The following is a 55,799-nucleotide window of genomic DNA, read 5'->3' as shown; positions in this document are numbered from 1 at the left end:
TTCGCTGATAGATTGGCTGCTCAGATGGAGGTTCGGATTGGTGAGGAAGAGCGAGCTCTCTTCGTACCAGGTCGATACAAGGTGCATCGCGACGGGATGTAGGATCCGGTTGATGGCTATGGCGAGAATGGTCTCTTTCTCACTCTTGCTGGCAAGTGTGGAGAGATATTCATCAATGTGCAGGTCCTGGATGATTTGCTGAAGTGGGAGGAGATTTCCATGAGTGAATGCTTCCTTTGGGATTGCAGAGATGCTTGGGCCTGGAATACCTTCAGTTCTTACTTTTACTGGAACTCCATTGATATTTTCCCTAAATAATGTGAGGTGTGGCGGGTTTGTTTCTTCACCGGATCGTAGTAGGGAACATCCTCATACCAGTATTCTATCCCATTGATCTTCTTGATTCGGCGAATGGGTTTCATATGCTTATAATGTAAGCACATTATATTATTTAGATCTTGCGGTTGAGGGTCGCATTATAGAATTGGACCGATATTTGATGGAATCATGTGCCTAAAACTCGGGAGGTCAGGAAGATCGGCAGCTTTCGGATTAAATAATAAACGAAATCTTTCGGAAGCAAATGATGGTCGAAGAAGAGGGCAGTCTGGAACACGGATAAACCCGGTCGGTCCACCCATACCAAGATAAGGGGATAACAACTTACGCTCTCTCGCTGGTTGGAAAAAAATGATGAGGGAATTAACTGTTGAAGAGCTCAGGAACCGTTACGATTCCAAGCTGGTGGAATGCAAGACTACTGCAGAGTTACAACCGCTCAGCGAGATCATCGGGCAGAAGAGAGCCATCAAGGCGCTCGACTTCGGTCTGAACATCCCAGAGAAATGGTTCAACGTTTTCGTATCCGGAATCCATGGAACCGGGCGGAAAACAGCGGTGTTAAAATTTCTCGATGAACTGGCGAAGACAAAACCGAAGGGAAATGACTGGGTATATGTCAACAATTTCGGGAATCCCTACGTACCAAACGCCATCTCTCTTCCTCCCGGGAAAGGAAAAGAGTTCCAGGAGGATATGGCAATTTTCATCTCCGAGGCAAAGCGGATTATCCCAAAAATCTTCGAGAGCGAGGATTACTCGGCAAAACGAGAAGCCGTCATCCATGGGATCGAAGAAGAGAGAGCCCAGTTGTTTGCATGGATAAATGAAAGTGCGAACACAAAGGGCTTCATCGTCAAACCCGGTCCTGAGGGACTTCTGACCATCCCTGTCAAGAATGGAAAACCGCTCCAGCAGGAGGAATTTCAGGCCCTTCCTGGAGAGGAGCAGGCAGAATTTCAGGAGAAGCGACAGGAACTCCTGGCAGACTTACGAACCATGTACCGGAAGGTCCGTGACCTTGACGAGAAAGAGCAAGAGGCTGTTGATTCCTTAAACCAGGAGGTCGCCCTCAATGCCACCGGCCATCGTGTCGCGGTGCTCAAGGACAAGTACCACGGCATTGATCCCCTCCTCACTTACATCGAATCAGTCCAGAAGGATATCGTGGACAATCTGCCCCAGTTCATACCTGAATCCCCGCAGCAACATCCAGCTGGGCAGGTCCAGCAACAGTTACAGCACCCTCTCGTAAGGGAACTCGTATTCAGGAAATACGAGGTGAACGTGATTGTCGATAACTCCGGACTAATGGGAGCACCGGTTGTGTTTGAGCAGAACCCGACCTACCAGAACCTCTTTGGAAAAATTGAAAAGGAGGTCGAGTTCGGGGTGGTTACCACGGATTTTACCATGATCCGGCCTGGGGCCATTCACATGGCCAATGGAGGGTACCTGGTGATAATGGCCGAAGACCTCCTGAGGAACCAGTTCTCATGGGATGGCCTGAAAACAGCACTCAAGACAGGGAAGGTTATCATTGAAGAGCCAGGGGAGCGGATGGGGTTCATCGCCGCCAAGGGGATCAAACCCGACCCCATCCCTCTCAGTGTAAAGGTCGTGCTCATAGGAACCCCTCTGATAAACCAGATGCTGTATACCCAGGATCCGGATTTTTCAGAACTGTTCAAGGTCAAGGCCGAGTTTGACACGGTCATGGACCGCACCGAAGAGAATGCCAGACAGTACGCTTCGTTCATTTGCACCCTGTGCCGGGAATCCAACCTGAAACATCTCGACAGTCCTGCGGTCGCGCAAATCATTGAATACGGATCCCGCCTGGCCAATGATCAGCAGAAGCTTTCCACCCGGTTCTCGCTTGTTTCGGACATCATCCGGGAGGCAGGTTACTATGCCACGATGGAGCATGCAGAAAACACAACGAAAGAACATGTTGAAAAAGCAATCGAAGAGAAACTGTACCGTTCCGCATTGATCCAGGAGAAAATACAGGAATTCATCACGAGGGGATTCTTCCTCATCGATACCGAGGGAGAGAGGGTAGGACAGATCAACGGTCTCTCGGTGATGAGCGGCGGGGACATCGAGTTCGGCCGCCCGTCGCGGGTGACGGCCAGCATCGGGGTCGGCCGGAGCGGCATTATGGATATCGAGCGCGAAGCAGCTCTGGGAGGGCCGACACATACCAAAGGAGTCCTTATCCTGGCAGGCTACATGAATAACAAATATGCGCAGGACAAGCCGCTCAGTCTTTCCGCACGCCTGGTTTTCGAGCAGAGCTACGAAGGGGTGGATGGAGATAGCGCCTCGAGCACGGAGCTTTATTCAATCCTTTCTGCGCTCTCTGGACTTCCAGTCAACCAGGCAATCGCTGTCACAGGGTCGGTGAACCAGAAAGGCGATATTCAAGCCATCGGCGGGGTAAATGAAAAGATAGAAGGTTATTTCGAGGTTTGCAAGGCAAGAGGCCTGACGGGAAAGCAGGGTGTCATGATTCCGGCAAGCAACGTCCAGAACCTCATGCGCAAAGAGGAGATCCTGGAAGCGGCGAAAAATAAGAAATTTGCCATATACACCGTGAACACCATCGATGAAGGAATCGAAGTGCTAACCGGGGTGAAAGCAGGAACACGCCAGCAAGACGGGACCTTTGAGAAAGATACCGTGAATTATATGGTCAACCAGCGGCTCGAGGAAATGGCAGAAACGATCAAGGAATATCCTGCCGCTTTGAAATAAATTTCACATCACTTTTTTCATTCTGGCACCCTTTCCTGTTACCTGGATTAAATCTCATGGTAACCAGGCAACCTTGAGACAGAAATCCACATTATCCTGATGTATTCCTGGAACAAAGTGACCTGTCAATTCCCGAGTTAAAACGTATGCTGGGTATGTGTTCGGTCACTGCAGCGAGTACCGGGGCAATTATCGGGGCTGGTGCATTTGTCCCCTGGTTGGTGCGGCGGCAGAGGTTGCCGGACCGGCTGTCAACGCTCTAACTGTCAACGAATTTGATGAGCACGAAACATGGAGATCCTGGGGGAAATCCAGTGAATCCCCGGTCTTCATTGAAAATCCGAGAGGAATGATCTAAGTTGCACTGCTCCCGGATCACCCTGTCCGATGTGGCGGCGGTGACATTGGTGAACGAATGATATTCCAGGGGGGATAACCAGGCCATCTCCGGACTGACCAGGAGATTCACCTCGCCGTACACCGGGTTCACCCGGATAATCGGGCAGGAACCGGTTATCGGTTTCACGGGCCTCGAGAAAATAAGATATATACGGGCTCAGTTGGCCGTGAAACCTTGGCTTCCGGAGTCGCCCTTCAATTATCCTGGTATTACCATTCCAAACGTTCCGGATACATGTGGCTCTCACACGGGTGTTCATGGGCAAAGTATTGAAACAGGCAAAATGCAACCAGCTATTCTGTAATCAAACCATGGTCTCCCTAGCCCTGCTCAGGCGGAATGCGGCTCTCCAGTTAATCATCCTCATGGGGGTAGTCAGCCTCCTTGGTGACATCGTCTATGAAGGCGGCAGGAGCGTGACCGGTCCGTTCCTTCTCTCCCTTGGCGCCTCGGCGTTTATGGTAGCCCTTGTCTCGGGGGTTGGGGAATTCCTGGGGTATACGTCACGGATCGTATCCGGATTTTTCTCCGACCGGGCCCGATCATATTGGGCATTTGTCACCACCGGCTACCTCATGATCGGGGCAATACCGCTCCTTGTTTTTGCCAACTCATGGGAAGTCGCAGCCCTGCTCCTTGTCCTCGAGCGATTGGGAAAAGGCATCCGTTCTCCTGCGAAAGATACGATCCTCTCGTATGCCGCACATAACATCGGCCGGGGCTGGGGATTCGGTATCCACGAAGCAATGGACCAGATCGGCGCGGTGGCAGGACCTCTTATCTTTGCCGCATCGATCGCGGTATATGGAGGATATAAAACCGGTTTTGCCCTCCTCGTGGTTCCCTTTCTACTGCTCGTTGCAACCCTTGCTATCGCATTCCGGAAGGTTCCTGACCCAGAATCGTTTGAAGGGTCTTCTTCTCGAATGGTAATCAAGGAACAGCACCGTATACCCCGTCTCCTGCTCCCCTACGGGACGTTCACGGCTTTCACAATGGCAGGGTTTGCGGTCTTCCCACTGATTGCATTCCATTACAAGGCGGCATCGATTGTCCCGGAGGCGCAAATCCCGGTTTTCTATGCGATCGCGATGGCTGCAGATGCCCTTTTTGCCCTTCTTATCGGCAGGTTCTATGACCGGCGAGGCATGGGGGGTCTTCTTGTGATCCCGCTCGCGAATATCTTCGTGGTGTTGCTTGCATTTTCCAGCAGTTATTCTCTCGCCCTTGCGGGAGCGGTACTATGGGGCATATCGATGGGGGGGCAGGAGACGATCCTGCGGGCTGCCCTTGCAGATCTCACCTCAGTAAAGAGACGGGGAACGGTATACGGGATCTTCAATACCCTGTATGGCGCGGCATGGTTCACCGGTAGCCTGGTGCTCGGATGGCTCTATGAAATGGATATCCGTATCCTCGTTGGGTATTCAGTCCTCATGCAGGTTACAGCCCTGGGGGCATTTGTCTGGCTCACAAATACCCTCAAGCATGAGACGGAGACCCATTGACAGCGGTCTACGAATACCCCCTGGCATCGGATTCATCTTCTCTGACTCGAAGAGAGCCACTTCGATCCCTATCGGTCAGGTATGTGGCAGGCAGCGGTACCGGTACCTGATGAGCTGGACCGGACCTTCCATTCCATCCCAATGAAAGATCTGTAAAACTTCGCAGGGTGCAGGAATTCGTCTTCCATTCCATGATCCGGGAGCGGTCTTACCATTTGAAACGGAACCTTCTGGCAACGGTGCAGTTGGGGTTTCCCATTCCCATCTTTATCAATACCGAACTCTCCGGCCGGAATAAGGAGTCATGAATCGAATATTATAAATCACCGGCACGGAAAATTTGCGATTCACTCGTTAAACTTCGTGAACAACCAGTGGGCTATAACCTGGAATAGAATGAAAAAGAAAATAAGTATGGCTATATTAAAAAAAGGGTTGAAATAGGTGGGATGCCCGTACGATCCCTGGATGAGGTCGTTTCCATACGTGAGCGGTGAGAGGTATGAGATCGCCTTTCCAACCGGTGGCATGGTGTCAAGTGGGATGAATGTCCCGGAAACAAAGATGAGGGGGAGACGGACCAGGTTCAGCATCGACATGATATCACCGGGGTTTTCAGTCGGATAAGCAGCGAAAAGGGTGCCCAACGTCGAAAAACATAACGCAGTCAGGAGCATTCCCGCGATGAGATGTAAAGGGAAGGGGATTCCTGTACCAAACGCAAAGATTCCAATGAGAAGGGGGGCGAGCGCTATCCCGATGCTGTACATGAACCCCGAGAGGCTCTCCCCAAACACGATTGCATGGAGAGAAACCGGTGCTGATATGAGCCGCTCAAAGGTCTTTGTCCGCCGTTCTATTGGAATTGACACCGGTTCAATGGTCGACGAGGAGAAGAGCAGGGTAATTGAGATCAGTCCCGGGATGAGAGTACCCAGGGGAACGTTTTTCCCTGATGCGAATGCCAGGAACATAAAAAGGGGAAAGAGCAGGCCGGAAACTATGATGCTGGGCCTGAGGTAATAGATAAACATGTCCTTTTTTGCAATCGCCCATGAGGCCCTTACCTCTGCCATCACCTGACTTCCGTCCGGGTCATCGATCACCGCTGTCCCCTCCCCTGCCCTGTGCTGCCAGGCCGGTCAGGTGTATGAATACATCCTCAAGAGTCGGCCCCCTGGTGGTCGCACTCACTATCCGGTTGCGATGGACCCGGGCATATTCCATAATTTCCTCGAGGAGAGTCGTCGGGTCATCGGTGTAGATCCTGACCTTGTCCCCTTCCTTTCGTATCTCGTTCACCGTGGGTAGGTTGGGGAGATCGGGAAGAACCGCGGTAATTCCTTTCTCGAAGGCGACCTCGACAGATTGAACACTCTGAATGGTCTTTTTCAATCGCTCCGGAGAATCAATGGCCGCAATACGGCCTTTGTTGATGATGGCAACACGGTCGCAGGTGACATTTGCCTCTTCGATGTTATGGGTGGTGAGAAAGACGGTCACTCCCCGGCTGGTAAGGTCGTGAAGTACGTCGCGTATAATCAGGTTGCTCTGCACATCGAGACCGGAAGTTGGTTCGTCGAGAAAGAGGAGCTTTGGATCATTGATGAGTCCCATCGCCAGGGTGAGCCGTCGTTTCATTCCCTTTGAAAATCCATGAACCCGACCTGCCCTCCTCTCCCATAACCCGAAGATCTCAAGAAGTTCCTTCCCCCTCTTCTCCCGTTCCTGCTTTCCTACGTTGTAGAGTTCTCCGGCAAACATTATGTTCTGCCACGCAGTCAGATCATCATAGACATTCGAGGTCTCGTAAACAATACCCATCTGCCGGCGTGCCCTGATGGTATCACTGACAATATCGAGTCCGAAGATACTGGCAGATCCTCCGGTGGGAGCCGTTATCCCGGTAAGGATGCGGATAGTGGTGGTCTTCCCGGCGCCGTTCGGACCAAGGTACCCAAAGACCTCTCCAGGACGCACGGTAAAACTCACGTTATCGACCGCTACGAGATCAGAAAACCTTTTTGTCAGATTCTTTACCGAAATGGCATCCATGACAGGGACCTGGGGATTCCGATCCGTAGTATTGGGATGAAAAGATGATAATCGTTTTTCACGCAATCATCGAGGTATGCTTCACCGTGATTAAACCCAGTCGAACCATCACAGCCCGGCAAAGGATTGACAGTCATTCTCATTGTATGTCTCCTGGGGATCATGCCTGTCCTGGTCCGGATGACAATCCCTGAAACAAGCACCTATACCTCGATTAGCACGGCATCGGCACTTGTCCAGGCTGCTTCGGCCGCTGCAGGACTCCAGATCTGTTCATACGGCGCGGTGAATCCTGCCGTCCCCGGGGGCACAGGATGCTGTCCTCTGCCAGCTCTCTCCGGTGTGCAACGATATGGACCCTGCAACAGCGGCCCAGATCCTTGTTATCGGGTTTACCAGCACTGATGCCCGCGATGCAGCAATTGCAAGGGCCCGGAACACCCAAAGGAACTGGCAGACAATTAATACCGAGGCCTGCATCAGCGGCTACAATATCATGTTGGCCCAGGGCGCACCGGCAAACCAGGCTGTCCGGGAGATAGGAGTTTCGCTCATCGAACATGGCGCGGTCCGTATTATCTGAATAAGATCTTCCGGCATCCTGCAAGGGATCCTTTTTCACCGGCACATCACGAATAAGGACCAGTTCTGCCACACCTCTCAGGACGCACACCCGCTGATCGTCAAAGGCCATACACCGCAATCATCTGCCAGAACCTCTCCATCTTGCCCATTCGTTTAAATAGCACGTTTCATACTGATTGATCATGAGAACCACGTATCCGAAAGTCCTTGCCTGTACATTCCGCCCGATGGATAACTTACCTCGAACAGTACATCCTTCCTCTACAGGGTTCCACCCAGCCGGGAAGAGGGTGCATCCCAAGGTGGCAACGGTAGTAACGACGCTTGCGGAGTGACAGGTACAATGCGGATAGTAGTGGCCCTTGGAGGAAATGCCCTCCTGAAACGGGGGGAGCCCATGACCGCTGAGCGGCAGCGGGAGAATGTTCAGTCTGCTGCTCTCGCCCTGGCCCCCCTGGCAGCAGACCATGAGCTTGTCCTCTCGCATGGCAACGGGCCGCAGGTCGGTCTCCTTGCCCTGCAGGCTGCCTGTTACTCGGAGGTAGAACCATACCCCCTTGATGTGCTCGATGCTCAGACCGAAGGAATGATCGGATACCTGATCGAACAGGAACTGGGAAACCTTCTCCCCTTTGAAGTCCCATTGGCCACGCTCCTGACAATGGTCGAGGTGGACCCCGCAGATCCTGCACTCAGGCATCCATCCAAGTTCGTCGGCCCGGGGTATTCAAGGATCGATGCCGACAGCATGGCCCGCGAGAAGGGATGGACCTTCAGGCAGGATGGAGATGCATGGCGCAGAGTGGTACCCTCTCCGCGTCCACAGCGAATCTTCGAGACACGGCCAATCCGGTGGCTGCTTGAAAAGGGGAGTGTTGTCATCTGTGCCGGTGGAGGGGGAATCCCGGTGATGTACCTCCCAGGCAGGGAACGGGTTCTCGGAGGAGTGGAAGCGGTCATCGACAAAGATCTTGCAAGTGCCCTTCTTGCAAAGGATGTCGGTGCCGATGTCCTCGTATTGGCTACCGATGTAAATGGAGTCTATCTCGACTGGAATACCCCCTCGGCCCGGTTGATTCGCGATACAACTCCGGCCGAACTGAAGAACCGTTCCTTTGCGCCTGGTTCGATGGGGCCAAAGGTGGAAGCTGCCTGCCAGTTTGTGGAGGAGGCCGGAAAGCGGGCAGCAATCGGAGCACTGGGGGATATCCTGGCACTCGTTGCCGGGGATGCAGGAACCCAGGTTCGTTCAGAACGGGCATGAGAAATGACTGATTATGGAGCATTTTCGGAAGTGGGCCGGCTTCGAAAGGTAATGGTCCACCGGCCCGATCTCAGCCTGCGGAGGCTTACTCCGGGCAACCATGACGACTTCCTGTTTGACGATGTCCTGTGGGTCGACCGTGCAATTGAAGAGCACGATGCCTTTGTCCGGCTCATGAAGGACGAAGGGGTGAAGGTCTATTACCTGCAGGAACTGCTTGCCGAAGCACTGTCATCGGACCTGGAGGTGCGCAAAGGTTTGTTATCACGGGTCGTGAACGAGATGACGGTTGGGATTTCAGCAGTTGATGCGGTCAGGATCTGCCTGATGGACATGGAACCTGCTCTCCTTGCAAGTCACCTCATCGGGGGGCTTACCGTCCGAGAGCTCGAGTGCATCTACATGGAGGGGCTTTCCCGGTTCTCGCTCACCGCGGCGGCTGCCGGTCCGGATACGTTCATCCTCCCGCCGCTGCCCAATACCATTTTTACCCGTGACTCTTCCAGCTGGATCTACAGCGGGGTCACCCTCAACCCGATGTTCTGGCCGGTGCGGAGACTCGAAGTGTTGAACGTCGCTGCCATTTACCGTGGCCATCCGATGTTCCGGGATGGGGTCTTCGAGTACTGGTACCCCCCGGCCGGGGACTACAGAAAATACGATATCGAAAATTTCGGCTTGTCATCGCTGGAAGGGGGAGATGTCATGCCCATCGGAAACGGTACCGTCCTGATCGGCATGAGCGAACGGACCCAGGCCCGCATGATCGAACAGGTGGCGCGAGGGCTCTTTGCGAAGAACGCGGCCGACCGGATAATCGTTGCGCAGATGAGCCAGCACCGGGCCCACATGCACCTTGATACCGTGTTTACCATGCTTGATGTAGATACCGTCACCGTGTTCCCGAAGGTAGTGGGCGAGCTGCAGGCCTACAGTATCAGGCCGGGGGATGAACGCGCTCTCTTCAACGTGAAGAAAGAAGAGAGTTTCATTGCTGCAGTCACCGATGCACTCGGAGTTGACAGGCTTGAGGTAATCCCTACCGGAGGCGATGAGTACCAGGCTGCACGGGAGCAGTGGGATGACGGTAACAATGTGGTCGCGCTGCGTCCGGGCGTTGTCATTGCGTATAACCGGAACACCTGCACCAACCGGAATTTCAGGAATGCTGGAATCGAGGTACTTGAAATCGAGGGATCGGAGCTCGGGCGCGGGCGTGGTGGCGGGCATTGCATGACCTGCCCGCTGCTCCGCGATCCGGCCTAGGGTAATGGAAATGATTCCGGAGAAATACATCAACAAGTGCCGGGTCATCCCCGGAAAAAAAGTGGACCTGAACCGATTCGGTACGGGGTGGTCCCAGGATGAAGAGCTCAAGTCAGCTGGCAAAGAAGTGGTGAAGGAACGGGCGCTGGAAATTCTTGAAAAGAACCGCAGGGAGCTCGATTCCGCCCAGGAACTCCTCTGGGCAAGTAATAGCTACTCGGTGCTCATCATCCTCCAGGGTATGGACACCTCTGGCAAGGACGGGATAATCAGGCACGTGATGTCGGGTGTGAATCCCCAGGGGTGCCGGGTGACCAGCTTCAAAGCCCCGAGTGATGAGGAGCTCGACCACGATTTCCTCTGGCGATACTGGAGGCACCTGCCGGCCCGTGGCGAAATCGGGGTATTCAACCGGTCCTATTATGAAGAGGTCCTGGTGGTGAAAGTCCACCCGGATCTCATCGAAAGGCAACGGATTCCCGGGAATAAACCGGACAGAAAGTTCTGGAGAGCGCGGTACGAGGATATCAACGCGTACGAGCGTCACCTGACCCAGAACGGCACACGGGTCCTGAAATTCTATCTGCACATCTCGAAAGGCGAGCAGAAGGAGCGGCTGATCGACCGCATGAAAAATGATGAGAAATTATGGAAGCTAACGGTCTCGGACATAAAAGAGCGCTTGTACTGGGATGAATATATCAAAGCATACGAGGATATGCTGCATGCCACGAGCACCGATTGGGCTCCGTGGTACGTGATTCCCGCTGATCACAAGTGGGTGGCCAGAACTCTCATCGCGGATATCATCTCGACCGCCATCCAGTCCCTTGATCTCCGGTATCCGAAGGTTACGGAAGAGCAGCGGGCAGCAATCAGGGATGCCCGGAAGTGGCTTGAACAGGAATAGTCCGGGAAAACCACGCTCCCGCGTGTAACCAGGCCTTCCAATCCGCTCCACTCCGGAGATCCAGACGGTCCTCACCACCTTTTCTGCTCCATGAGTGAACGCTGGGCTTCCCATGAGTCATGCCAGAACCCCGTGACATCTTCACAAATACTGGAGCATCCTCATCCATTAGGGACTGCATTCTTTCAAATGAGGATTGTCCAGTCGCTCCAGAAGGCAGGCAGCCTACACCAGCGGACCTGGCAGCGTATCACCGGTAAAGGGAAGTCTCGCCCCTGTCACCAGGAACTGGCCGCCGGCCTCCCCGACCTTTTCGAGGATGAGTCTCTTTGCCTCGGGTGTCATGGCAAATACCGGGATTGATGAACCGGCCTGGATGAGTGCCCGGGGACCGGCCACTTCGCGGACTGCCCGGGATGCACAGGCGGTAACGATATCGCAGGTTCCAGCGTACGAGGCCGCATCTTCGGTGGAAATTCCCGTGGTATGCACGGCGATGATGAATGCGTTGGGACAGATGTCCCGTACTTCCCGGGCATCGCTTGGAAGGACTACGGTAACGGCAATCTTTTCATAACCGGATGCGCAGGCAACCCGGACTCCGCCGGGTTGATCGAGGGCAGCGGTATCCCGGAAGGGGATGATACCACCGTTGAGTTCAATCGATGCGATCACGCCTGGTATGGGGCTGGTTCGCACCAGCCCGGACATCCTACCCCCAATCCCCTGGACCAGTTCCGGGGTGGAAGCGATGACCGTTCCTGCCCCTTCGCAGGCGATAACCGCGGCATCAAAGCGGTGGGAGGAAAGCCCATAGCTGATCAGCTCGGAGGCCCCGAACCCAACGTATTCACCCGATGAGAGCACCTGCCGCTCGGCCGAGCACATCCCGAAGGACCGGATCCGGTGTTCGATGTTCTCTTTCACCGCTTCGGGAGTAATAGGGTGGACCGGGCGGGCGAACCTCCGGGCAAGCGGGCATTCGCGGATAATGGGAGGGCCAACTTCCAACACCACGCCATCGCGGACCACGATCCTGCACCGCCCGATGGCCTCGATCACATGGATATCAGGGTCGCCAGTCATCTCCGATCCTGTTGTTCACCGTTTCCGGAAGAAGGCAGCGATCCAGGCCGCGGCACAAAGCGACGTCACGACGATGGCCGCCCATGCCGGGGATTTGGTCGGCGTGGGGGTTGGCACCGTGCTCGGAATGGTTGTCGGGGCGGTAGTCGGCAATGTGGTCACCACCGTAGTCGGGGTGATCGGGACGTAGGTATACAGGACGATGTTGTCGATGTATCCCTCCGCGGTGTTACCGACCAGGTAGTCTCCCTTGGTGGTAATTGCCAGCCGGTTCAGGTAGTGGAGTTCGGTTCCGATCGGAACAAAATATCCCCACAGGAGTTCTCCGGTATCCTTGTTCGTGACCTCGATGTCTGCCTGGGTCAGTTCTTCGTTATAGCGGATGGCTACCCGGTAGGTGATGTTCTCTTCATACTGCTTGGTCACGCAATTCGGCTGATTGCCACAGTAGGAATTGTGTTGGCTCGTCTTTTCGTGGAGATGGTTATTCTGGTCGATGACCCGGATTGCCATGATCCTGCCGTATTGCCCATAGGAAAAGACTCCGAACACGTTCGCGCCCTTCGAGAGATCCATATCCGCACTGGTCATCCCGAACCGCACAGCACCATTTTTACTGATGGAACATATAAGCAGATCATATTCGAGCGTGAATGAACCATGCTGGTATCCCACGGGGACGAAGCTGTAACCATTCGTCCCTCCCTCGGTCTGGAAGTGGTAAGCTTCCTTCTGGACATCCCAATAGTAGTGGGAGGGGTTATTCGTTATCCAGCCGGGATCGGTGGAAAAATCGGTCTCGTAAATGGTAACCCTTACATCCGCCGCCACTGATGGCTGCAGGAGGAGAAGGAGAGAGAAAATCCCCATGAAAAAGCAGAAAGCCACTCTCTTCTGCATGGCAAAACCCCGTAAAACGATACAGCTATGCAGGAGGTGGGATAAAGTCTTTCCCTTCTGGCTTCAGGCGGAAAAAACAAGAGGGTTTACCCTGCCCTGAAAGATTCAGCGCCCCCCCGGAAGGTGAGATCCTGGATTTTTTTGGACAGGTACATCTTCCCATCAGGACCAGGTCCGAGGTTGGAGATTGTAATCGATCCCGGTCCGGAAGTGGCTTTTTTCTCTCCATCGACAAACAGGACGCTTGCCGTATCGCGGGGTGGAACGATGATGGTCAGGGTAGACTTGAGTGCGGCGAACTCAGGCACCGAGATCCTGGATACGATACCGTTCCGGACCAGATCACCGTTCACGAACATCCTGACCCCGGAAAAGGAGAACGCCGTTATGCCGGCTTCGTTGACATCGACCGTCCCGATGCTGACATCGCCCGGAAAGAGCTGGACAAGGTCGCCTTCCCCGAACTGGTAATCACTGCCAGCAATCCTAATCCATGCCCCAGGACCGGTCACCACGAATTCCAGGTATGGATCGGGAAGGAGCGAACCATACTGGCTCCTCGAGAGAAAGACCTCATTTCTCTCGGTTGTGACAACCCTGATGAACGATGTCTGGATCCTGGTATTCGATCCATGGCTGTTGGTGGCGGTCAGGGACACGGAATACTCTCCGGGCTCCAGATAGAGGTGAGCAGGGTTTTTCTCCATGGATCCGGTCCCATCACCGAAGTTCCATAGCCAGCTGTCCGGTGAACCGGTCGAGAGATCGCTGAACTGGACCCGGAGAGGCGAGGGCCCCTCGCGGGGGGTGCTGGTAAACTGGGCAGAGGGAAGCAGTCCGGCAGTTATAAACGCGGGTTCGGTCCTGCTGTTGCTTCCATAGGGATTGGTGACCGTCAGGGTGACCGTGTATTCTCCCGGCGTGCTGTAGGTGTGCATTGTCTCCCGTTCTACCGAGGTACCGCCATCACCAAAGTTCCAGAGCCACGAGGAAGGCGACCCGGTCGAGAGGTCGGTGAACCGGACCGTGAGGGGAACCTCGCCTAAACGCCGGTCCGCCTGGAATGTTGCGACCGGAGGGCGGGGGACTGGTTCTCCGGGCAGGGCCGTATCTGGAGCAGCGGGAAGGGTGACAGTTGGGGTCGCCGTTGTCGGCACCGTTGTGATTGGTGTCGCGGGTGCAGGTGGTTCTTCCGGGGCGGGGGTCACCGGCACGGTCAATGGCGCGAGGTTTGTTGAATAGATTGTCGCAACCGTATCCCGGGACACGTATTGCACTTCGACGGTTTCCGGGTCTCCTCCACCGATGTGTTCCATGCGTATTGTCTCTCCCGTGGTCCAGGGCCAGTCCTGACCGTGCAGGAAGGTGACGGACCGGATGGGAACCTCAATGCCGTTGATCAGGATGCGGGTTGCCCGTTCCTGCAGGGGGTCCCCGCCATCGTGGTAGAGATACACGGTGGTCCCGGAACGCTCCGCATTAGCCCGAAACGACGGCATCGTGTCTGGCACCGGCGGGAAGACCAAAAAAACGACTACGATTACCACAACGATGATGATCACCACAAGTATCAGGGCAAGGAGAATATTTCGTGCTAGAGCTGTCTCGTTCTCCATCATATCACCTGCGGGAGCCCTGCAGCTTTTCCGGGAACGACCGGGAAAGGCATGAAATCCCTATTATGTTTGAGATCATCCTGAGTTTATATCAAGCTATTCCCCATTCGTCTGGTACCATGCGAGTGCTACTCACCTGTTCTGCCTGATTCATGCGAAAGATCCAGGATTCTCGTCAGGGGAGATTTCCGGGAAAGGAACCGGGAGATGAACGGGGCGAATTCCGGGGACCAGCAGGCAGTACCGGAATGAACGTCCCAGCGGGTGCTCATGGACTGCCGGACATGCTTTCCCAGTCCTACATCAAGCACATCGGGTGACCCGAGCAGGTCTTCGACATGGATATACTTCCGCGGTATCTCCACAATGTAGCGCCCGTTCTCAATGAACGGTCCAGCAAAGAGCCCCCCTTGATCGCAGGCCCGGTACTTCCCGGCAAATCGGCTGGCATTTACACGGTTCCAGAGCGGGGGACCGATATGCCTGCGCACCCGGGGAGTCTGGGTGTTCATCAGTTCAAAAAGGAGCATGCTCCGCTCCTCGAGCATCTCGCAATCTGCTGCATTGACCAAGAACCCGTTCCGCTCCAGTAGCGCACACAGGGAATCCAGGCTCCTCCGCAGCTGTGGGACGATAACCTCCGGGATGAAGGGGGGGGTCGCAAATGTTATCGCGACCAGGCCGGTTCCCTTGGCACGGATGACTGACCCCAGGTCGGCGCGTGAGAGCACGTCCGGTGGCGGGGCAAAGAAAAATGTTTCATCCGGTTTCTCGCGGTAACCCCGGGCAAGCTCCACAAACTCGTACATCCGGTCAAGCGACACTGATGCTGCGACATTCCTGGCAGGATCAACAGGGTCGACAACGACCAGGGGCTCCTGGAACTCCTTGGCCCGGTGCCTGCCCGGGTCGATCAGGGTACCGGGCTTCCATTCTGCCGCTGCAGTAAGAAGTGTGGGGAATCCGCCATAGGAAAGGATGAGCAGTTCGCAGAGGTATCCAGAGAATCCCTCGGTCATCTGGTCCGAACCGTATACCTCGCCCGCCTTGGCAAACTGCTTGAGCAGGAGGACGTCATCGGTAAAAGGCCCTATCCGCTCCTCGATGTACCGGGTGTGGAACGGTGTCCGATCCACCGCTGAGCGGATTGCCGCGGCTGATTCCACCCGGTAGCAGGGGACCAAATCCACATCGAGGCCATCCACTCGGGCATTGATATATGGGTGTTCGGCGTATTTCTCGTGGTATGGAGCGTTCAGTCGTTCTGCAATGGTCCGCGCAAGGGAAAGACCCTCGCGCTCAAGATCTTCTCGGGAAAGGTCAGGCTCAAAGAGGAGAAAGAGGTCGAGATCGCGGTCTCCCCGGATGAACGTCCCCCGGGCTACCGACCCCACGATGAGCGGTTCGGCCCTGCCAATCTCGGAGGCTATCGCGATGAGCCGCGCTGCCACTCCATGGACATGCTCCTGCTCCTGGGCAGTGGGCCTGATCCGTGAAAGGACCGACTCCTCGAGGGGGGTTCTCATATGCAGGGAACCTCCAGCAGTGTCTCGTATATGGGCCCCTGGGGAGTGAGGGTGCTCTTCTTGAGTTGCCATGACCGGACCGTGAAGGATCCGTAATCTTCCGGGGGAATATCCCGTAACCGTGCTGTCAGGGACGGGTCATACTGCTTTACGCGGGCGATGGTTGCATGGGCCCTGAATGGCCGGCCTTCCCGGGGGATACCAAGGGGTTCGAGGACTGTTTCGATCCGGTCATGGAGAGCAGCCGACCTGCCGCCATCGTCCATGGTACACCAGATAACCCGTGGCTGCCGGGGATTATTGCTCCCGATCCCGGTGATAATCAGGTCGAAGGGCTCGAACCTGACCGTCTTGAGCGCACGCATTATCCGTTCCACGCGTTCAGGAGGAGCCTCCCCGATGAACTTGAGGGTCATGTGGATGATTGCCGGATCGACAACAGAAAGGCGCGCCCTGCTCTGTTTCAGGATCTCCTGGGGTTTTTTCAGCCGTTCACGAATTTCCGGAGGGAGATCTACAGCCACAAACAGGCGGACCATGTCCTTTCCTCCCCAGTGTTTCCCGCACCGTCTACCGGGACCGAAATCATGTGCATGAAGTAGAGCAAAAAATTACCCTTTTTTATGTATAATCATGCACGATAGACAAATATTTTTTCACCAAAAACAAGTAATGGGTTGAGAAAGAACTACGGGGGGAAAAAATTGGCAGAAAGACCGAAGCTGATTGTTTATTCGCTTGAATACTGTCCCAACTGCGAGGAACTGAAGGAATATCTTACCAGGAATCAGATATCCTACCAGGAGAGAGATATGTCCAGCGCCGCCGCCCTTACCGAGCTGAGGATTAACGGTATTTTTGTACAAGAAGCCCCGGTGCTCCAGTCGGGTTCCGCATTTCTCGTGCCGCGGGATCTCTTTTCTGCCGGCACTCTCAACGAAGACCGGGTTTTACAGCTGATTGAGGGTTCCTGATGGCAGAGAAACAGACCCGGCAGACCACGCTATCCGGCCTTTACATCCCCCAGATGCCATCTGTCAGGACCAGTGACGGGCATATCATCGAATACGATCGAAAACGGATCATTAACCAGATCATCGAGGAGACCCGGTTGGTCGAGACCTTTTACGGATACGAGAGCGCCAGCGAAGAAACCGCCATCGAGGTCGCCCGGATGGTCGAGCAGCGGATCCGGTCGCTTGGACTTAAGGCACTCTCCGGCCCTCTCATCCGCGAGATCGTGAACATGACCCTGTTAGAGAAGGGCATGGTTCAGTACCGCAACGTCTGTACACGGGTGGGCACCCCGGTCTTTGACGCCCACCTGATCGATGTGGGGAGGGGGTTTGAGGCGCGGGACAATGCAAACCTGCAGGAGAATGCCGAGACATCGCACAAGAAGAAAGCCGACAAGATCAGCAAGGAACAGTACCTCCTCCAGCTCCCACCGCATCTTGCCGATCACCATCTCTCCGGTGATATCCATATCCATGACCTTGAATACTTCGGCACGCGGCCCTTCTGCCAGGACTGGGATCTCCGTTACTTCTTCTATTATGGCCTGATGCCCGATGGGAACGGCACCAAGGCATCGGTCGCCGGACCGGCAAAGCGGGCAGAGGTTGCGGTCCTGCACGCGGTAAAGGCGCTGGGAAGTGCCCAGACCAACTTTGCCGGTGGCCAGGGCTACTACAATTTCCTGACCTTTCTTGCACCGTTTTTCGAGGGTATGCGCTACGAAGAGATCAAGCAGCTCATGCAGATGTTTGTCTACGAGATGACCCAGATGATGGTGGCCCGCGGTGGACAGTTGGTCTTTTCTTCGGTCCAGCTCAGTCCCGGCGTGCCGAACCTCTGGAAGGACAAGCCCTGCGTCTTCAAGGGAAAGGTCTGGGATGGCAGGCAGGCTCCTGCACGATGCTATGGTGAGTTCGAAGGCGAGGTGCGGCTGCTCTTCAAGGCGCTGATGGAGGTGATGCTTGAGGGTGACAATTGGGGCAAACCCTTCAGCTTCCCCAAACCGGAGATCAGCATCGAGCCCGATTTCATGACCGAGGATGAAGAGTTCAACCGTGCACACCCCGACCTCCCGACCTACCATGACCTCTACCTCCTCACCTTCGAGCTGGCCTCAAAATTCGGCACCCCGTACTATGACAACCAGATGCCGGATTACCGCGGGGCGGGGAAGGGGATCTCCTGCTACCAGTGCTGTGCCTATCAGTTCTCCGCAATAGCTGATGAGGATGGCGAATTCGAGGACAAGCTTCTTTTCACCGATGCAAAACATTTCTCGATGGGGTCCTGGCAGGTGGTCTCCCTGAACTGTCCCCGCGCCGGCTACCGTGCTGAAGGCGATGATGAGCGCCTCTTCTCCGAGCTCCGGGCCCTGATGGATGTCTGCGTGGAAGTCTTCAAGATCAAGCGACGCTGGCTCGAGATCATCCGGACCAACGGCCGCATGCCGTTTGCAATGCAACGGCCCAAGGATCCCCATACCGGTGAACGGGGCACGGTTGCCGTTGATCTGGACGGGCTCGTATACACCATCGGGGTTGTCGGGGTGAACGAGATGGTGCAACACCATACCGGCAGCCAGCTGCACGAGTCACGGGAAGCATTCATCCTTGCAGTCAGGGCAATGACGGAGATGGAGCTCTATGCCGAGGAACTCTCGGCACGGAATGGGATGACCATCGCGCTTGCCCGCACCCCGGCCGAGACTACCGGGCAGCGGTTCGCGGTTGCTGACCTGCTTACCATGGAGTACCGCGAACAGGCCGGTAAGGTGGTGAAAGGCGACCTTCTGCAGGGACTCGAGATGCTCGGGACCACACGTGATCTTCCCGTCTACTATACCAACGGGACCCACGTGGCGCCAGGCGCGAACATCCCCCTTGGAAAACGGATGGAGATCGAGCATGTCTTCTTCCCGATCGTTGACGGCGGCAACATATTCCATATCTGGCTGGGGGAGCAGCGGCCCGATCCCCGTGGCCTGATGGAGATGGCCATGAAACTGTGCCGGACCACCCAGATCGGCTACTTTGCTTTCACCCGTGACCTCACCGTCTCGCTCCGCCAGTTCCGCGAGTATCGTCCGGATAAAAAAGAGCTTTCTGGGTGGGTTGCCGGAGACACCCTGATCAGGGCCTGATCGGATCAGGCGCCTTAACCGATCGAGGATTTCTTCTTCTTTTTCAGCACGATGTCGATGACCCCGTGCCTGACCTGGTAGAAACTGTGAATGATATCGATCGGCGAATCGAGGGGGATGGTTGCCTTTTTCTCACCGACCACAATAGTCACGGAATCGGTCGATATATCCGCGTAGGCAGCCGATTTCGACTGGGGCGGGAGTCTCCCGGTCACAAAGATATGGGTTTCGTCCTGGATAACCTCGAACTGGATATCTTCGGCCTGAGTGCCCATGGGGATAATCCGGGGGAGGTCTCCCGGGCTTCCGGCAATGATGGTATACCCGATGAAATGGGTACCTTCGTTCTCGGGCATGTTCCTGATCATATCCTCTACCATGCGGGCGAGGTTTTTCAGGAAGTCATCGTACGGGTTACTCTGTGCCATTGGGCCCCCTCAGCCGGAATGTCCGGCCGTCCATCTTCACGAACCGTTTCATGGTAAGGTTCTTCAACCCCACGGATAAGGCCTGCTCGGGCAGGCCGGTCAGTTCGGCGAGCTCCGGTGCAGTCAGATCGCAATGGGCAAGCGCGATCAGGAGGTTGATTTCATCGTCGGAATCGAGCAGGTCTCTCCCGTACTGGACGACATCCCGGATCTGTAAATCGATATTCTTTTCGATGGTCCGAAGGTTCTCGCTCGTCTCTTCGCGGGCATCTACCAGCCTTCTCAGGGTGGCAAGTGTCTGCCGGAACCTGATATCGCGGTCAGCAAGACCACCACGAGCGTCTTCTTTCCTGGTGAGGTTGACGACAACGCTTATGTCATTGGCCAGGAAGTAGTATTTCCGGCGCCGTTCATCGAGACGAAAGGAGAGTATATCCTCGCGTTCCATCAGCTGGAGGTGTTCGATCACCGCTTTGGGCGAGAGCATCAGGCGGTCCGAGATCTCGGTTACAAAACAGGGCTTCTGACGCAACAGCTCGATTATGCGCCTGCGGTTCCTGTTCCCGAGGATGTCAAGAATGCGGGCGACTTCTGCCTGATCCAGCATGTTAATTACTTTATGTTAGGGTTCTTACTATATATGGACATATGGTTTGAGGAACCATCGTGCACGGATGAATCCGGCGAGGGCCCTCTCCCGAAATACCCGCCAGCGATGCACCAGCGTGCCGAGAACCGGCGTTCATGCCTGGACAGGCAGCAGAGTGGGTGTAGGAAAACCGCCCACGGTTCCTGCAGGTGTTCATGGAACTGTATCGCAGAGGCGTTATACCTGAAAAAAAGGTTATTCCGAGAGCCGGTAATTGGGCGCTTCGTCAGTGATCAGGATGTTATGAGGATGACTCTCGATCCGCCCTGCAGCAGTGATCATGACGAACGCGGCTTTTTCATGCATCTCGGGAATGGTGCGTGAACCGGTGTATCCCATGGCGGATTTGAGTCCTCCACATAACTGGTAGATAACCTCGGATACGGTGCCCACGTAGGGAGTGACGCCCTCTACGCCCTCGGGGACAAACTTGGTTGCCCCGATCTCCTTCTTCTGGAAGTAGCGGTCAGTCGATAACCCGCCACTCATGACTCCCAGGGACCCCATACCGCGGTACTGTTTATAGCGCCTTCCTTTCATGGTGATGACCCGACCAGGGGACTCATCGGTCCCGGCAAACAGGCTCCCCATCATCACGCAGTCGGCGCCGGCAGCAATGGCTTTGGCCACATCGCCCGAGAACCGGACCCCGCCGTCAGCGATGACCGGAATTTCCGAGCCCTTTACCGTATCGGCAACACTGGCAATAGCGGTGATCTGGGGGACGCCTACCCCGGCCACGATCCGGGTGGTGCAGATGGAACCCGGACCGATCCCCACCTTGAGGCCATCGACAGTGTCCATAAGGTCGGTAGCGGCCTGTGCGGTGGCGATGTTGCCCGCGACGATATCGGCACGTGCACTCCCCTTAATGTTCCTGACGGCAGCAACAACGTTCATGTTATGGCCGTGGGCGCAGTCGACTACCAGGGCGTCTGCCCCGGCCTCGTCAAGCAACATGGCCCGCTCGAAGTCAAAGGGGCCAACCGCGGCTGCCACCCTCAGTCTCCGGCTCCGGTCGCGGCTGGCGCTAGGGTACTGGCGTTTCTCAAGCACGTCCTGCATGGTGATGATTCCGACCAGCCTCCCTTCGTGGTCCAGGACCGGGAGCCGTTCGACCTTGTTGGTGTACATGACCTCAAGGGCTTCATCAGGAGAGATATCCTCGGTTGCGGTAATGGGCTCCCTGGTCATGATCGTCCGGATACTCTCGCTACCGCGCCGACGGGCGATTCCCCGCACGTCCCGGCGGCTGACGATTCCCACCACCATGCCCTCTTCGAGGACCGGGACGCCACCAATCCGATGCTCGTTCATGAGCCGCTCGACATCGGCAACGCTGGTGTCCGGGTCAACGGATACCACCTGACGCTCGATCAGTTCCTCGGCCTGCTTGACCATCCGGATCGCTGCAGCCTCCTGGTCGGCCGTCATATTCCGGTGAAGGACCCCGATTCCCCCTTCCCTGGCAAGGGCAATGGCCATGGAGGACTCAGTCACCGTGTCCATTGCAGAGGATACCAGCGGGATGTTGAGGGGAATGTTCCTTGAAAAGCGGCTCCTGATATCGGTCTCGTTCGGTTCAATGTATGATTCTGCAGGCACGAGGAGCACGTCGTCAAAGGTGAGGGCAACCGGGACCTGAAGTTTCTCACGAAACATAGGTCACCCTACCATCCTTGCGAGCCGGTCGACAAGATCTTCCCGGATTGAGGAGTCACGGTTACCACCACAGACCATGCTCCGCACGCCAATGATATCGGGATCGATCCGTTTCAGGGCAGGCAGGTGTTCAAACCCAAGTGACCCTGCTACTGCAGTCATCAGCCCGGCATCGCGGTTCATCTCCGTGAATTTGGACAGCGACTCCTCGCTCATGAACTCAAACGTACTTCTCCCGTCTTTAACCCCGGTATCTACCATGGCGACATCCGCCCCTGCGGATGCCGCGAGTGGGGCCATGGCAAAGGGTGAGATCGTTCCCAGCCGCTCATAGTCGGAATAGGAGGCGATGACCACACTCTTCTCCGGGAACTCCTCCTTCACTGCCCTGACCACGGCATTGATGAACTCGCTGGCCCGTTCGGTTCCGTCGAACATCAGGCCCACCTTAACAAAATCGGCACCGGCATGTGCAGCCCCGTATGCGGTAAGTGAAGCTCCCCCGGGCTTAAAACCAAAATCCCCTATAGCGGCACTGACCGGCTTGGGGGAAAGTTCCGCAATCGCGCGGATTATCCAGGGAAAATTGGCTCCAAGAGAGCCCTCGGCAGGGCGCTTCACATCGATGATATCGGCGGCAAGTGATCGCTTCGCCTCTTCAATATCCCTCGGGCTGACCAGCAATCGCATAGGATTTAATGATTGTTCAGACTAATAGTGATTACGCTTACAATGGATTTGGTTCTGGCAATGGACCTGAAAGGGGGACTTGTTGTCCACGGAAAACGGGGGCAGCGCAGGACCTATCGCCCTCTGACATGGGGCATCTCTCCCAATGCACACCCTGTCTCCTACCTCGGCATCGTCCGGCCGGCCTTGCTCTATATTGCAGATCTGGACAGGATCGCGGGAACCGGATCCCATGACCAGGAGGTCCGGGGCAGTGCCAGGATGGTGCAACGATGCTACGTCGACCGGGGGTGCAGGGCTCCCGATGACCTCCTCCCGGGCGAAAACATCGTAAATGTCATCGGGACTGAAACCGCAGGGGCTGATCTCTCCCGGTATCGTTCCGGGATACTCTCTCTCGATGTCCGGAACGGCTGCGTCATACCCCATGGCCGGGACCCCTGCGATGTCCTCCGCGAAGTTGCAGACCTCCCGCTCGATGGATGCCTGATCCTCGATCTGGGGGCGGTCGGGACCGAGGAAGGACTCTCTGCAGCACCGCTCGCAAAATACCGTGCCGCCTATCCGGGGTACCTGATGTTCGGAGGAGGTATTGCTGGCGAGCCTGACCTCGATCTCCTCTTCACGGAAGGATTCGATGGTGCGGTGGTGGCGACAGCAGTGCACCGGGGGCTTATTCCCCTCGATGCCGTACGGAGGGGATCATGGTCCTGATTACCATCGAGGGTATTGACGGGAGCGGCAAGAGCTCGCTGGTCTCATCGCTTGCTCGGTTGCTTGAAGATGAATGTCCTGTTATCACCCGGGAACCGGGTTCGACCTGGGTGGGGGATGCGGTCCGCCGGGCAATTGCTGACGAAGTTGACCCTGTCACCGAGGCGCTCCTGTTTGTCGCAGACCATGCCGCCCATATCACCACGGTTATCCGGCCGGCCCTCTCGGCCGGAATGCTGGTCATATCAGACCGGTACTCGGACAGCCGTTATGCCTACCAGCAGGTTATGCTCGAGGGAATCATCGATGAACCGCTGGCATGGCTCCGGGCCGTCCACAACGGGTGGACCATTCCCCCGGATCTAACGTTCCTGATTGTGCTCCCAGTCGGGGTTGCCCTCTCCCGCATGGGGGACGGACGGACCCGGGAACACTTCGAGGAAGCAGGATTCCTCGCCCGTGTTCAGGAGAATTACCTCTCCCTGGCGGCAGAAGAACCCTCGCGTTTTGTACTGGTCGATGGCCTGAAAAATGAAGAGGAGATCGCAGAGTTCGTTACAGGGAGCATCAGGGATTTTTCCGGATCGTCACGATCACATCATCGACGGTAATAATGTCTACCTCCTCTCCTCCGATCAGGTAGTTGTAGGTGAGCGTGAATGCACCTTCCGGGACGGCGATTTCTTTTCCTCCGGCATTAATTGCGACCGGCGGGGCAATCAACCGCTTATGGGGGAGGGCCCGGACAGCATCCATGAAGGTTTTTGCATCCCTGCGGAGAGCCGGGCCGATCACGGCCATGTTGAACTGCACCGGCCCCGGTTTCTTCTCCAGTATCGACCGGTCGTGCTCCCATGTTACCGGGCCGTTCAGTGCCCGGGCCATATCCCCTGAGTCATCGGAGATACGGGAGGTGAAGATGGTGATCTGGCCCATGGGGGCGTTCAGTGCCAGTCCGTGCTCATGCTTGTAGTTGCGTACTGCCGCCACCAGGCTGCTCAGCAGGTCGCCGTTTGCACGAGCTTCCTGGTCTACGGGTCCGGGTACTGGCCATGTTTTTTTGTGCACGCTCCCCTCCCCGAGATAGAACGAGACCTCTTCGGAGAAATGGGGGGCGAATGGTGCCATGAGCCGGCATAGGGTATCCAGGGTTTCCCAGAGCACACGGCAGGCGCTGTCCCGTCCGGGGTCGTCCGAGTAGAGCCGCCCTTTCACAAGCTCGATGTAGTTGTCGGCAAGAACGTTCCATGAAAATTCCCGGATGGCCTTCAGCGCCCGGTCGAACTGGTAGAGCTCCATGGCCTCTGTGACCTCGGTCGTCATCTCCGTGAGCCGGGATAGGAGCCACCGGTCGGCGAGTGGTCCCGGTGTGGTCGTGCGGTCGAATGAGTGTTTCCCGATCTGGAGCAGGACAAAGCGGGCGATGTTCCAGAGCTTGGTCTGGAAACGCGATGCGGCAACCACATCGTTCCAGTTGAACATGATGTCCGAGCCGGTCGTGGCGCCGGCCGCAGCCCACTGGCGGAAGGCGTCCGACCCGTGCTGCTCGACAATCTCTTCAGGCGAGATGATGTTTCCCCGGCTTTTGCTCATCTTGAACCCATCTTCTCCGAGCACCATGCCGTTGATCAGGATCTCGTCCCAGGGTCTGGAACCGGTCAAGGCCATGGAGCGGAGGATGGTATAAAACGCCCAGGTCCGGATGATATCATGCCCCTGGGGCCGTAGCTGCGCCGGGAAGATCTCGGGGACGGATGTTCCGTTCCACCCTGTAACATTCAGGACCGAGATGGAGGAGTCCATCCAGGTATCGAGCACGTCTTCCTCCCCGATAAACTCGGACGACCCGCAGGTGCTGCAGGGTTTTGCGGGCCGGGAGACTGTCGGGTCGATGGGAAGGTCTTCCTCGTCAGGGAGAACCATCGCTCCGCATGTCGCGCAGAACCATACCGGGATCGGCGTGGCAAAGATACGCTGGCGGGAGATACACCAGTCCCATTCCATCTGGTTGATCCAGTTCTCTATCCGGAGAAACATATGTTCCGGGGTCCACCGGACCTGCTGTGCGGCCGACATGATCTCATCCGGAATGATCTTCACGAACCATTGCCGCTCACTCATGATCTCGAGCGGGGTCTTGCACCGCCAGCAGGTTCCGACCCGTTGCTCGAGCGGTTCCTGTTGCAGCAGGATTCCTCTCTCTTTCATATCGGCGAGGATGGCATCCCGGCACTCTCCAGATTTCATGCCCTGGTATTTCCCGGCCACACCGGTCATTTTCCCCTGCCGATCGATTGCCTTACGGAGGTCCAGATTGTGCTGTTTCCACCAGTGGACATCCTGCTTGTCGCCAAAGGTACAGATCATCACTGCTCCCGAACCGAACGCGGGATCGACTGCACAATCTGCAATGACAGGTACCTCGTGCCCGAAGATCGGGACGGTCAGACGACGGCCGCGGAGACTTATGTATCGTTCATCGTCAGGATGAACAGCGACGGCAACGCAGGCAGCGAGCAGTTCCGGGCGGGTGGTAGCGATCTCCACGCCGTCAAAATCGAAGTAGTTGAGCCGCGTCTCCCTCGGCTCGTAGGCTACCTCGGCAAACGCGATTGCCGTTTCGCACCGGGTGCAGAAGTTGACCGGGTGTTCGCTCTGGTAGATATAGCCATCGGCAAGCATCCTGAGAAACGAGAGCTGGGTCTTGCTGTAGTACTCCGGGAGCATCGTGATATACTCGTTGCTCCAGTCCACAGAAAATCCGAGCCTGCGGAGGGTTTGGCGCATCTTCTCGATATTCTTCAGCGTGAGATCCCGGCACATTTTCCGGAATTCTTCGCGGGGAACATCGTTCTTGGTAATGCCGTGGATCTCCTCCACCTTCACCTCGGTCGGCAGACCGTGGCAGTCCCACCCCTGGGGAAACATCACATTGTATCCCTGCATCCTCCGGTAGCGGGCAATGAAATCGATGTAGCACCAGTTGAAGGCATTGCCGATATGGAAGTTCCCGGTAGGGTAGGGGGGAGGAGTGTCGATCACGAACTGGGGACGATCCGATGACCGGTTAAAAAAGTTATCTTCATCCCGCCAGATTCCCTGCCAGCGGCGCTCCACTTCACTGAAATCGTAGGTCTTCGGGAGATCCTGTGGGAGAGACATTTTTCACATATTTGTGCTGGTAAGAAATATAGTGTTCGAACAACGGAGGACTGGTACCATCTGTGTCGCGCGTGACCGGGCTTGAATGCCGTCAGGAGGATGGCTTTTTCACAATAAACCTCTTCTGCCCTCCCGCCAAACCATTCAGGAAATGTCGAGCGAGCTCGGGGACAGGCTTGCGGCCATACTCGCCCTCTCGTTTGTACTGATTGCTCCAGCTGTCCAACCCCCCTGGGTTCTCTCCATCATGATCCTCCTCTTCTCATCGCTCCTTTTCCTCATAAAGAAGACCAGGTTCCTGGCCCTTGCCCTGGTCCCCATCGCTATCCTTTACGGGCTCTCCCTCCTCCCCCTTCTCGTTTTTTCCTGCACGTTCACCATCATGGTCACGGGAGAGCTGGCCTTCAGGTGGGGGGCCGGCAGGCTCCAGTCCTACGTTGCCTACAGCGTTTCAGCGTTTATCGGGTGCCTGTTGGTGATGGTCTACCTGGAAGAGTACGTACCGCTGGTTATCCTGTTCGGCGTGGTGGTGGCCCTCCTCCTGAAAGCTATTGTCAGGGAGCGGGAGGATGCCCTGCTGATCGAGGCGCTCGGGATTGCAATGACCATGGGCCTGATATACGACCTGAACTACCAGGCGGACATGATGCTGATTGCCGCCGCGGTCATTGTAGCCTTTGCCTTCGGGTACTTCTCCTACCGTACCAAAACTGCTGATGTAAGCGGTCTCTTCTCCGGTGCGCTGGTGGGGATGATCCTGATCGTTTTCGCTGATATCAGGTGGTTCCTGGTCATGCTTGCCTTCTTCATCATGGGCTCGGTCAGCACCCGCTACCGGTTTTACGAGAAAGAGCTGATGGGCGTCGAGCAGACAAAAGGAGGGGCACGGGGTTACCTCAACGTGTTTTCGAACGGGATTGTGGCGGCGGCCTCCGCCGTCCTCTGGGGGATCTCCGGCAACCCCCTGTTTGCCGCCCTGTTTGTTGGTAGCGTGGCAACCGCCGCAGCAGATACACTTGCCAGCGAGATCGGCGTCATCGCTGGTGAGCCCTACCTGATTACCGACTTCTCGCGGGTGCCTCCCGGGACGAACGGCGGCGTGACAGTTCTTGGCGAGACCGTTGCCTTCTTCGGCGCACTTATCCTGTCCCTCCTTGCCTGTATCATGGGGGTGATCCCGATGGCGTTTGTTGCCGCAGTGACTGCTGGCGGATTCCTGGGAACCAACATCGACAGCGTAATCGGGGCGGTATTCGAGAACCGGGGGGTAATTGGAAACGCCGGAACTAACTTTGTCGCAACAGCAGGAGGAGGGCTTTGTGCACTCCTCCTTTCCCTCCCGGTTGCCGGTTAATACTTGAACCAGCGTCCTTTCTCGTCATACTCTCCCTGGAGGGTTACGGCGGTCGGTGTCCCGGCATGGTCACGGAAGAAACAGGCCTTGAAGCTGTAAATAAGGGAGACAGCCATGGTCACAGCGATAAATGCGAGGAATGCGGTGACCAGGATACCATTGTATCCGAGGAGTTCATTGAACCGTGAAGGGGAAAACGATTGTATCTCGACGGCACTCATAGTTGCCAAGGGCTCGAGGCGCTCGTAGAGCGCCGCGGTCCATGCCAGCAGGGTGAGGAAGAACGCGGAAAAGAAGATAGCGAGCGCGATGAGGTAGAAGACCATGCAGGCCCGGGTCTGCTGAAGGACGAATTCTGCGCTCCTCCGGATCGCGTCAAAGACCTTCCGTTCTTCGATAATTGCCGCGGCATCGTAGAAGAACGTGAAAAGGAGCACGGTGAAACTTGTTGACATCACCACGAACACGAACGCGGTCTCGGCAACCCCGAGGAGGGCAAGCGGGATGAACAGCAGGATCAGAGTGAGGATCAGCCAAAAAAATATGATGAGCGACGGGAGAAGTACCCGGAAATATTTTCCTGTCCCCCCGGATATAAATGCTGATAGTGACCGCTCCCCGGTCTTTACCAGGTGCATCAACCCGGCAACAAAGAACGGAAAGACCAGCATCTCCAGTATCCAGAGCCGCTCGGCGATAAAGATGCCTGAGAAGAACTGGAGAAAGATGAAGGATGCACAGAAAAACCCGCTGGCGATCCCCGGGAGCCAGGCTGCAGGAGTGCGGAGCAGTTCCAGTGCTGAGCGAAAGGATTCTGTTACCATGGCTACCGGACCCGCGGCATGGCAACGATTTCCCTCACCTGGAGATCGAAGAAGGATGCGGTGTGCGATGGCCGGATGACACAGACCGTATCGGCACCACTGGCCGTGCCGCCAACGGCGATAACTTCTTCTTCTATTCCAATTGCGCCCTGGTCAGCGGCGATAAGCACGCATTCCACAGCCACTTTCAGCCCGATGGCAATAACTCTCCGGAAGGCCTCGGCAACGGCTTCGGTCCGGGACCCTCCACCTACCTTTGGAGAGCGGGAGAACGACCGCTCTAGCCCGGAGAGGGCATGGGTACCTGTCACGATCAGCACACCGGCGTCGCAGAGCTTCTGCGCTGTGCCGGCATCAAACTCCCAGATCCCGGGTTTCGAAAACCCGACCACGTGGGTGACCACGACCAATCGGATACCGGTTCCTTTTGTGGCTTCATGGAATGCGAGAGCCGTTTTACCCGATGTGCTCGCGACAACGATGTGCGAGAGGCCGAGCTCGCGAGCACGCTCGACTGCAAACCGGGCACAATCGGCGGTGTTCTCCGGGCCGGGTGCTTCGAAATAATAGGTATTCCGGGCGACAAATGACATAATAACAGTTTAATTAGGTTGCATCACTTAAAGGGAATTGCTATGATCACGCTAGCCCTTGCGGGGAAGCCGAATTGCGGGAAGTCCACCTTTTTCCGGGCAGCCACCATGGCTCCCGCGGAGATCGCCAACTACCCGTTCACCACCATCAACGCCAACTTCGGGGTGGCCTATTTCAGGGCGGTCTGTCCGTGCAGGAGCCTCTCGCTCACCTGCGAAAGCTGCCAGGATGGCGTCAGGTTCGTCCCTGTCAATCTCGTTGATGTGGCCGGGCTGGTTCCTGACGCCCACAAGGGGCGGGGGCTCGGTAACCAGTTCCTGGACAATCTCAGGCAGGCAGATGCCATCCTCCACATCCTCGATGCCAGCGGTTCGACCGATAGTGAAGGGAACCCTGTCGATATGGGAAGCCACGACCCCATGGAGGATATCATGTTTTTAGAATTCGAGATGGCGATGTGGGTTTACGGTATCATCGACAAGCACTGGACAAGGCTGCAGCGGCAGGCGCAGTCGAAGTCGCACTCCATCCACCGGGCACTCTCGGAAGTGCTGACCGGGCTGAAGATATCCCCCGAGGATGTACGCGATGCTGAAGGTGCGGCCGGAATCGACCTTGCCCATACCGATTCCGAAGGGCTCAAGGGATTCTGCCGGGAAATTGTCCGTATCAGTAAGCCCATGGTCGCGGTTGGAAACAAGGTTGACCAGGCCCCGGGAGCGATGATCGATCACCTGAAGAAGAGCCGGTTGATCTTTGCAACAGCTGCCGGGGAGCTAGCGCTCCGGAACGCTGCGGCTGCACACCTCATCCGCTATCTCCCCGGCGACCCCGCCTTCACCATCCTGGACGAGAAAGCACTCTCCCCCCAGCAAAAGGCCGGTCTGGCCATGATAGAAAGAGTCATGGAGGCGTTCGGCGGGACAGGGGTCCAGCAGGCCATCGACCATGCCATCCGGGAAATTCTCGGCCTGATTGTCGTCTATCCGGTCGAGGATGAGCACAAGTTCTCCGATAGCAGGGGCCGTGTCCTGCCGGATGCCTTCCTGATGAAGCGCGGCTCAACTCCCCGGGATCTTGCGTTCATGGTCCATACCGACATCGGGAAAGGATTCCTCTATGCCGTCGATGCCCGGACGTCAATGCGGGTCAAGGATACCCACGAGCTCAAAGACAGTGACATCATCCGGATTGTCAGCACCGCGAAATAACCTTTTTTTCCTTGATCCAGGGCTGTTTTACCTTGTTTCATACAAAAGTTATAAATAGTCGTATTGAATAATTTGAGTTATCATGGGTGGAGAGGTCTTCCAGGCCCAGATCATACGGAATTTCTTTGAGACCATTACGGGAACGGATCGGAATCTTACCCGTATCTCCATGTGCGTCATCAGCCTTGCAAAGCTGCGCATGGAGAGGCCGGAAAAGATCTCGTCCCTGCTCGACCAGATCAGGAAGAGCAAGCAGCAGCGGGAACTCTCAATCGATATCCTCGATTACATGTGCGATGCGGCAATCGCGCTTGACCTGAACGTGGTCCAGACTGCCTTCGGGGTCAAGACCATCGGCGAGGTCATGCAGGACTTCAACGCGATCAGCCTGGATACCCTGTAGACCAGGCCCTTTTTCCCTGGGCATAATTTTTTTCGGATTACCTCGCCAACCAGTGGTCTCTTCATGAAAGGCAGCACGCTACCCGCATCTTGAATTCCGCTCGCCCGTTCTTTTGGGAAGATGAAAATTACCCGGTGGCGGGCTTCGGAAAATTTCCTCTATTGGAAAATGGATGATTTTAGCGTCCCATCTGTTCCTTGTAGGACGACAGGATCTGGATGATGAAGTTCTGGTGCTCATCGAGCATCTGGCCGTCGTCAGGAGAACAGAGGTAGGCTATCCCATAGGCAAGAACGATGGCATTATCAAGGACATAGTCGTCCCTGTTCATGATCTGGTCGGCGGGAATGATGATGGCCAGATACTGCTCCTCTCCGGGGCCAAAGGCAAGGGCCGAGTATGCCTTGACATCCGACTGGTCAAGTTTTACTGCCCGGTCCCGGATGATGGTCACTGCCTTTCGGGCTACCGCTATTGCACCTTCCCCGGAGAGCCGGGAAATGGCGGTTCCTGCACTCGCGACTACTTTTGGGTAGAGCTCGAACTTGTAGGACAGGACGACCGATGCAATACTGTGGGCAGTTTCGCGATCGATTCCCCGGAAGAACGGGGTGATACGGTGCAAATAATCATACAGGTACTTTTCCATGGGATCCTCTTCCTGTTCTTTGACTGGCGGGGTACTAAACCTTCTGTTCAGCCGGACAACGAGGACGGTTAGGCTGATACCAAACAGGAGCTGAAGGATGACCGTCGGTTTCATCTCCCATGTGGCAAAGAAGATGATGAACGCATACATGGGCGCCAGAAGGGAGACGATATCCTTTCGAGGCTTGCCCCAGGCAAGGTAGGCGAGGAGAAAGGCACCAACAAGGCATCCCCAGAAAAAGAGGCCGGCATCCTCAATGTATCCGAGGTCTTCGAGCAGGATGCCGAGCGCAGTTCCGCCGAAACAAAACATTGGGATAGCGATGGAGAGGACGATCTCCTCCCTGCTATACGACGTACGGGTCTGACCAGTCATGCTGAATGAGGTATGGATTAAGAAGAAATCGCATAAATCTTTTTCATTCCGATCCTGCTGCAACCGGTGTCGTCACCGTTAAAAGCCCAGCCGGACAACATTCCCGCATGAAGGTCTGCATCATGTGCGGGGGTGAGGGCACCCGGTTGCGCCCCCTCACCTTTGAGCGGCCAAAACCCTGCATCCCCATCGTTAACCGGCCGTCAATCCAGCACCTGGTCTCGCATCTCTCTGACCTCGGATTCACCGACGTGGTTATCACGCTAGGCTACCTTGGCGCTGCGATTGAGGAAGCACTTGGTGACGGATCCCTCTTTGGCGTGGAAATCACCTATGTCCATGAGAAAACCAAGCTTGGTACTGCCGGAAGCGTCCGGAACGCCCGTGAATTCCTTGACGGCCAGGATTTCCTGGTGGTTGGCGGGGACCACGTGACCGATATCGACCTGCTCGAATTCTACCGGGAGCACCGGAGGGAGCGGCCGATGGTGTCCATCGGTTTGATCAGTATCGACGATCCCTCCGAGTACGGCATCGCCGAGATCGATGTCAGCTACACGATCAGGAGGTTCAAAGAGAAGCCGGGTCCCGGCGAGATATTCAGCAACCTTGCCAGTACCGGCATCTATGTCTGCAGCCCGGATATCTTCTCGTTCATCCCGCCCGATACAAAGTTCGATTTCGCCCGCGACCTCTTCCCGCTGCTTATGGCAGAAGGTCACCGGCTCCAGGCCTGGCTTGCACGGGGCAACTGGACCGATGTCGGCAGCCCGGCGTCCCTGCGCCAGGCCCAGCGATGGAAGCTTGATGAGCTGTCATTTTCCAGTTTCATGGGGGACATCTCGATCACTGGTGGCCAGATCACCGGACCGGTGATGTTTGGAACTGCAGTTACCATCGGCAGGAACTGCCGGATCACCGGACCGGTGGCCATTGGATCAGGGACCAGCATCGAGAACGATGTCCTGATCGGGCCATATACAAGTATCGGCGAGAACTGCACCATCCGGAGCCGTGCAAAGATATTCTCCTCACACATCCATAACGGGGTCACCCTCGGCCGGGACAGCACGGCGAGCGGGAGCATCATCGACAATGGCACGAGAATCGGCGAATTCTGTTCTGTCGAGAACGATACGGTAATCGGCCCCCGGGTGGAGATAAGGGACCGGTCGGTGATTCACTCAAAGACCAGGATCTGGCCGGATGTTGTGGTTCCCAAGGAAAGCGTTGTCAGTGAACACCTCCTGAACGATAACTACGATACCCGGACTGCCGGCTCCTGAACTGGAAAGCCGGTCAGGACCGCTTGACCAGCCGGTGGGTGATTGCCACCAGCGGGTGGCGTGCATAATCAAGTACCTGGATATCGTCGAGACTGTGAAGGTTCATGGCTTTTGCCGTCCGTTCCAGGCCAAGTTCGATAGACTCGTTTACCTCGATCACATAGGAATCAAGCGCCTGTATGCCCAGTTTTTTCGCGGCAATCGCCCGGTGATGGCCGTCTACCAGGATGAGTCTTCCTGGGCGCCGGATCACGATCAACGGCTCGGCAAGCCCTTTCCTGATCTCGTAGATACGACCTTCGAGCTCATCTTCATAAATCCGTGACTGTGTGGGTATGAGCTGATCGATATCGACCACTTCGCGTTTAAGCTCGGGGTTTATCCCATGGAGCTTGTTCAGGGTGGCAATGAAGGAGAAGACTTTTTCAGGAGAGACATGCTCGATCTGGGACCGGATGACATCGGAATTGGAGATGATCCCGATCAGGCGGTTATCCTGGTCAACGACCGGGAGTTTCTGGATACCGGACCGGAAGATGACTCGTGCGGCATCGTTGATGCTCATATCGGGGTCGGCAACGATGAGGTGGCGCGACATCATATCCTTGACAGGGGTATCAGGAGGCCTGAAGAGGAAGTCCCGGGCGGCGATATATCCAACAACCTCTCTCCCTTTCACCACCGGAAATCCGTCGTGCCCGGAGTCCCGGATCTTGTCCATGACATCCCGGACCGTTCCATGGACATCAACCGTCACGACTTCATAGGTCATGTAGTCCCTGACCTTTTTTTTATCCATTGCATATCACGTCCGGTCCAGAAGCTCTTCAAGACATCGCAAAAAGAGGGGAGGTGATTGTTCCTAATCCACCTTGATGGATGATCCGCGCCGTATCTCGATCTTTTTCAGGCGGACTTCAAGGACGCCATTTTTGAAGGATGCTGTAGCGCCTGAATCGGTGACGTCATGGGGGAGGGCGACGGTACGGCAGAGTGAGCCGGAGACCCGCTCCCGCATATAGTAACCTTCCTCTTTTTCCTCCTTTTCAGCCTTTCGTTCCGATGAGATCTCGAGAGTTGACGGGTTGACCAGCGTGACGGTAACATCCTCTTTCTCGACCCCAGGGAGGTCAGCGACCACGATTATCTCATCATCATGCTCACGGACATCGACCCGGAATTCGCCGCGGAGTGCGGGCAACATACGATCGGCGATACCTCCGGCTGGGAGGAGCCTGCCGGACGGGCCCCAGAACCGGTTCTCCATCTCGGTCATGAGTTCATCGAAATCCCGCCATGTCCACCAGAACGGGTATCTTCTCCGATATACCATATCTTTCAAACCTCCAAGTACCACCTCATTGGGATGGACTATCTTTAGGTTAGTGTTTATGCTATATCAAGATTGTTATCACTCCTTCAAAGCCCTGAATGGAATGTTTATGTCCCAACACGGAGAATATACCGGGAATGACATCCAGGAAAAAGGGGAAGAATACTTCAGGTTCAAGGAAGCCGGGAAGCGGGCTCAACTGGACCAAGGCGGCCATGATCATCGGCGGCATCGCTTTCGTGGTGATTATGATTGTTTCCTCGCTTGGCAGCCACTGGCTGGTCGGGATGAAGCCGGCCGGAGATGGCGATGTCGCCTACTGCGATGTGACACTCAAGGACTCCGAAGGAAGAACGGTCTTTACCACCAGCGAGCGGATCTTCAATGCCGCGCTCGAGCAGGGTAGCATGGTCTGGCTTACCAACCCCATGATCATCGGCGTCAATGTTACGACCGATAACCTGGTGGAACCGGTCACTGCATATTTCCCGGGTGCTGACCAGGCCTCCTTTGCATTCCTCGGTCCCGAATACAACCAAGTCGCCGAAAGCCTGGTCGGGATGAAGGAAGGGCAGAGCAAGCGCTTCGCGTTTGAACAGAATACCGCGTTCCAGCGGGAGATGACCAGCGAGGAGTTTGCCGGGATCGGCGGTAACTTTTCCGAGATACAGGTAGGGGACCAGCTGATCTTCGGGTTCACCACCGCACCGATGATCAGTGCTGAGGACAATACCACCCCGGGCTATGCGCTCCGTACTGTTACCGTTACCAGCAAGACCGGGGATATTATTAACGTCATATACGGGTATTCTGCCGCTGATGTGACCATCCTCAAGCTATCCCGGGCTTAATAGATCAGAGTGTATTTATATCCCCATTTCCGTTTTTCTTTCTATGATTCGCATACTCTCATTCTTCCAGGAAGGATGCATGGCCTGCCACGAGCAGGAGCCGATCAACCGCGAAGTGGAGAAAGCGCTTTCCGTGCCTATCGAACCGCTCAATCCCCTGAAGGAACGGTCCTATATAGAGAAGTATTCCCTCCGCGTGACCCCCACGACGCTCATCCTCAAAGACGGGCAGGTGGTTGAGCGGTTCGAAGGAGTCGTCCATCGCGAGCAGCTCGAGGACGCAATTAAAAAATACTTATAGCTGGTATCCGTACATCCGCTTCAAACGCCGGGCAATCGCCTTCTGCCCTTCTTTCCGGAGCGTTGCGCCGTCCCGGAGCTTCATGTGCGCGATCCGGAACCTCCGGTTCCCCTGCCGGTACACCTCACCGACCACGAACGGTTCCTCGCCCGAGACCTCCAGCACGAGGGGGATGGTCTTTCTCCCGTCATGGACCGAGACCCTGACCAGCACCTCCTCGATCTTCCGGGTCCAGAGCGTGGTGATATCCTGCGCCCGGGCCCTACGCACCCGCTGAACTCCCCGATCAATGGCAGATATCTCCACCCCGATGTAGTCTTCCCCGCACTCCGCAATGTGGCGGTCGCCGATCCCGCAGATCTCACCGTGCACAAGCTCGATAGCGCAGGTCCGGGAAACCCTCTCTTCACTGACGATGGCCTTGACCCGGATCGGAGGCTTCTCCTTCGCAGGTTCGACCAGGTGGACGTTCCCGCACACGTCACATCTGACCCGCAGTTGCCGTGCGTTCGAGAGTATCGTATGCTCAACATCGCGCCCGCACTCCGGGCAATAGAGGAATCTTTCCATCACCGCAACCTGGTTACAGGTGATTCGTTCTCTGATATGATGATTGGGGCTACGAATGCTGGTTATAGGGAGCGCTGGAGTTATCTTCTTTCCTGACGCCATATGTTATCTGAACCGGCAATGCGAGAGACTCGTGCAACAATACGGTGCCGGGGACACTCAAACGTGACTGCCCGGCATCCGACAACATTCGAAATAACCTGTGAGGGGCACCTCTCCTGCAGGGGGGACTGCATCATCGGGATCGGTGCCGAGACGGGTGCATCCGGCCTCCCGCCCGCCTTCGCCCAAACCCTTGCCAACGATGGCGCGGTCCTGATCACCCGCCTCTGCTGCAGGGAGTACTGCGTCACGATTACGTCTCAGGGGAGCGGGGCTATAACTCTTGACCACCCGACCGACCTCGTCTGGCGCAAGAGCAGTTACGTCTGCGGGAGAACGGTCGGCATCCGCTCCGATACAGCAGCCCAGGACTTGCCAAGGGGGCTCATAGAATATCTGCAGGACGGGGCGGACCTGGTAGTGGAGATGACTGCCCGGTTAACGTGACCTGTCACTTTCGTTCGTGGCCGTTGCCACCGTCCCGTTACCGGAGGGGTGCCGGGAACCATGATCACGCCACCGCACCTGGCCGCCATGTGGTTGTTCAGTCGCGTCCCAGCATGGATATCTTGAGTTCGGCCGATGCGAGGAGCTCCTCGCACTGGTTGATGATAAGCGCTCCCCGCTCATAGAGAGCAATACTCTCATCAAGGCCGGTCTCGTTGTCCTCGATCTTCCTTATGATCTCTTTCAGCTCGCTGATCAGCTCTTCATAGGTTTTTGTCATGTGTTACTCCCCGCACCTGTACCTCAAGCCTGCCGTCTCTCATCCGTATCCCAAGGATATCGCCCCCGGATAACCCGTGCACGCTCCGGACTGTCTTTCCTTCTTTTTCAAGGATGCAGTAGCCGCGTTCCAGCAGGGCGAGGGGATTTCTTCCCGAGAGCCGGGCTGAGAGCCCGGACAGGATGAGTTGCTCACGTTCAATCCTGGTCAGGGCCGTCCGCGCGAGGCGTTCGGCCATCATGGCGCAGTCCTGGCGCCGATCGGCGATCCACCGTTCCATCCGGCCGGGGGCGATTCGTGAACGGAGATCGGAGATCTCCCTGACAGCCTGGTCGAGCCGCGAGACAAGGGACGAACCCAGGCGTTTCCGGAACAGCCCGAGCCCCTCCATGAGGGCCGCCCGGTCCTGCACCACCAGCTCTGCAGCAGCGGACGGGGTTGGAGCCCGGACATCGGCAGCAAAATCGGCGAGAGTGAAATCGGTCTCGTGGCCGATAGCGCTCACCACGGGTGTCGTGCAGCAGGCGATTGCCCGGACAACAAGGGGATGGCTGAAGGGGAAGAGATCCTCGAAACTCCCGCCGCCCCGCCCGATGATGATTACATCGACATGGCCGTCAATTTTTTCCAGGGCACGGGCGATTTCAAGGTGCGCATGATCACCCTGTACCGCTGTCGGAGAAACCACAATCTCAAGTGGGAACCGTCGCGCTATCACATTCCTGATATCCTGGAGCACGGCACCGGTCTCCGAAGTCACCACACCGATACGGGCGGGAAAGCGGGGCAGCTCTTTCTTCCGACCTGCATCAAAAATCCCCTCCGCCGCAAGCTCGGCTTTCCATTTTTCGACCAGGAGGTGTTTCTCACCTTCCCCGGCATGGCGAAGGTCGCGGGCGTAGAACTGGTACCGCCCCTGTGGTGCATAGTGGCCGATTGAGCCAAAGGCGATAACATCGATACCGTCCTTCAGCGGGAAACCGAGCCGTTCTGCATCGGATCGCCACATCACGCACTGGATGAGGGCGGAAGTGCCTGCGTCCTTCCGCTCACCGAGCGAAAAGTAGCGGTGGCCGGAGGCATGGGGCTTGAAATTGGTGACCTCGCCCCGTATCCAGATATCCTGCAGCCGGCCGTCATCGAGAACAGAGGATATGATCGATGAGATCTCCGAGACACGGTAGATCTCGATGCCGTGCTCCCTCCGTTCCTGGCTGATTCGCTGCTGGTACCATTCCATGCAACAACAATTATGACGGGGGCAGTTATGAATTAGGATCATGGTACGGCTTGCAGTCTCGAGCATGTTCTTTCACGAGTACCCGCTCGGCGAGATATTCGATTTTGTGGCCGAGGCGGGGCTGGATACACTCGAATTCTGGATTGAGACACCCCATTTCTGGCTCCGGGAGCAGCCGGTCGACGAACTTACCAACTGCATGCAGGCCCATCCCGGTTTTTCACCTCTTGTCATACACGCACCTGTTCTTGATCTCAACCCCTGCTCGATCAACCCCAGGGTGGCCGAGGTATCAGTGCGGTATACCCTTGCCGCAGTGGAGATGGCCGAGCTGGTCGGTGCCGATGTGCTTACCGTGCATCCCGGCAGGCGCACGGCAAAGCGGCAGCCAAGTGCTCCCGATTTCCGGAGGTTCGAATACTATATCAGGAGCCTCCGTGGTGCCGTGCAGGGAAAACGGGTCAGGATTGCCATCGAGAATATGGAGCGGAAGGTCAATTCTCTCCTCTGCTCACCGGAAATGGTCCGGGAGGTCCTCGACCGGGAACCCTGGCTCTGGTTCACCCTCGATGTCTCCCATGCCCTGGGACAATCGGTGGAGGAGGTCTTCTCCTACATCGACCTCTGCAGCGACCGGCTGGCAACCGTGCACCTGGGAAACGCACGTGGGACAACCATGCACCTCCCGGTCAGCGGGAGTCATCGGATCGCCGCAGTCCTTCACCGGCTTGACGATGCCGGCTTTTCCGGCACCATTACTCTTGAAATCGAAGACCTGAACTTCGACCATGACCTCTCGCCCGAAGAAAAGATCCTTTTTCTCCGGGAACAGGCAGCATACATCCGCTCGCTCGTTTCGTGAAACGCTGGGTTTATAAAACGTGAACGCGAAACGTTAGGTGAATCCCTCGGAATATGAACCATAGAGCATCATCGGCCGTTACTGCGGCGTGGATCCAATGATTGAGGATTTTCTGCTGCTCCTGCTCTTCATTGTCTGCCTTGCTCTCTCCGCATTCTTCTCAAGCTCTGAAGTCGCCCTGATCTCGATTACCCGGGCCAAGGTGCGAACCCTCATAAACGAAGGTAAGAAAGGATCTGAATCGCTGGCGGCCCTCAAGGAGACGCCCAACAGGTTCCTGATTGCCATCCTCATTGGCAACAATATCGTAAACGTTGCTGCAGCAGCGATCGCCACGGCAGTAACCATCAGCATTTTTGGCAGTGTCGGAGTCGGTATTGCTACCGGTTTCGTGGTCATCCTACTCCTCATCTTCGGAGAGATTGGCCCGAAGACCTATGCAGCGAGGCATACTGAGAGACTTGCACTGTCGGTCTCAAAACCGGTACTCATCCTCACCAGGATTTTTTCACCAATAATATGGATTATCGAAAAGGTCACCGGACACTTTGGCACGACCGCCGCGGTGGGGGAGGCCCTGGTGACCGAAGAGGAGATCAAGGAATGGATCGAGGTTGGTAAGGAAGAAGGGACAATCGAGCAGGAAGAGCGGGAGATGCTTTACTCGGTTCTTGAGTTCAGTGATACACTCACCCGGGAGATCATGACCCCCCGTGTCGATGTGGCACTGATCGAGGATACAAAAACCCTCGATGAGGCAATGCAGTTCTTCAACGAGATGGGGTTCTCCCGGATCCCGGTTTTCCACGACTCGGTCGACAATATCATAGGGATCCTTAACATCAAGGATGTCTTTTCAACTGTCTTCTCCGGGAAGCGGCAGACTCCCATCAGGGACCTGATGTACGATCCCTTCTTTGTCCCGGAGACCAAGAAAATCGACGATCTGCTCAAGGAACTGCAGGTCAGGAAGGTCCAGATCGCCATTGTTCTCGATGAGTACGGCAGCTTTGTCGGGATCGTAACCGTCGAGGATATCCTCGAGGAACTGGTCGGTGATATCCTTGACGAGTTCGACCACGAGGAACCGGTGATCCAGAAGATGGGCGAAGGAACCTATCTCGTGGACGCAAAGATCTGGGTGGAGGATCTCAACGAAGCGCTCAACATCAACCTCCCGGTCCATGAATCCTATGAGACTATCGGAGGCCTGCTCATCGATCGCCTCGGGCACATCCCTCACCCCGGAGAAAGCGCCCACATCCCCGAGAGCCACGTATCGCTGGTTGTCATGCAGATGCTCTCCCGGCGAATCGTCAAGATCAAGCTGATCCTGCACACCCCGGCCGAACCATCCGAGAATCGCGGTGAACGGTGAACCAGATGAAGCGGATTGCAGTCTTGGCATCGGGACGGGGATCGAACTTTCAGGCGGTTATCGATGCCATGGCGGACAACACGCTCCCGGCACGCTGCTGCGGGCTTGTCACCGACAACCCGTCAGCCTATGCCATTGTCCGGGCAAACGAGGCCGGCATTCCGGTATTCATTGTTGATTTTGCAGCCTATCCCTCGAAAGAGAGCTACGAACGGGCTCTGCTCGAGGTCCTGAAGGATCTCTCGGCCGACTTGTATATTCTCGCCGGGTACATGCGGATCGTCGGGCCTTTAATAATTCAGGAACTGAGAGGGAAAATGATCAACATCCACCCCGCTCTCCTCCCCAGTTTTCCCGGCCTTCATGCCCAGCGGCAGGCAATCGAGTACGGGGTCAAAATATCAGGATGTACCGTCCACATTGTTGACGAAGGGATGGATACCGGCCCCATCATCCTTCAGGCTGCAGTCCCTGTCCTTGAGGGAGACGATGAAGACCGGCTCGCAGGCCGGATTCTCCAGGAGGAGCATCGGTGTCTTCCTCTTGCCGCCCGGCTCTTCTGCGAAGGGAAGCTGGAGATCCGCGGCCGGCGCGTCGTCATCCACCCGGAACAGGAAAAAACCCCCCGGAACAGCGGGGAGATCCTCTAACCGCCCGCTATATCACCCCGGAACGCAAATACTCTGGAGCGACAGCCAGGTGAGCATATGCGTTCCCCGTCACCCCACGCCAGGAAGATCACACGGGAGAGGATTGCAATCCTCTTTGTCCGGGCGCGTGAATTCTTCGATGAATATCCTGCAGCCAGCCACCGCTGTGTCGCCCTGGCCAGAAGAATCGCCATGCGGCAGAGGGTGCGGATTGATCGGGAATTCAGGCGCCAGTTCTGCCGCCACTGCCATGCATTCCTGGTCGTGGGGAGGAACATGCGGGTGCGAATTCACCGTGGCAAGGTGATCGTCACCTGCCGGGAGTGCGGGAGACAGATGCGGTATCCTCTGGAGGTGCGACATGGAACGCGTAAAATATGAGCATGCCATGCAGGATCTCCGCCCGACAGTCTGGATCGGGAAACAGGGATGCAGCCAGACGGTGGTCGATGAGATTATCCATCAACTCGAGCGGCGGAAGTTGGTGAAGGTGAAGGTCCTTCCTGGCGTCGAGATCGATATCGGGGACGTGGCTGCCCGGACCTGTTCCGACCTGATCGGAATCCGCGGCAGGACATTCGTGCTTGCCCACCGGCAGAAACCATGAACCGGGCAGCGTTTTCCTGCGGCGGCGGAATGCTCGAAATATATAAAAGTATTATGAACCAATATGTAAAGACTGTTACATCATTTCGATGACACTGAGGTAATAGAGGATGACAACGGTATATGATATCCCGGCCGATCGCTTTATCCCGGCCCTTGCCGAGGAGCTGAAAAAGCGGCCGGAGATACGGCCCCCCGACTGGGCTATGTTTGCAAAGACCGGGGTGCACAAAGAGATGCCTCCGGAAGACCCCGCGTGGTGGTTTACACGGGTCGCATCGATCCTGCGCCGGGTATACATCGACGGACCAATCGGCGTTGAGCGGATGAGGACTTTCTACGGCGGCAGGATGGACCGCGGCTCAAAACCCAACAAGTTCCGGAAAGGAAGCGGCTCTATCCTTCGCAAGTCGCTCCAGCAACTCGAAGCTGCGGGACTGGTTGTCCATGACAAGACCGGGCGGAAAGTCTCTGCCCAGGGAATGTCTTTCATGGACAATCTTGCCCATACGATCGTTTCCAGGAGCGCACCGGTCCCGGCAGGACAAACCGGCTGAACGAGGTATGGTCAATGGGTGACGACGAGCTTGCTGAACTGCGGAGGAGACGCATTGCGCAGATGCAACAGCAGGCAGCGGAACAGCAACAGATGCAGGAGGAGATCGAGCGGCAGAAACAGGCCGAAGCCCAGATCCACTTGATCCTCATGCAGATCCTCGAGCCCGAAGCACGGGAACGGCTCAATACCATCAAGCTCACCAAACCGGAATTTGTCCGGGCGGTTGAACAGCAGCTCGTCCTCCTGGCCCAGAGCGGCCGTTTGAGAGAGAAGATAACCGACGATCAGCTGAAGACCCTGCTCACGCAGCTCCAGCCGGCGAAACGGGATTTCACAATAAGAAGAAAAGGATGAAGGCCGGGGTGCTGTTCAGCGGAGGGAAAGACAGTGCGCTTGCGGCCGTGCTGCTTTCCCGCGACTTCGAGGTTGAGCTGAATACCTTTGTCTTTTCTGCCGGACAGGATTCTGCATCCGCCAGGAAGGCGGCGGATATCCTGGGATTTCCATGGAAGAAACGGATTTTTGAACAAGGGTTCCTGGAAAGAATTGCAAACATGGTGGTTGCCTGCGGTTACCCAAACGAGGCCATCCTTGAAGTACCGCCATGCGCTTACCATGCTCTGCCGGGAATATTCGGTCGTTGCCGATGGTACCAGGCTGGATGACCAGGTGCCAGTCCTCTCCCGTGACGAAGTCCGGAGCCTGCAGGACCGGATCGGCTGTGCCTATGTCCGGCCGCTCCTGGGATATGGCTGGCACGAGGTGAACCGGCTCGCAGAACGGTATTTCGTGACTGCTACTGGCGAGACCGGCGAAATCGAAAGCAGCGACTATGAACGATGGATACGGGAGGCACTCCGGGACCGGGGTCTTGATATCCTTTCGTTCTTTCCCCCGGGTCACCGGCAGTCGGTTGTGCTGGAAAGAGGTCCCGGGTTTGGGGTGAATGCATATGAGTAAGTCCACCAAAGGATTCAAAATGAGACTGGCAAAGGCATGTGAACAGAACAGGAGGGTTCCGCAATGGGTGATCCTGCGCACGAAGCGGCAGGTTGTCTCCCATCCCAGGCGCCGTCATTGGAGAAGGAGCAATCTGAAGGTGTGAAATGGCAGAGATTGAAAACGAACAGATCTACATCATCGCTCTCCGGGACGCAAGGAAAGCGCCGCGGTGGAAGAGGAGCAACACCGCGATAAGGGATATCCGGAAGTACCTTTCAAAGCATATGAAGAGCACGGATGTGAAGCTCGACCGCACCATCAACGAGAAGGTATGGGATCGGGGATCTGGGAATCCACCCTCGCGTATCCGCGTCCGGGCCATGAAGTTCGCCGACGGACAGGTCCAGGCAGAACTTGCCGAGGAATAAATGGAGAAGACGATCTCGTTTGGCGGGGATGCAAATATCGGCGTGTTCTCACGGGTATTTGACGACATCGCCGTTGTTCCCCCGACCGCCCCTGAAGAGTTCCGGAGTGCACTCACCGATGTCCTAGACGTGGACCTGGTGATCACGACCATCCAGGGGAGCGAGATCATCGGGTCGCTCCTGGGCGGCAATAACCGCGGTTTCGTGGTGAGCGGCCTTGCCAGCGAAGATGAAATCTCCCTCCTGCGTGACTACCGGGAAGTATGCCTTCTGGAAAAAGGGATGAATGCCGCGGGAAACATTATCCTTGCCAACGACTCGCTGGCCTGTATCCATCCTGACATGCCTACGGTGGTAGCGCAGGAAATCGGGGAACTGCTAAGGACACCGGTCATCCGGATTTCGCTGGCTGGCATCAAGACGGTTGGAATGGCCGGAGCTGCCACCAACCAGGGAATCCTGGTGCATCCCCGGACAACGCGGCAGGAGCTTGCGCAGCTTGAAGGGGTTACCGACCTCCCCATCGGGGTAGGTTCGGTGAACATGGGAAGCGGCCTTGTCGGCACCGGCCTTGTCGCCAACCGGGCAGGATACCTTGCAGGTACTGAAACGAGTGGGTTTGAGCTCGGAAGAATTGAGGATGTATTTGGATTTCTGGAGTGAAAAGTATGCAAGACAGACAGTTCGAAGTGAAAGGGACCTTCGCCATTGGCGGCGAGTGGCACCCGTATACCAAGATTATCAAAGCGCCGAACGAAGCCCAGGCACGGGAGCGTACATTTGCCATCTTTGGGAGCAAGCACCGGTTGAAACGCAGGTATATTATTGTGAGTACGATCACGCCCCTGAATGGTGAGTAGGGTGGACCGAGTCGATCCTCGGGAGATCCAGTCCCTACAGCTCTACCTGAACGAGTATCGCCAGCAGGCAGAGATCTTCTCCCAGCAGCTCGCGCTTCTCGAAGACGGCAGGATGGAATCCCTGGCTGCGATCGAGACCCTGCAAGCCCTCTCCGCATCACCGGATAGCACGGTCCTCCTCCAGATCGGCGGCGGAGCCAGCGTGAGGGTGAAAGTCCCTGAGCCGGACCGGATCCTGGTCAATATCGGCGCTGAAGTGGTGGTCGAGAAACAGAATGCAGCGGCCCAGGAGTACCTGAAAGACCGGGTCATGGAGATGGAGGCTTCGTCAAAGAAAGTTGCTGAAACCCTGGAACGCATCCGGGGCCAGGTGAACGAGATCGCAAAACGAATCGATCTCGCGTACCAGCAGGCGCAGGCCCAAGCCTCCCCCCTGCCGCCGGTTTCTCAGAAGAGACCCACGAAGAGAGAAGAAGACTGACGGATTCTTTATATGTTTGAAGGGCTCCGTGAAAAGCTGAAGAAGGTAACCTCCGGACTTGAAAAGAATATAGCTACCGCTTCAGCGGAGCATTCTCCTGTTCCTGCTGACCAGGAGAAGAAAGATACGTCCCTCCTTGGTAAGGTCAGGGTGCTGGTCGTCGAGCGGGAGTTTGTCATCTCCGAGAAGGAAATCGAAGAACCGCTCTCCGAACTCGAGATGATCCTGCTCGAGAACGATGTTGCACTTCCGGTTGCCGAAGCGATCATCGCGCATGTCCGGGACGACCTGACCGGAAAACATAGAAAGATTGGGGAGGGAATCGACACCATAGTCCTCTCGGCCCTGCGATCGGCTCTCCTGGACGTCCTTGGGGAAGGCCTCGATCTCGTCTCGTATATTGCTGCCCATGAACGGCCGGTGAAGATCCTGTTTACCGGGGTAAATGGGACGGGAAAGACCACTACCGTGGCAAAGATCGGCGCATTCCTTAAAAAACAGGGTTTTTCGGTGGTTATCGGGGCCGGGGATACCTTCCGGGCCGGGGCGATCGAGCAGATCGATGTCCATGCCGCCCGGCTCGGGATAAGGATTATCCAGCACCAGCAGGGAGCCGATCCATCAGCCGTCCTTTTCGATGCCGTCCAGCATGCCCAGGCACACCATATCGATGTGGTGCTCGCAGACACCGCCGGCAGGTTTCATAACCGGGCGAACCTGATGAACCAGCTAGAGAAAATCCGTCGCATTATGAAACCAGACCTGATCGTATACGTGGACGAAGCGGTGGCCGGGAACGATGCGGTGGTCCGGGCCTACGAGTTCGAAAAGTCTGTGGGCGCCGATGCCGTGGTGCTGACCAAGGTTGACATGGATCCCCGGGGCGGGGCGGCGATCTCGATTGCCCATACCATTGGAAAACCCCTGATGTTTCTCGGCACAGGCCAGGGGTATGACGATATCGTCCCGTTCTCACCGGGCAGGATGGTCGATGAACTTCTCTCGGAGGCGGCCTGATGCTCGACCGGCTGGGAAGCTCACTCAAGGATGCCCTCAAGAAGCTCGCCGGAAAGACGGTTGTCGACCGTGCCGCAGTCGAGGATCTGGTAAAGGACCTGCAGCGGGCCTTGATCCAGGCTGATGTGAACGTCAGACTGGTGATGCAGCTCTCCCAGGCTATCAAGACCCGTGCCCTCGAAGAAGAACCACCAAAGGGCATGGGTGTCCGGGAGCATGTGCTCCGTATCGTGTACCAGGAACTGGTTAAGCTGATGGGGTCTGCCGGAGAGGTGACACTCGGCTCACAGACCATCCTTATGGCCGGGCTCCAGGGGAGCGGTAAGACCACTACCACGGCAAAACTTGCCCGGTTTTTTCAGCGGAAAGGATTGAAAACGGCCGTAATCTGCGCCGATACGTTCCGCCCCGGCGCCTATGACCAGCTTTCCACGCTCTGCTCGCGGATCAATATCCCATGTTTTGGAAACCCCTTGGAGAAAGATGCCGGGGTCATTGTGCGCGACGGGCTGAAATCTGCCGGCTCCGCCGAGGTCATCATTATCGACACCCAGGGGAGGCATGCCCTGGAAGATGACCTCATCCAGGAGATCATCGACCTCAACACCCTGGCCGGCGCGACCCACCGGTGGCTGGTCCTTGATGCAGCCATCGGGCAGAAGGCAAGTGAGCAAGCCCGCCGGTTCCACGAAGCGATCAACATTGACGGGGTCATCATCACAAAGATGGACGGGACGGCCAAGGGGGGTGGAGCGCTCTCTGCTGTCACGGAGACCGGTTCCGGGATCGTCTTCATCGGCAGCGGCGAGACCATCGAGGATCTCGAGAGGTTCGATCCCGATGGGTTTATATCCCGTCTCCTCGGGATGGGGGACCTAAGGGCTCTGATTGAGCGGGCACAGGAATCGGTTGCCGAAAGCGAGATCGATGTCAATGCCATGATGCGGGGCAAGTTCTCGCTTCGGGATATGTATAAGCAGCTTGAAGCGGTCAACCGCATGGGCCCTCTCAAGCAGATCATGAGCATGATGCCGCTTGGGAACATCGATCTTCCCGGCGATGCTGCCGAGATGACCAGCGCCAAATTGTTGCGCTTCCGGATCATCATGGACTCCATGACCGGCAGGGAGCTCGATGAACCTTCTCTTATAGGGGGCTCCCGGATCCACCGGATAGCGCTCGGCTCGGGCTCGCGTCCTGAAGAGGTCCGGGAACTGCTCAAATATTATAAGAACATGAAACGGGCTCTCAAAGGGGTGCGGGGCGGTGCCGGGAAGTTCAACATGCAACGCCTCATGAAGAGATTCGGCGGGATGTAGCCGGATGAAACGGATCTGCGTGATTGGCCACCACGCCCCAAGCTCAAGCGATTTCTCAGTGAACGACCTGGCCGGCGGGGCAGGGAGGCTGGATATCCTTTGCCGGTGTCTTGGTTCCGCGTTCTTTCTCTCCCATGGGATCAGGCGTGACATCGAGGTCTTTCTCGTCCTGCTCGGTCCCCCCAGGCCTCCGGTCACCATCCGGTTTTCCGGAGCGGAGATACGGTCTTTCAACCCTGACGAGCGGAGCACCGGTTCGCTGATCAAGAAGGCCCTCTCCATCCCCCGGGGCGACACCTTCCGCGAATCAGGTCCGGGCGTGGCGGTACGGAAAGGGGGGCTCGCAAAGCTCCTTACCGAACACCCCTTTGCGGTGCTTAACGAAAACGGCGCCGATATCCGGCAGACCGCGATGCTTCCCGGAAATGTCATCCTCTCCGATCACCTGAACCTTACCGCCGAAGAGGAAGAGATGGTCTCCGGTTGCCCGGCCTACTCGGTCGGCCCGCTCTCGCTTCATGCGAATGCTGCGATAACCCTTCTGCTCAACGAGCATGACAGGAGGAGTGCCGGGTGGACCTGACGGAACTGACAGGAGCAATCCTGGCCTATGGGGAGATCTGCGATCACTGCCTGGGGAGGATGTTCGGGAAGAGGTCATTCTCTCTAACCAATGACAACCGCGGGGTGGCCCTCAGAATCACCTACTTTATCGCCCGAAACGAGCCTTACACGCCGCATGAGGGTACATGCTGGATCTGCCAGGGGTTCTTTGAGGAGATCGGCGTGTGGGCGGACCGGGTTGTGACGGCAATCAACGATACCGAGTTTTCGACCTTTCTTATCGGAACCCGGATCCCGCCCCTCATGGCCGAGGCCGAAGAGATGGTCTGGAGCGACCTCTCCCTCACGCATGCGGAACCAATCAAGTCCGAGATCAACCGCGAGGTGGGAAAAGCGGTCGCCCTGCGGACCGGGAAGGAGGCAGATCTCTTGCACCCGGATGTGGTGGCAATTCTTGACCCTCTCTCTGGGACTGTAGAGGTGCAGGTCAAACCCGTGTTCTTTTCCGGAAGATACAGGAAGCTCGAGCGCGGGATTCCCCAGACACACTGGGACTGCCGGGTCTGCCGGGGGAATGGGTGTGAGCGGTGCGGGTTTACCGGCAAGCAGTATCCTGATTCGGTAGAGGAGCTGATGGGAAGGCCGGTCATCGATCTGTTCAAAGCCGAGGGGGCGGTCCTGCATGGGGCAGGCCGGGAGGATATCGATGCCAGGATGATCGGGACCGGCCGGCCGTTCGTCATGGAGGTCGTCACACCGCGCACGCGGACTGTCGATCTCCGGACCGTTGAGCAGGCCATCAATACACAGGCGGCAGGCAGAGTTGAAGTGTCCCTCACGGGCTGGTCACGGCGGGAAGACGTGGAAACCATTAAATCAGACAAAGCGTATAAAAAATACAGGATCCTGGTCGAGATAGACGGCCTGTTATCCCTCTCCGAGCTCAAATCCGCCGTTGCATCCCTGAAAGGGGTCACAATAGAGCAGCGCACCCCGCAGCGGGTGTCCCACCGGAGAGCCGATAAAATTCGGGAACGGAAGGTTCTCGACATCGAAGCGGTCGGTGAGGGAAAAGACGGCTTCGTCATTGAGGTCACCGGTGAAGCAGGCCTCTACATCAAGGAGCTTATTTCCGGAGATTCCGGGAGGACCCGGCCGAGCCTCGCCGGGGTTCTCAACCGACCTGCCCGGGTGACAGAGCTCGATGTCATTGCAGTACGTGGCAGCGAAGAGGAGTGAAGGAATATGGCACACCACAATGGACCAAGAAAGAAGACACGGTACAAATTAAAGAAAGACATAAGACGACGGGGAATCCTCCCGGTCACATCCCTTATCCAGAGGTTTGAGCCCGGCCAGAAGGTCCATGTCGTCTGCGAACCGAGTACCCAGAAGGGCATGCCTCACCACCGGTTCCACGGTAAGACCGGGACGGTGCTTGGACAGCGGGGCCGTGCCTGGATACTCCGGGTCCGCGATGGCGATAAGGATAAGATCGTCATCGCCAGACCGCAACATCTAAAAGCACAAAAGTAACACGTTGCAGAAAGGTGACCGGCATGAAGGTGAAGGCGATACGGAGCGAAGAAAAGGTAACCCTCTCCGAGGTACGAAAAATATTGGCAGAGGTGGAAGCCGAACGACTCGCCGCCGGAAAGGAAATGTCATACGAGCTTCGCAGGAGCATCGAGCATGCCAACACGCTCGCAAAAATGCCGCCGGAGGATTCCAGGGTTCTTGTCGATGAACTCCAGAAGCTCGAGAAGATGAAACCGGATATCGCGTTCCGGATCGCCAATATCGCTCCCCGGACAAGGGACGAGCTGCGGGCCGTCTATGCCAAGGAAAAATTCTCCCTGACCGGGGAGGAACTGGACAGGATCCTCGAGCTGGTTGCTTCACATCTCTGAGAGGATCGCCATGAAAACAGACAGTAAAGAGGTCAACGCCATAGTGCTCGATGTCCTCCAGAAGGGCCATCCCGACGATCCCCGTCCGGTATTCAAGCGCGAACCGATCGTCCAGGCAATCGGGGTCAGCCAGTTCAAGCTGCTGGAACTGGTGCCGAAATCGATGGACATCCAGATCCACGATAATGTCTATATCGGGGACGGCGAGCGAGACAAAATCGAGCGGGTCAAGCGCCGTATCTCCTACGAGGAGCTGACCCATACGGCGAAGGTGGAGCTGCCGTTCGTGATCGAGAAGCTCGTTGCCGAGAAGGAACAGGAATTCGTGCAGTTTTTCAATAAATCAATATCGATAACCCCTAAACTCCACATGCTCCACCTCCTCCCGGGCATTGGCAAGAAGCTGATGTGGGAGATTCTCGCTGAGCGGGAGAAGAAGCCGTTTACTTCATTTGCCGAAATCAGCCAGAGGATCAAATCGATTCCACACCCCAACAAGATGGTGGTGAACCGGATCCTCGAGGAGCTGGAAGATCCGAATACCAAGTACCATGTCTTCACATCACGATGACTGTCCCGAAGGACCAGCATTTCCTGGTCAATGAGCATGCCATCAGGAAGATTGCCGATATCATCAAGCCTGAAGACCGGGTGATGCTGGAGATCGGCCCGGGGAGGGGAGCGCTTACGCGGGCGCTTCTCGACAGGGGTGGCAGCGTTAACGCCGTGGAGATCGATTCTGCGCTCATCGAAGAGCTGGAACTCATCTTTTCTGATGAGATACAGGGTGGACGGCTGACGCTCACCCATGGCGATGCTGCCCGCTGCGCCCTCCCGCCTTTTCAGGTGGTGGTCTCAAACCTCCCGTACTCAGCGTCTTCGAAGATAACCTTCCGGCTGCTCGATATCGGGTTTGAAGAGGCGGTCCTGATGTACCAGGCCGAGTTCGCCCGCCGCATGATCGCTCCGGCCGGGACCCCGGAGTGCGGCCGCCTCTCCATCATGGTCCAGACCTACTGCTGCGTGGAACGCTGCTTCGACCTCCCGCCCCAGTACTTCTCCCCCAAACCCCAGGTTCGGTCTACCGTGGTCAAGCTCATTCCCCGTGGCCCGATCTTTCCCATATCCGATAAAAAACGCTATGCGGATGTGGTCCGTGCCCTGTTTGCCCACAGGAGAAAGACGGTCAGGAACTGTCTCCGGAATTCCCGGGGGCTGCTTGCCCCGGATGTCGCGGCGCTGATGCTCGAGCGGCTCCCCGAAGAGATCCTTTCCTCCCGTCCCGAGGCGCTCTTCCTGGAGGATTTCGCCACCATCACCAATGTGGTGTCAGAATGAATTGTTCCCTGAAGGTCTCCGGTACAGCCATGTCTCGCCACAGGAATGGCCGCTCCTGAGCAAATCACCACCGGACGGAAACCAGGAATGCGGCCTGGGGCTTTTCCATGACCACCTCCCAGGTGTATCCTGTGAAAGAGGATACGCTCCTTCTCCTCGAGGCAGCCATTTCCGAGTGCCGGCCGGGTGAGCGTGTCCTCGAGCTTGGATGCGGCAGCGGGCATATCGCCTGCCACCTCTCCCGGATCGCAGATGTCATTGCCACGGATATAAATCCGTTTGCCGTCCGGGCAGCCCATGCGCTCGGCATAGAAGTGGTCCGGGCCGATCTCTTTGCAGGAATTTGCGGGCAGTTCAATCTCGTCATCTTCAACCCCCCCTACCTCCCCACCGCTCCCGAGGATCGAATAGACGACTGGATGGAGTTTGCACTCGATGGGGGTCCTGACGGGAAGGTGGTAATTGCCCGGTTCATCCAGGATGCCGGGAGGGTGCTGGCTCCAGGTGGCCGGTTCCTGGTGCTGGTCTCATCCCTGACCGGGATTACCGAAACCTGTGCTCTCATCGAAAAAGAGGGCTTCAGCAGGGAAGTGGTTGCACGGATGCGGATCGAAGGTGAGGACCTGGTTGTGGTGAAGGGATACAAGGTAAAAAACGAGGGAGGTTTTGTGTGGTGACGCTTTCTCCCGGGTTCTTCCCTGATCGCCACATGATACGCGGTTTCCAGAGAGCCATGGCTTTTAACCTAACTTCGCCACTTTTCAGTACTTCCATCAAATTTAAACGACTTAACCCAATTCGCCAGAAGCAATTTACCAGTGATTTGGCGCCTCCAGGCTACCATATCTCTTGATAAAATCTCCAAGAATTGGGCGTATTTCTGGGGAGAAGTTGGAAATGATCTTGACAGGATACCCAAAAGAAGGGTATATCCCACCTTTCGCACGTGGCCCCACGATTTCTGGAAATAAAATACTTAGGGTTATATCCCACCTTTCGCACGTGGCCCCACGATTTCTGGAAATAAAATACTTAGGGTTATATCTTAGCGCAGCAATACATATTCTGTGGAGCCTGTATCTCAATTCACGGCGAAGAATTTCAGTTCTAAGCAGATTGCCCATCTCGGTCTGGTGGCCGGCATGATCGATGAACTCGGAATATCAGCAGTAATCGATGACGCCCTGCCCAAGACACGGAACCATATCCTCCCCCATTCAGCGATTGTCAAGGCCATGCTCCTGAACGGTCTAGGCTTCAATGAACGCCGGCTCTATTTCTTCTCGCGATTTTTCACCAACCTCTCGACAGAACAGTTATTCGGCCCTGGTGTTACCCCGGACCACCTGAACGACGATGTTCTCCTCCGGACACTCGACCGTATCTACGAGTATGGAAGCACCGACCTGTTCAATGATATCGTAGTGGCAGTCATGGAAAACTCTCGTTTGGCACCCACCTCCTCCATGCTGACACAACCAGTTTCAGTGTTCACGGTGACTATGACACCGATGACGATGACGACTTCCGGACCATCAAGATCACCTACGGTCACAATAAAGATCACCGCTGGGACCTCAAGCAGTTCGTCCTTGCGATGGTAACCAACCATCACGGCATCCCGCTGTTCACCTCAGCTTACCCCGGCAATGAGTCAGACAAGAAGATCCTCCTTGAGACCATTCGTAAGGCACAGCAGAACCTGAATCTCGAAGACTAGGCCTACTATATCGCCGACAGTGCGTTCTATACCGCCCCCTGCTACCATCGATGAAGTCAAGTCGCTGCTGTTTGCCGATATTCCCATGGTCCCGGGGAAGGAGGAAGGATACTCGTTTCATGAGCGTCTCGTTACCTACGCCGGAATTGACCAGAAATGGACCGTGGTACATTCCGAGAAGAGGCGGATGGCAGGTGAGAATAACTATGTGAGGAACCTGGCCAAGCGGCTGGATAAAGCGCGTAAATCATGGAAGAAGCTCTGTGCCAAGGAATTTGCCTGTGAGCCCGATGCACGCATGGCTGCACGGTTGTGGTTTGATGCGCACTTACCTGTCCGCTGATAGGGTCCAAGTATTCTCAAAGACGAAAAAGAAGAACGGAAGAAAAGGGCGCCCGGGCAAGGATGAGGCTGTTGAGACAGTTTTCTTCGTCGATTCACCGCTTGAGATCGTTCCGGATGTGATCGAGCAGGAGAAAGCACGTCTCGGACGGTTCATCCTGGCAACAAATGATCTTGACCTGGATCCGGACACTATCCTGAAATATTATAAGGGGCAGCAATCGGTTGAGCGGGGGTTCCGGTTTCTGAAGGATAAGAGTTTCCGGGTTGCCGAAGTTTTCCTGAAGAAAGAGACCAGGATTGAAGCGCTTTCCATGGTTATGGTGCTCTGCCTATTCGTCTATGCAGTAGCCGAGTGGCATATCCGGTCCCAACTCAAAAAGACAGGGAAAACGGTGAAAAACCAGCCGAAAAAGCCAATCCAGAACCCGACCATGAAATGGATCTTTACTCTGTTCATGAGACCGGCGGAAGTCACAGTCACCCTAAATTCGCAGATACAGCGGTTTATCGTGAATCTGGACGAGGAAGTGATTCAAATTCTTGATGTCATGGGGCCAGCGTTCGGAAAATATTATTTTGTGAGGTCGACCTGCGAAATGTAGGGTATATGATCGTAAGTGTCAAATTCGTGAGATAATTTTTGAGGACTTTCAGATTTTTCACGACGGGATCTTTACAGAAAAGTTGTGTCAAACTCACCAGGACTTTGGTGAGGAAAACGATCAACACGCACCTGATCACCGCGTGTTTGGACCAGTGCCGGATCGGCCGGAGCTCGGCTCCTTCTTTGAGGTCCCGGATGAACTTCTCTGCACGGTCACGATTCTTGTAGGCATTCAGGATGTTTTCGGGATCATCATCGATGGTTGATTCAAGCACGAAGAAACCTTCAAGACCGGTTACATAGGGGTTGGGGATATCGCCAATGATCTTCTGGAGATGACCACGGGCGATGATCCAACCCTCAGGAGCGATATACTGGCCGAGATCTTTTCCGCGTTCAACCTTCTTTGTGAGAACCTTCCCCTTCTCCAGGTCTTTCTCAAGTTTCCTTGCTTTCTTCGTCAACTGGTCACAGGCCAGGTCGTCACAGAAAAATATGTACCGGACTTCTTCGCCATCCCGATATTTGACACATGAATAGACCCGGTTGCCAGAAACGAATGAAACCTGGCTTTCTTTCCTGGCATGGTAGATCGTTATCTCGTTCCGGTATGGTCCTTTCTTCTTTGCTTTCAGGGTCAAATAATGGAACTTCAGATCGCGGATCCTTCGTTTGTTATCCTGGGTATTCCCTCCACAGTCAAACACCAGAAGACTGCCTTCAGGAAGAACGCTCGAGCATAACCGGATCAGCATCTGCATATGCTTTTTATCCTGAACATTTCCTTTCTGGATGGTCAGCATCGTCGGTATGTTATTGAGGCCGACACTGATCCCAAATGCGATCTGGAGTTTCCCTGGCTGATTGTCCCGGGAATACCCTAACTCCCCCAGCGGACATTTTGTCCCCTCAAAGTAACTCGAACTGAAGTCCACGAACTGGGTTGGATCCACGAGGCTCTGCTGGGAGATCCAGCGTTGAAACTGGTCAAGAACAATCGACTTTCTTTCTCCCAGTCGTTCCAGAGTCCGATACAAACTCCGGTCTGAAATTGTATCTTCAAACCCCAGTGTCTTGAGAAGTTCGTCGGGGTAAAGTCCAGAATCTTATTGATCGATACCGATTGATTGAGTTTGTTGCTGATGAGAGCTTTTACGGATGGTATGAATGACTTGCTTCGACCACCAACTCCGCCAAGAACTGATGCGAAAAAGTTGGTCTCCGAATCAATTTTATCGATTAATGCTATATTACCTAATGAGAAGGCTGTGTTTTTTTGCATGAAATTATATAAACACTACCTTCTCATCCTTCTTCTGGCGAAGTCAGGCAGATGGGTGATTTTTCCAGGCCGGGGACCATCCATGAGCCTGAGTAACCGATTACCCGCTTTTTCTCCATTTATCCCGTGCAAGGATACCCATTGGGGTGATTAAGAACTGGATCGATACGAGAGTGTACCCGTCAGCCGCGATGAACGGCAGGATGAAACCTCAAACCGTCCAGCCGCGATGTCCATCGATGGCTGGTATTAAAACCGTGTCCGCGGTTTTTATCAGGGGGGATGTGCCCCGACAGTCTCATGGGGGTTTCATTCGAAAAAAAAAACAGGGTTCAGGGTGGCTTTGCGACCGGCAACCCTGCGCTCTTCCAAGCCGTTATACCACCGAGGATATTGGCAATGTCCTTGTACCCGTTCCGGGCAAGGATGCTTGCTCC

Annotated in this window: 61 protein-coding genes and 3 pseudogenes (2 of these 64 only partly in view); 40 read left to right on the top strand and 24 right to left on the bottom strand. The window is 56.0% G+C overall.

Annotated elements, in window-relative coordinates; translation table 11 throughout:
* Positions 1–422, bottom strand: a pseudogene (locus IPI71_07225) (IS1634 family transposase) (it extends 1,139 nt beyond the left edge of the window).
* 268 nt (positions 423–690) lie between these two features.
* Between IPI71_07225 and IPI71_07220 the strand changes: the two are divergent.
* Positions 691–3,099: an AAA family ATPase gene (locus IPI71_07220; protein QQR70463.1), complete on the top strand. Its 2,409-nt coding sequence runs from the start codon at positions 691–693 to the stop codon at positions 3,097–3,099.
* A 259-nt stretch (positions 3,100–3,358) separates the two neighbouring features.
* Here the strand turns inward: IPI71_07220 and IPI71_07215 are convergent, their stop codons facing one another.
* Positions 3,359–3,625: a hypothetical protein gene (locus tag IPI71_07215; protein ID QQR70462.1), complete on the bottom strand. Its 267-nt coding sequence runs from the start codon at positions 3,623–3,625 to the stop codon at positions 3,359–3,361.
* Positions 3,626–3,810: 185 nt separating this feature from the next.
* Here IPI71_07215 and IPI71_07210 point away from each other — a divergent pair, with 185 nt between their 5' ends.
* Positions 3,811–5,007, top strand: a complete 1,197-nt coding sequence (locus IPI71_07210; GenBank protein ID QQR71982.1) for an MFS transporter — start codon at positions 3,811–3,813, stop codon at positions 5,005–5,007.
* Positions 5,008–5,354: 347 nt separating this feature from the next.
* Here the strand turns inward: IPI71_07210 and IPI71_07205 are convergent, their stop codons facing one another.
* Both IPI71_07205 and IPI71_07200 read right to left on the bottom strand, forming a co-directional pair.
* Entirely contained in the window at positions 5,355–6,083 is a 729-nt protein-coding gene (locus IPI71_07205; protein QQR70461.1) for an ABC transporter permease, read from the bottom strand.
* A gap of 19 nt (positions 6,084–6,102) precedes the next feature.
* Positions 6,103–7,062, bottom strand: a complete 960-nt coding sequence (locus IPI71_07200) for an ATP-binding cassette domain-containing protein (protein QQR70460.1) — start codon at positions 7,060–7,062, stop codon at positions 6,103–6,105.
* A gap of 352 nt (positions 7,063–7,414) precedes the next feature.
* Between IPI71_07200 and IPI71_07195 the strand changes: the two genes are divergently transcribed.
* From IPI71_07195 to IPI71_07180, 4 genes are all read left to right on the top strand, one after another.
* On the top strand, positions 7,415–7,645 hold the full coding sequence (locus IPI71_07195; GenBank protein QQR70459.1) for a hypothetical protein: 231 nt from the start codon (positions 7,415–7,417) through the stop codon (positions 7,643–7,645).
* 345 nt (positions 7,646–7,990) lie between these two features.
* On the top strand, positions 7,991–8,911 hold the full coding sequence (arcC, locus tag IPI71_07190) for a carbamate kinase (protein QQR70458.1): 921 nt from the start codon (positions 7,991–7,993) through the stop codon (positions 8,909–8,911).
* Positions 8,912–8,914: 3 nt separating this feature from the next.
* Positions 8,915–10,177, top strand: a complete 1,263-nt coding sequence (locus IPI71_07185) for an arginine deiminase (GenBank protein ID QQR70457.1) — start codon at positions 8,915–8,917, stop codon at positions 10,175–10,177.
* 10 nt (positions 10,178–10,187) lie between these two features.
* Positions 10,188–11,087, top strand: a complete 900-nt coding sequence (locus IPI71_07180; GenBank protein ID QQR70456.1) for a polyphosphate kinase 2 family protein — start codon at positions 10,188–10,190, stop codon at positions 11,085–11,087.
* A 225-nt stretch (positions 11,088–11,312) separates the two neighbouring features.
* Here IPI71_07180 and IPI71_07175 read toward each other — a convergent pair whose 3' ends face one another.
* The 5 genes from IPI71_07175 to thpR all read right to left on the bottom strand — a co-directional run bounded on the left by IPI71_07175 (position 11,313) and on the right by thpR (position 16,754).
* Entirely contained in the window at positions 11,313–12,173 is an 861-nt protein-coding gene (locus IPI71_07175; GenBank protein ID QQR70455.1) for a DUF2099 family protein, read from the bottom strand.
* Positions 12,174–12,188: 15 nt separating this feature from the next.
* Positions 12,189–13,073 (bottom strand): hypothetical protein, encoded by an 885-nt coding sequence (locus IPI71_07170; GenBank protein ID QQR70454.1) that lies wholly within the window; start codon positions 13,071–13,073, stop codon positions 12,189–12,191.
* Between the two features lie 86 nt (positions 13,074–13,159).
* On the bottom strand, positions 13,160–14,689 hold the full coding sequence (locus IPI71_07165) for a PKD domain-containing protein (protein QQR70453.1): 1,530 nt from the start codon (positions 14,687–14,689) through the stop codon (positions 13,160–13,162).
* Between the two features lie 128 nt (positions 14,690–14,817).
* On the bottom strand, positions 14,818–16,215 hold the full coding sequence (gene cca, locus IPI71_07160; protein QQR70452.1) for a CCA tRNA nucleotidyltransferase: 1,398 nt from the start codon (positions 16,213–16,215) through the stop codon (positions 14,818–14,820).
* The gene (gene thpR, locus IPI71_07155) at positions 16,212–16,754 is read right to left on the bottom strand and encodes an RNA 2',3'-cyclic phosphodiesterase (GenBank protein ID QQR70451.1); all 543 of its coding nucleotides are present in this window, start codon (positions 16,752–16,754) and stop codon (positions 16,212–16,214) included. The genes cca and thpR overlap by 4 nt, the downstream gene beginning before the upstream one ends.
* Before the next feature lie 165 nt (positions 16,755–16,919).
* Here thpR and IPI71_07150 point away from each other — a divergent pair, with 165 nt between their 5' ends.
* Positions 16,920–17,189: a glutaredoxin family protein gene (locus IPI71_07150; GenBank protein ID QQR70450.1), complete on the top strand. Its 270-nt coding sequence runs from the start codon at positions 16,920–16,922 to the stop codon at positions 17,187–17,189.
* Positions 17,189–19,372 (top strand): anaerobic ribonucleoside-triphosphate reductase, encoded by a 2,184-nt coding sequence (gene nrdD / locus IPI71_07145; protein QQR70449.1) that lies wholly within the window; start codon positions 17,189–17,191, stop codon positions 19,370–19,372. The genes IPI71_07150 and nrdD overlap by 1 nt, the downstream gene beginning before the upstream one ends.
* A gap of 14 nt (positions 19,373–19,386) precedes the next feature.
* On the opposite strand, the gene IPI71_07140 is transcribed toward nrdD, so the two are convergent.
* The 4 genes from IPI71_07140 to IPI71_07125 all read right to left on the bottom strand — a co-directional run bounded on the left by IPI71_07140 (position 19,387) and on the right by IPI71_07125 (position 22,801).
* Entirely contained in the window at positions 19,387–19,800 is a 414-nt protein-coding gene (locus tag IPI71_07140; protein QQR70448.1) for a hypothetical protein, read from the bottom strand.
* On the bottom strand, positions 19,787–20,407 hold the full coding sequence (locus IPI71_07135; GenBank protein QQR70447.1) for an ArsR family transcriptional regulator: 621 nt from the start codon (positions 20,405–20,407) through the stop codon (positions 19,787–19,789). The genes IPI71_07140 and IPI71_07135 overlap by 14 nt, the downstream gene beginning before the upstream one ends.
* Before the next feature lie 237 nt (positions 20,408–20,644).
* A complete protein-coding gene (guaB, locus tag IPI71_07130; protein ID QQR70446.1) occupies positions 20,645–22,111 on the bottom strand; it encodes an IMP dehydrogenase in 1,467 nt (488 codons plus the stop codon).
* 3 nt (positions 22,112–22,114) lie between these two features.
* Positions 22,115–22,801 (bottom strand): (5-formylfuran-3-yl)methyl phosphate synthase, encoded by a 687-nt coding sequence (locus tag IPI71_07125; protein QQR70445.1) that lies wholly within the window; start codon positions 22,799–22,801, stop codon positions 22,115–22,117.
* A gap of 42 nt (positions 22,802–22,843) precedes the next feature.
* On the opposite strand from IPI71_07125, the gene IPI71_07120 reads away from it, so the two are divergent.
* Both IPI71_07120 and IPI71_07115 read left to right on the top strand, forming a co-directional pair.
* On the top strand, positions 22,844–23,515 hold the full coding sequence (locus IPI71_07120; protein QQR70444.1) for a nickel transporter: 672 nt from the start codon (positions 22,844–22,846) through the stop codon (positions 23,513–23,515).
* On the top strand, positions 23,506–24,126 hold the full coding sequence (locus IPI71_07115) for a dTMP kinase (protein QQR70443.1): 621 nt from the start codon (positions 23,506–23,508) through the stop codon (positions 24,124–24,126). The genes IPI71_07120 and IPI71_07115 overlap by 10 nt, the downstream gene beginning before the upstream one ends.
* On the opposite strand, the gene IPI71_07110 is transcribed toward IPI71_07115, so the two are convergent.
* On the bottom strand, positions 24,083–26,677 hold the full coding sequence (locus IPI71_07110) for a valine--tRNA ligase (protein QQR70442.1): 2,595 nt from the start codon (positions 26,675–26,677) through the stop codon (positions 24,083–24,085). The two genes, IPI71_07115 and IPI71_07110, sit on opposite strands and share 44 nt — an antisense overlap.
* A 151-nt stretch (positions 26,678–26,828) precedes the next feature.
* On the opposite strand from IPI71_07110, the gene IPI71_07105 reads away from it, so the two are divergent.
* Positions 26,829–28,031: a TIGR00297 family protein gene (locus tag IPI71_07105; GenBank protein QQR70441.1), complete on the top strand. Its 1,203-nt coding sequence runs from the start codon at positions 26,829–26,831 to the stop codon at positions 28,029–28,031.
* On the opposite strand, the gene IPI71_07100 is transcribed toward IPI71_07105, so the two are convergent.
* Complete coding sequence (locus IPI71_07100; GenBank protein ID QQR70440.1) at positions 28,028–28,855, bottom strand: hypothetical protein; 828 nt, start codon at positions 28,853–28,855, stop codon at positions 28,028–28,030. The genes IPI71_07105 and IPI71_07100 overlap by 4 nt on opposite strands.
* 2 nt (positions 28,856–28,857) lie before the next feature.
* Positions 28,858–29,448, bottom strand: a complete 591-nt coding sequence (locus tag IPI71_07095; GenBank protein QQR70439.1) for a hypothetical protein — start codon at positions 29,446–29,448, stop codon at positions 28,858–28,860.
* A gap of 42 nt (positions 29,449–29,490) precedes the next feature.
* Between IPI71_07095 and IPI71_07090 the strand changes: the two genes are divergently transcribed.
* Together IPI71_07090 and IPI71_07085 are read left to right on the top strand one after the other, a co-directional pair.
* Positions 29,491–30,660, top strand: coding sequence for a redox-regulated ATPase YchF (locus IPI71_07090; GenBank protein QQR70438.1), 1,170 nt, complete (start codon positions 29,491–29,493; stop codon positions 30,658–30,660).
* Positions 30,661–30,742: 82 nt separating this feature from the next.
* Positions 30,743–31,063, top strand: a complete 321-nt coding sequence (locus IPI71_07085) for a hypothetical protein (GenBank protein QQR70437.1) — start codon at positions 30,743–30,745, stop codon at positions 31,061–31,063.
* Positions 31,064–31,241: 178 nt separating this feature from the next.
* Here IPI71_07085 and IPI71_07080 read toward each other — a convergent pair whose 3' ends face one another.
* Positions 31,242–32,087 carry a hypothetical protein gene (locus IPI71_07080; GenBank protein ID QQR70436.1) on the bottom strand — a complete coding sequence of 282 codons (846 nt, stop codon included), beginning with the start codon at positions 32,085–32,087 and terminating at the stop codon, positions 31,242–31,244.
* 122 nt (positions 32,088–32,209) lie between these two features.
* On the opposite strand from IPI71_07080, the gene IPI71_07075 reads away from it, so the two are divergent.
* On the top strand, positions 32,210–33,373 hold the full coding sequence (locus IPI71_07075) for an NDP-sugar synthase (protein QQR71981.1): 1,164 nt from the start codon (positions 32,210–32,212) through the stop codon (positions 33,371–33,373).
* Positions 33,374–33,386: 13 nt separating this feature from the next.
* Here IPI71_07075 and IPI71_07070 read toward each other — a convergent pair whose 3' ends face one another.
* Both IPI71_07070 and IPI71_07065 read right to left on the bottom strand, forming a co-directional pair.
* Positions 33,387–34,172 (bottom strand): CBS domain-containing protein, encoded by a 786-nt coding sequence (locus IPI71_07070; protein QQR70435.1) that lies wholly within the window; start codon positions 34,170–34,172, stop codon positions 33,387–33,389.
* 63 nt (positions 34,173–34,235) lie between these two features.
* Entirely contained in the window at positions 34,236–34,706 is a 471-nt protein-coding gene (locus IPI71_07065) for an Hsp20/alpha crystallin family protein (GenBank protein QQR71980.1), read from the bottom strand.
* Positions 34,707–34,843: 137 nt separating this feature from the next.
* Here IPI71_07065 and IPI71_07060 point away from each other — a divergent pair, with 137 nt between their 5' ends.
* Complete coding sequence (locus IPI71_07060) at positions 34,844–35,557, top strand: hypothetical protein (protein ID QQR70434.1); 714 nt, start codon at positions 34,844–34,846, stop codon at positions 35,555–35,557.
* A 43-nt stretch (positions 35,558–35,600) separates the two neighbouring features.
* Positions 35,601–35,858 carry a thioredoxin family protein gene (locus IPI71_07055; protein ID QQR70433.1) on the top strand — a complete coding sequence of 86 codons (258 nt, stop codon included), beginning with the start codon at positions 35,601–35,603 and terminating at the stop codon, positions 35,856–35,858.
* On the opposite strand, the gene IPI71_07050 is transcribed toward IPI71_07055, so the two are convergent.
* On the bottom strand, positions 35,853–36,428 hold the full coding sequence (locus tag IPI71_07050) for a zinc ribbon domain-containing protein (protein ID QQR70432.1): 576 nt from the start codon (positions 36,426–36,428) through the stop codon (positions 35,853–35,855). The genes IPI71_07055 and IPI71_07050 overlap by 6 nt on opposite strands.
* A gap of 120 nt (positions 36,429–36,548) precedes the next feature.
* Between IPI71_07050 and IPI71_07045 the strand changes: the two genes are divergently transcribed.
* Positions 36,549–36,977: a DUF371 domain-containing protein gene (locus IPI71_07045; GenBank protein ID QQR70431.1), complete on the top strand. Its 429-nt coding sequence runs from the start codon at positions 36,549–36,551 to the stop codon at positions 36,975–36,977.
* Positions 36,978–37,074: 97 nt separating this feature from the next.
* On the opposite strand, the gene xseB is transcribed toward IPI71_07045, so the two are convergent.
* Complete coding sequence (gene xseB, locus IPI71_07040; GenBank protein QQR70430.1) at positions 37,075–37,257, bottom strand: exodeoxyribonuclease VII small subunit; 183 nt, start codon at positions 37,255–37,257, stop codon at positions 37,075–37,077.
* Positions 37,241–38,497 carry an exodeoxyribonuclease VII large subunit gene (xseA, locus tag IPI71_07035; protein ID QQR70429.1) on the bottom strand — a complete coding sequence of 419 codons (1,257 nt, stop codon included), beginning with the start codon at positions 38,495–38,497 and terminating at the stop codon, positions 37,241–37,243. Before xseA ends, xseB begins: the two co-directional genes overlap by 17 nt.
* A 40-nt stretch (positions 38,498–38,537) precedes the next feature.
* Between xseA and IPI71_07030 the strand changes: the two genes are divergently transcribed.
* The 23 genes and pseudogenes from IPI71_07030 to IPI71_06920 all read left to right on the top strand — a co-directional run bounded on the left by IPI71_07030 (position 38,538) and on the right by IPI71_06920 (position 54,078).
* Complete coding sequence (locus IPI71_07030) at positions 38,538–39,359, top strand: sugar phosphate isomerase/epimerase (protein ID QQR70428.1); 822 nt, start codon at positions 38,538–38,540, stop codon at positions 39,357–39,359.
* A 97-nt stretch (positions 39,360–39,456) separates the two neighbouring features.
* Entirely contained in the window at positions 39,457–40,737 is a 1,281-nt protein-coding gene (locus IPI71_07025; GenBank protein QQR70427.1) for an HlyC/CorC family transporter, read from the top strand.
* A gap of 5 nt (positions 40,738–40,742) precedes the next feature.
* Positions 40,743–41,387 (top strand): phosphoribosylglycinamide formyltransferase, encoded by a 645-nt coding sequence (locus tag IPI71_07020; protein QQR70426.1) that lies wholly within the window; start codon positions 40,743–40,745, stop codon positions 41,385–41,387.
* Positions 41,388–41,444: 57 nt separating this feature from the next.
* Positions 41,445–41,768, top strand: coding sequence for a ribonuclease P (locus IPI71_07015; GenBank protein ID QQR70425.1), 324 nt, complete (start codon positions 41,445–41,447; stop codon positions 41,766–41,768).
* Complete coding sequence (locus IPI71_07010; protein ID QQR70424.1) at positions 41,749–41,994, top strand: YhbY family RNA-binding protein; 246 nt, start codon at positions 41,749–41,751, stop codon at positions 41,992–41,994. Before IPI71_07015 ends, IPI71_07010 begins: the two co-directional genes overlap by 20 nt.
* A gap of 109 nt (positions 41,995–42,103) precedes the next feature.
* Complete coding sequence (locus IPI71_07005; protein ID QQR70423.1) at positions 42,104–42,550, top strand: 30S ribosomal protein S19e; 447 nt, start codon at positions 42,104–42,106, stop codon at positions 42,548–42,550.
* Between the two features lie 14 nt (positions 42,551–42,564).
* Complete coding sequence (locus IPI71_07000) at positions 42,565–42,906, top strand: DNA-binding protein (GenBank protein QQR70422.1); 342 nt, start codon at positions 42,565–42,567, stop codon at positions 42,904–42,906.
* A pseudogene (locus IPI71_06995) lies at positions 42,903–43,512 on the top strand (alpha hydrolase). The gene IPI71_07000 and the pseudogene IPI71_06995 overlap by 4 nt, the downstream one beginning before the upstream one ends.
* Positions 43,505–43,657: a 50S ribosomal protein L39e gene (locus tag IPI71_06990; GenBank protein QQR70421.1), complete on the top strand. Its 153-nt coding sequence runs from the start codon at positions 43,505–43,507 to the stop codon at positions 43,655–43,657. The pseudogene IPI71_06995 and the gene IPI71_06990 overlap by 8 nt, the downstream one beginning before the upstream one ends.
* 1 nt (position 43,658) lies before the next feature.
* The gene (locus tag IPI71_06985; protein QQR70420.1) at positions 43,659–43,922 is read left to right on the top strand and encodes a 50S ribosomal protein L31e; all 264 of its coding nucleotides are present in this window, start codon (positions 43,659–43,661) and stop codon (positions 43,920–43,922) included.
* Entirely contained in the window at positions 43,923–44,585 is a 663-nt protein-coding gene (locus tag IPI71_06980; GenBank protein ID QQR70419.1) for a translation initiation factor IF-6, read from the top strand. It begins immediately after the preceding gene.
* A 5-nt stretch (positions 44,586–44,590) separates the two neighbouring features.
* A complete protein-coding gene (locus IPI71_06975; GenBank protein QQR70418.1) occupies positions 44,591–44,782 on the top strand; it encodes a 50S ribosomal protein L18a in 192 nt (63 codons plus the stop codon).
* Positions 44,772–45,263, top strand: coding sequence for a prefoldin subunit alpha (gene pfdA, locus IPI71_06970; GenBank protein ID QQR70417.1), 492 nt, complete (start codon positions 44,772–44,774; stop codon positions 45,261–45,263). Before IPI71_06975 ends, pfdA begins: the two co-directional genes overlap by 11 nt.
* A gap of 12 nt (positions 45,264–45,275) precedes the next feature.
* Entirely contained in the window at positions 45,276–46,280 is a 1,005-nt protein-coding gene (ftsY, locus tag IPI71_06965) for a signal recognition particle-docking protein FtsY (GenBank protein QQR70416.1), read from the top strand.
* Complete coding sequence (gene ffh / locus IPI71_06960; GenBank protein QQR70415.1) at positions 46,280–47,599, top strand: signal recognition particle protein; 1,320 nt, start codon at positions 46,280–46,282, stop codon at positions 47,597–47,599. The genes ftsY and ffh overlap by 1 nt, the downstream gene beginning before the upstream one ends.
* 4 nt (positions 47,600–47,603) lie before the next feature.
* Positions 47,604–48,182: a tRNA (pseudouridine(54)-N(1))-methyltransferase TrmY gene (gene trmY / locus IPI71_06955; GenBank protein ID QQR70414.1), complete on the top strand. Its 579-nt coding sequence runs from the start codon at positions 47,604–47,606 to the stop codon at positions 48,180–48,182.
* A complete protein-coding gene (locus tag IPI71_06950; GenBank protein ID QQR70413.1) occupies positions 48,173–49,402 on the top strand; it encodes a tRNA pseudouridine(54/55) synthase Pus10 in 1,230 nt (409 codons plus the stop codon). The genes trmY and IPI71_06950 overlap by 10 nt, the downstream gene beginning before the upstream one ends.
* Before the next feature lie 6 nt (positions 49,403–49,408).
* Positions 49,409–49,699, top strand: a complete 291-nt coding sequence (locus IPI71_06945) for a 50S ribosomal protein L21e (GenBank protein QQR70412.1) — start codon at positions 49,409–49,411, stop codon at positions 49,697–49,699.
* A 23-nt stretch (positions 49,700–49,722) separates the two neighbouring features.
* Positions 49,723–50,073 (top strand): RNA polymerase Rpb4 family protein, encoded by a 351-nt coding sequence (locus IPI71_06940; GenBank protein ID QQR70411.1) that lies wholly within the window; start codon positions 49,723–49,725, stop codon positions 50,071–50,073.
* Between the two features lie 10 nt (positions 50,074–50,083).
* Positions 50,084–50,644, top strand: a complete 561-nt coding sequence (locus IPI71_06935; GenBank protein ID QQR70410.1) for a DUF655 domain-containing protein — start codon at positions 50,084–50,086, stop codon at positions 50,642–50,644.
* The gene (locus IPI71_06930) at positions 50,641–51,411 is read left to right on the top strand and encodes a 16S ribosomal RNA methyltransferase A (protein ID QQR70409.1); all 771 of its coding nucleotides are present in this window, start codon (positions 50,641–50,643) and stop codon (positions 51,409–51,411) included. Before IPI71_06935 ends, IPI71_06930 begins: the two co-directional genes overlap by 4 nt.
* Before the next feature lie 107 nt (positions 51,412–51,518).
* A complete protein-coding gene (locus IPI71_06925; GenBank protein ID QQR70408.1) occupies positions 51,519–52,088 on the top strand; it encodes a methyltransferase in 570 nt (189 codons plus the stop codon).
* A 390-nt stretch (positions 52,089–52,478) separates the two neighbouring features.
* Positions 52,479–54,078: pseudogene (locus IPI71_06920) on the top strand (IS1634 family transposase).
* Here IPI71_06920 and IPI71_06915 read toward each other — a convergent pair.
* Positions 54,023–55,117, bottom strand: coding sequence for a hypothetical protein (locus IPI71_06915; GenBank protein ID QQR70407.1), 1,095 nt, complete (start codon positions 55,115–55,117; stop codon positions 54,023–54,025). The pseudogene IPI71_06920 and the gene IPI71_06915 overlap by 56 nt on opposite strands.
* Before the next feature lie 577 nt (positions 55,118–55,694).
* Positions 55,695–55,799, bottom strand: the 3' portion of a protein-coding gene (locus IPI71_06910; protein ID QQR70406.1) for an MBL fold metallo-hydrolase. The gene runs 1,266 nt beyond the window's last position; only the last 105 of its 1,371 coding nucleotides appear in the window; its start codon lies beyond the right edge, outside the window — the gene reads right to left on this strand; its stop codon occupies positions 55,695–55,697.

This window comes from Methanolinea sp., assembly GCA_016699325.1.
GTDB lineage: Archaea > Halobacteriota > Methanomicrobia > Methanomicrobiales > Methanospirillaceae > UBA9949.
This window is presented reverse-complemented; position numbering and strand designations above follow the sequence as displayed.

Excerpts from the sequence above, each read along its gene's own strand:
- IPI71_06940 (QQR70411.1), top strand. The coding sequence starts at position 49,723 with ATGAAGGTGAAGGCGATACGGAGCGAAGAAAAGGTAACCCTCTCCGAG.
- IPI71_07090 (QQR70438.1), top strand. The coding sequence starts at position 29,491 with ATGATCACGCTAGCCCTTGCGGGGAAGCCGAATTGCGGGAAGTCCACC.
- IPI71_06980 (QQR70419.1), top strand. The coding sequence starts at position 43,923 with ATGGAGAAGACGATCTCGTTTGGCGGGGATGCAAATATCGGCGTGTTC.
- IPI71_06990 (QQR70421.1), top strand. The coding sequence starts at position 43,505 with ATGAGTAAGTCCACCAAAGGATTCAAAATGAGACTGGCAAAGGCATGT.
- IPI71_07115 (QQR70443.1), top strand. The coding sequence starts at position 23,506 with ATGGTCCTGATTACCATCGAGGGTATTGACGGGAGCGGCAAGAGCTCG.
- IPI71_07025 (QQR70427.1), top strand. The coding sequence starts at position 39,457 with ATGATTGAGGATTTTCTGCTGCTCCTGCTCTTCATTGTCTGCCTTGCT.
- IPI71_07050 (QQR70432.1), bottom strand. The coding sequence starts at position 36,428 with ATGGAAAGATTCCTCTATTGCCCGGAGTGCGGGCGCGATGTTGAGCAT.
- IPI71_07210 (QQR71982.1), top strand. The coding sequence starts at position 3,811 with ATGGTCTCCCTAGCCCTGCTCAGGCGGAATGCGGCTCTCCAGTTAATC.
- IPI71_07200 (QQR70460.1), bottom strand. The coding sequence starts at position 7,062 with ATGGATGCCATTTCGGTAAAGAATCTGACAAAAAGGTTTTCTGATCTC.
- IPI71_06935 (QQR70410.1), top strand. The coding sequence starts at position 50,084 with ATGAAAACAGACAGTAAAGAGGTCAACGCCATAGTGCTCGATGTCCTC.
- IPI71_06975 (QQR70418.1), top strand. The coding sequence starts at position 44,591 with ATGCAAGACAGACAGTTCGAAGTGAAAGGGACCTTCGCCATTGGCGGC.
- IPI71_07020 (QQR70426.1), top strand. The coding sequence starts at position 40,743 with ATGAAGCGGATTGCAGTCTTGGCATCGGGACGGGGATCGAACTTTCAG.
- IPI71_07120 (QQR70444.1), top strand. The coding sequence starts at position 22,844 with ATGGATTTGGTTCTGGCAATGGACCTGAAAGGGGGACTTGTTGTCCAC.
- trmY (QQR70414.1), top strand. The coding sequence starts at position 47,604 with ATGAAACGGATCTGCGTGATTGGCCACCACGCCCCAAGCTCAAGCGAT.
- IPI71_07100 (QQR70440.1), bottom strand. The coding sequence starts at position 28,855 with ATGGTAACAGAATCCTTTCGCTCAGCACTGGAACTGCTCCGCACTCCT.
- xseB (QQR70430.1), bottom strand. The coding sequence starts at position 37,257 with ATGACAAAAACCTATGAAGAGCTGATCAGCGAGCTGAAAGAGATCATA.
- IPI71_07195 (QQR70459.1), top strand. The coding sequence starts at position 7,415 with ATGGACCCTGCAACAGCGGCCCAGATCCTTGTTATCGGGTTTACCAGC.
- IPI71_07015 (QQR70425.1), top strand. The coding sequence starts at position 41,445 with ATGCGTTCCCCGTCACCCCACGCCAGGAAGATCACACGGGAGAGGATT.
- IPI71_07095 (QQR70439.1), bottom strand. The coding sequence starts at position 29,448 with ATGTCATTTGTCGCCCGGAATACCTATTATTTCGAAGCACCCGGCCCG.
- ftsY (QQR70416.1), top strand. The coding sequence starts at position 45,276 with ATGTTTGAAGGGCTCCGTGAAAAGCTGAAGAAGGTAACCTCCGGACTT.
- IPI71_07005 (QQR70423.1), top strand. The coding sequence starts at position 42,104 with ATGACAACGGTATATGATATCCCGGCCGATCGCTTTATCCCGGCCCTT.
- pfdA (QQR70417.1), top strand. The coding sequence starts at position 44,772 with ATGGTGAGTAGGGTGGACCGAGTCGATCCTCGGGAGATCCAGTCCCTA.
- IPI71_07185 (QQR70457.1), top strand. The coding sequence starts at position 8,915 with ATGACTGATTATGGAGCATTTTCGGAAGTGGGCCGGCTTCGAAAGGTA.
- IPI71_07000 (QQR70422.1), top strand. The coding sequence starts at position 42,565 with ATGGGTGACGACGAGCTTGCTGAACTGCGGAGGAGACGCATTGCGCAG.
- IPI71_07175 (QQR70455.1), bottom strand. The coding sequence starts at position 12,173 with ATGACTGGCGACCCTGATATCCATGTGATCGAGGCCATCGGGCGGTGC.
- IPI71_07030 (QQR70428.1), top strand. The coding sequence starts at position 38,538 with ATGGTACGGCTTGCAGTCTCGAGCATGTTCTTTCACGAGTACCCGCTC.
- IPI71_07055 (QQR70433.1), top strand. The coding sequence starts at position 35,601 with ATGATTCGCATACTCTCATTCTTCCAGGAAGGATGCATGGCCTGCCAC.
- IPI71_07170 (QQR70454.1), bottom strand. The coding sequence starts at position 13,073 with ATGCAGAAGAGAGTGGCTTTCTGCTTTTTCATGGGGATTTTCTCTCTC.
- cca (QQR70452.1), bottom strand. The coding sequence starts at position 16,215 with ATGAGAACCCCCCTCGAGGAGTCGGTCCTTTCACGGATCAGGCCCACT.
- IPI71_07010 (QQR70424.1), top strand. The coding sequence starts at position 41,749 with ATGGAACGCGTAAAATATGAGCATGCCATGCAGGATCTCCGCCCGACA.
- IPI71_07220 (QQR70463.1), top strand. The coding sequence starts at position 691 with ATGATGAGGGAATTAACTGTTGAAGAGCTCAGGAACCGTTACGATTCC.
- IPI71_07045 (QQR70431.1), top strand. The coding sequence starts at position 36,549 with ATGCGAGAGACTCGTGCAACAATACGGTGCCGGGGACACTCAAACGTG.
- IPI71_07105 (QQR70441.1), top strand. The coding sequence starts at position 26,829 with ATGTCGAGCGAGCTCGGGGACAGGCTTGCGGCCATACTCGCCCTCTCG.
- IPI71_07070 (QQR70435.1), bottom strand. The coding sequence starts at position 34,172 with ATGGATAAAAAAAAGGTCAGGGACTACATGACCTATGAAGTCGTGACG.
- IPI71_07135 (QQR70447.1), bottom strand. The coding sequence starts at position 20,407 with ATGCTGGATCAGGCAGAAGTCGCCCGCATTCTTGACATCCTCGGGAAC.
- nrdD (QQR70449.1), top strand. The coding sequence starts at position 17,189 with ATGGCAGAGAAACAGACCCGGCAGACCACGCTATCCGGCCTTTACATC.
- IPI71_07140 (QQR70448.1), bottom strand. The coding sequence starts at position 19,800 with ATGGCACAGAGTAACCCGTACGATGACTTCCTGAAAAACCTCGCCCGC.
- IPI71_06945 (QQR70412.1), top strand. The coding sequence starts at position 49,409 with ATGGCACACCACAATGGACCAAGAAAGAAGACACGGTACAAATTAAAG.
- thpR (QQR70451.1), bottom strand. The coding sequence starts at position 16,754 with ATGGTCCGCCTGTTTGTGGCTGTAGATCTCCCTCCGGAAATTCGTGAA.
- IPI71_07165 (QQR70453.1), bottom strand. The coding sequence starts at position 14,689 with ATGGAGAACGAGACAGCTCTAGCACGAAATATTCTCCTTGCCCTGATA.
- IPI71_06925 (QQR70408.1), top strand. The coding sequence starts at position 51,519 with ATGACCACCTCCCAGGTGTATCCTGTGAAAGAGGATACGCTCCTTCTC.
- IPI71_06930 (QQR70409.1), top strand. The coding sequence starts at position 50,641 with ATGACTGTCCCGAAGGACCAGCATTTCCTGGTCAATGAGCATGCCATC.
- IPI71_07080 (QQR70436.1), bottom strand. The coding sequence starts at position 32,087 with ATGACTGGTCAGACCCGTACGTCGTATAGCAGGGAGGAGATCGTCCTC.
- IPI71_06985 (QQR70420.1), top strand. The coding sequence starts at position 43,659 with ATGGCAGAGATTGAAAACGAACAGATCTACATCATCGCTCTCCGGGAC.
- IPI71_07065 (QQR71980.1), bottom strand. The coding sequence starts at position 34,706 with ATGGTATATCGGAGAAGATACCCGTTCTGGTGGACATGGCGGGATTTC.
- xseA (QQR70429.1), bottom strand. The coding sequence starts at position 38,497 with ATGGAATGGTACCAGCAGCGAATCAGCCAGGAACGGAGGGAGCACGGC.
- guaB (QQR70446.1), bottom strand. The coding sequence starts at position 22,111 with ATGTTTCGTGAGAAACTTCAGGTCCCGGTTGCCCTCACCTTTGACGAC.
- ffh (QQR70415.1), top strand. The coding sequence starts at position 46,280 with ATGCTCGACCGGCTGGGAAGCTCACTCAAGGATGCCCTCAAGAAGCTC.
- IPI71_07205 (QQR70461.1), bottom strand. The coding sequence starts at position 6,083 with ATGGCAGAGGTAAGGGCCTCATGGGCGATTGCAAAAAAGGACATGTTT.
- IPI71_07110 (QQR70442.1), bottom strand. The coding sequence starts at position 26,677 with ATGTCTCTCCCACAGGATCTCCCGAAGACCTACGATTTCAGTGAAGTG.
- IPI71_07085 (QQR70437.1), top strand. The coding sequence starts at position 30,743 with ATGGGTGGAGAGGTCTTCCAGGCCCAGATCATACGGAATTTCTTTGAG.
- arcC (QQR70458.1), top strand. The coding sequence starts at position 7,991 with ATGCGGATAGTAGTGGCCCTTGGAGGAAATGCCCTCCTGAAACGGGGG.
- IPI71_07060 (QQR70434.1), top strand. The coding sequence starts at position 34,844 with ATGACATCCAGGAAAAAGGGGAAGAATACTTCAGGTTCAAGGAAGCCG.
- IPI71_07075 (QQR71981.1), top strand. The coding sequence starts at position 32,210 with ATGTGCGGGGGTGAGGGCACCCGGTTGCGCCCCCTCACCTTTGAGCGG.
- IPI71_07180 (QQR70456.1), top strand. The coding sequence starts at position 10,188 with ATGATTCCGGAGAAATACATCAACAAGTGCCGGGTCATCCCCGGAAAA.
- IPI71_07125 (QQR70445.1), bottom strand. The coding sequence starts at position 22,801 with ATGCGATTGCTGGTCAGCCCGAGGGATATTGAAGAGGCGAAGCGATCA.